We start from the raw sequence: 57671 nt of genomic DNA, 5'->3' as shown, positions 1-57671 counted from the left end.
GGTCATCCCGGCGTCGACGCTGCCCTGTTGGAGGGCGGCGATGAAGGTCTGGCCGGCGCCGACCGCGATCGGACTGAACTCGCTGACGGCGGTGCCGTTCTTGACCGCGAGGTACTTGGTGAGGAAGTCGGTCGAGGAGCCGATGCTGGTGACGCCGAGCTTCTTGCCCTTGAAGTCGGCGCCGGACCTGACGGCGTCGGCCTGCTTGGCGGAGACCACCTCGACCTCGCCGGGCGCCTGGGCGAACTGCACGACGGACTCGACGTTCTTGCCCTTGGCCTGCAGGTCGATGGTGTGGTCGTAGAAGCCGACGGCGCCCTGGACGTCCCCGGCGAGCAGGGCGGTGGTGGCGTTGACGCCGGCGGGCTCGGTCATCAGCTCGACGTTGACGCCGGCCTCGGCGAAGAAGCCGAGCCGCTGGGTGAGCATCGCGGGCAGGTAGATGACCTTGTCCAGGCCGCCGACCATGATCTTGACCTTGGGCCCGTCGACCTGCTGCCCGGCCGGGGCGGCGACCGCCCCGTGCCCGGCGGTGGCGGCGTCGTTGGCGCAGGCGGAGAGCGGGAGGAGCAGGACGGTGGCGAGGACGGCGGCAGCGGCTCTGCCGGTGGAGTTCGGGCGCATGGGTGGGGGTGCCTCTCTCTTCTTGCCGGCAGGGGGGTCAGCGGCCGTCGCCCGCGTCGGCGGGCTTCCAGCGGAACAGCTTCTTCTCCGCGAAGGTCAGCAGCCCCTCGGTGAGCAGCGCGACGACGGCGAGGATGGTCATGGCGGCGTACACGCCGGCCGCGTTGAACGTGCCCTGGGCGGCCGCGACGAGCAGGCCGAGCCCCTTGGTCGCACCGATGTACTCGCCGACGATGGCACCGATCAGCGCGAAGCCGAAGCTGACGTGCAGGCTGGTGAAGATCCAGGTGGTGGCGGCGGGGATGACCACCTGGAGGGTGACCCTGCGGTTGTCGGCGCCCAGGATGCGGGCGTTGGCGACGAGGTTGCGGTCCACCTCGCGGGCGCCCTGGAAGGCGTTGAAGAACACCGGGAAGAACACCAGCACCACGGCGGAGGCGACCTTGGAGGCCGGGCCGAGGCCGAACCAGATCAGGAAGATCGGCGCGAGCACGATCCGCGGGATCGCGTTGAGCACCTTGACGTACGGCCCGAACACGTCGGCCAGGAAGCGGATCCGGCCGAGTGCGATGCCCAGCAGCACCCCGCCGACGACGCCGATCACCCAGCCGGTGAGGGCCTCGTAGAGGGTGTAGCCGATCTGCTCGCCGAGCGAGCCCTGCGCGGTGCCGTGGGTGATCCACTGCCAGATCTGGTCCCAGATCCTCGACGGCTGCGAGAAGTTGAACGGGTCGATGACGCCCGTCCGGGCGCAGACCTCCCAGAGGCCGAGGAAGGCGGCGAGGACCGCACCCCTGGCGGCGTGCACTCCCAACTTCCGGTTGCGGGCGGCCCGTTCGCGGGCCTCGGTTCTCGTCGTGACGGCCGGGGGCTTTCCGGCGGCGGACGACGCGGTCTCGGACGCGCTCTCGGGCGCGGTATCAAGCGGCACGACCCGCTCCTCTCTCCCGGGTGATGCGCACCTCTTCGCCGAGCGAGGCCCAGATCTCGCGGTACAGCTCGACGAACCTCGGTTCCAGCCGGACGGCCTCCACGGTGCGCGGGCGCGGCAGGTCGACGGTGAAGACCTCCTTGACGGTGGCCGGTCCCGCGGTCATGACGACGACCCGGTCGGCGAGCGCGATGGCCTCGTCCAGGTCGTGGGTGACGAAGACGACCGACGAGCCCGTGCCGGCCCACAGCTCCAACAGCTGGTCCGACATGAGGGCGCGGGTCTGCACGTCCAGCGCCGAGAACGGCTCGTCCATCAGCAGGATCGCCGGGTCGTTGACGAAGGTCTGGGCGAGCGCGACGCGCTTGCGCATGCCGCCGGACAGCTGGTGCGGGTAGCGGTCCTCGAAGGCGGCCAGGCCGACCCGGCCGAGCCAGTCCCGGGCCCGTTCCCTGGCCTCGGCGGCCGGCACGCCGCGGAAGCGCGGACCGGCCATGACGTTGGACAGGACGGTGCGCCAGGGGAAGACGGCGTCCTGTTGGAAGACGAACCCGACCTTCGGGTCGATCCCGCCGACGGGCTCGCCGTACACCCGGACCTCGCCCTCGGTGGGCTCCTCCAGACCGCTGACCAGGGTCAGCGTGGTCGACTTGCCGCAGCCGGTGGGGCCCACGACGGCGACGAACTCGCCCTGGGCGACGGTCAGATCGAGATCGCGGACGGCGGTGTGCAGGGCCCCGGACGGGGTGCGGAACCGTTTGGTCGCGCCGGTCAGCTCGATCGCCGGGGTTGTGCTCATTCGTTCCTCCCGGGTCAGTGCTTGCCCCGGAAAGGTAGGAGCGGCCCCGGCCCCGGCGGGAGCCTTCTTCGCGTAGTGCGACTTCTCCGCATTGAGGGGTGTTCTGCTCGTTTTGCTTCCGCTACAACTGCGGGGACGCGGCTGACAGAAACCCGCCCGAAACGTAGGGTGTCCCGACCCCCACCCGCGGACGCCCCCGGCTCCTCCCGAGCTCACGGCCCCGCCCGAGAACCGTCCCGCTCCCCCACGGGACCGAACGCCCCCGCACCACCCGCCCCCGGAACCACCCGCACCCCCGCGGAACCGCCCGAAGCCGCCGAGAGGAGGCCCGGATGAAGCTCCCCCACTGGCCCCGCCGGGTCTTCGCGCAGCTGCTGCTGAGCCAGACCGTCGTCACCGTCGGTGTCACCGCCGTGACCGCAGGGCTGTTCCTGGCCCCGGTCAGCAGCGAGCTGGACCACGACGCGATGCAGCGGGCGCTGTCGATCGCCCAGGCCACCGCGACCGACGAGACGATCGCGCGGGCCGCCGACGCCCGCGACGTGGTCACCGCGCAGCGCAACGCCGAGCAGATCCGCCTGGCCACCGGCGCCAGCTTCGTGGTGGTCACCGACCTGGACGGGATCCGGCTCTCGCACACCGACCCGGGCCGGATCGGCCACCGGGTCAGCACCGACCCGGAGCCCGCGCTGGCCGGCCGCAGCGTCACCGCGATCCAGGAGGGCACCCTGGGCCGCACCGCGCGCGGCAAGGTGCCGCTGCGGATGTCGGACGGCCGGATCGTCGGCGAGGTGTCGGTGGGCATCAGCGACGACTCGATCCGCCGCCGGCTGCTGAAGATGCTCACCGGGATCCTGCTGTGCGCGGGCGCCGGCCTGGCCGCCGGTACGGTCGCCACGCTCGCCCTGGCCCGACGGCTCAAGCGCCGCACCCACAACATCGCGCTGGCCGACATCTCCGCCCTCCTCGTGGAGCGGGAGGCGATGCTGCACGGCATCCGCGAGGGCATGCTCGCGCTGGACGACCGCGGCCGGATCCGGCTGGCCAACGACGAGGCGGTCCGGCTGCTCGGTCTGCCCGGGGACTGCACCGGCCGCCCGATCGCCGAGGTGCTGCCACCGGGCCGGCTGACCGACGTGCTGACCGGGCGGATCACCGGCGCCGACCTGCCGGCCGTCCGGGACGACCGCGTGCTCGTGGTGAACCGGATGGCGACCGCCGCGGAGCTCGGCGGCCGGCCCGTGGGCGGCGCGGTGGTCACGCTGCGCGACCGCACCGAGCTGGAGTCGCTGGTCCGCGAGCTGGACACCACCCGCAGCCTCACCGAGGCGCTGCGCGCCCAGGACCACGAGCACGCCAACCGGATGCACACCCTGCTGGGCCTGCTGGAACTGGGCCGCCACGAGCAGGCGGTGGCGTTCATCTCGGAGCAGTCCGGCTCGCACGCCGTGGTCGCCGCGCGGATCGCCGAGCAGGTGCAGGACCCGCACGTCGCGGCGCTGCTGGCGGGCAAGACGGCGGTGGCGGGCGAGCGCGGGGTCCGCCTGGCGCTGGCCCCGGCCGCGCACCTGCCGGACGCGGTGGTGGACGCGCGGGCGCTGGTGACGGTGCTCGGCAACCTGGTCGACAACGCGGTGGACGCGTTGACGCCCAGCGGGGGCGGCCGGGTGGAGGTGAGCCTCGCGGCATCCGGCTCCACCCTGCTGCTGCAGGTCGCGGACAGCGGCCCGGGCGTGCCGGAGGAGCTGCGCGAGCAGGTCTTCGAGGAGGGGTGGACCAGCAAGGACGCACCCGCGCACCGTCCACGCGGGCTGGGACTGGCGATGGTTCGGCGGCTGGTCGAGCGGACCGGCGGCCGGATCGTCCTCGACGCAGGGCCGATGGGCGGCGCCCGGTTCACCGTCGAGCTGCCCGAGGCCCTGCTCACCGATCGGCTCGTGGAGGCGTGATGATCGACGTACTCGTGGTGGACGACGACTTCCGGGTCGCCGACGTGCACGCCGCGTACGTGGCCAAGGTGCCGGGCTTCCGGGTCGTCGGCACCGCGCACTCGGCGGGGGAGGCACTGGCCTCGCTGGAGCGCCGGCCGGTGGACCTGCTGCTGCTCGACCACCACCTGCCCGACGAGACCGGCCTGGCCCTGGTCCGTCGGCTGCGGGAACGCCAGGTGACCTGCGACGTGATGATGGTGACCGCCGCCCGCGACGTGTCGACGGTGCACGCCGCGATGCAGCACGGTGCGCTGCAGTACCTGGTCAAGCCGTTCACCTTCGCCGGTCTGCGGGACAAGCTGGCGGCGTACGCGCAGCTGCGGCACGCGCTCGCCGCACCGGCCCGGGAGGCCGGCCAGGACGAGGTGGACCGGCTGTTCGCGACCCTGCGCAGCGCCGCCGCCCCGGCGGGGACGCTGCCCAAGGGGCACTCGGCGCCGACCACCGACCTGGTGCTGGGCGTGCTGCGCGGGGCGGGTCGGCCGCTGTCCGCTCAGGAGGTCGCCGACGCCACCGGGCTGAGCCGCTCCACGGCGCAGCGCTACCTCAAGCAGCTGGAACGGGACAGCCGGCTGCGGCTGACCCTGCGGTACGGCGACACCGGCCGCCCGGAGCACCGCTACGGGCTGGCGGCCCGCGCGTAGCCCCGGCCCGCGGCGCCCTGCCCGATCGTGACCTGGCCCTCACCCTGGTCCCGGCCCCGGGCATGGCCCCGGACATGGGGGAACCCCGGCGGCCCCAGGCCCGCCGGGGTTCCCCTGGCGCGACGGCTCAGGCCGCGCCCGCACCGGTGAGGGCTCGCACCTCCAGCTCGGCGAACCGGTCCGCGTCGGCGGGCTCGGGCGAGGTGATCGTCCCGATCCAGCCCGCCAGGAAGCCGAGCGGGATGGAGACGATGCCGGGGTTCTCCAGCGGGAACCAGTGGAAGTCGACGCCGGGGAACAGCGCCACCTTGGTGCCGGAGACCACCGGCGAGAAGAACACCAGCACGATCGCCGGAACCAGCCCGCCGTACACCGACCAGACCGCGCCGCGGGCGGTGAACCGCGACCAGAACAGGCTGTACAGCAGGACGGGCAGGTTGGCGGAGGCGGCGACGGCGAAGGCCAGGCCGACCAGGAAGGCGACGTTCAGCTGCTGGGCGTAGAGGCTGATCACGATCGCCGCCGCGCCGATCCCGCCGGCCGCGAAGCGGGCGACGACGACCTCCTGCTGGTCTCCGGCCCCGGGCCCCGGCTCCCCCGCGGACCGGGACGTCGCGACGCCCTCGGCCGACCGGGTCGCCGGGACGGCTTCGCCCCGCCGCCGGCGCCCCCGGGCGCGCGCTGCCCGGGCCCGGCGCGGCCGGGTGCGCCAGGCCCCGGCCCAGATGTCGTGGGCGAAGGCCGCCGAGGACGCCAGGGTCAGCCCGGCGACCACGGCGAGGATGGTGGCGAAGGCGATCGCCGAGATCAGCGCGAACAGCACCACCCCGCCGGTGCTGCCGTTGCCGCCGCCGAGCACCAGGGCGAGCAGCGGTACAGCGGTGTTGCCGGCCGAGTTGGCGTGCCGCACCTCGGCCGAGCCGACCAGCGCGGTGGCACCGAGGCCCAGTGCGATGGCCATCAGGTAGAAGCCGCCGACCAGGCCGATCGCCCACATCGTGGAGCGGCGCGCGGCGCGCGCGGTGGGCACGGTGTAGAAGCGGGACAGGATGTGCGGCAGGCCGGCCGTACCGAGCACCAGGGCGAGGCCGAGGCTGAAGAAGTCCAGCCGGCTGGTGAAGCTGTGCCCGTACTTGAGCCCGGGTTCCAGGTAGCGGTGCCCGGCGCCGCTGTGCTGCGCGGCCTGGCGCATCAGCTCGCCGAGGTCGCCGTGGAAGCGGACCACCAGCAGCACGGTGAGCAGCACCGAACCGGCGGTGAGCAGGCAGGCCTTGATGATCTGGATCCAGGTGGTGGCCCGCATCCCGCCGATCGTGACGTAGACGATCATCAGGGCGCCGACCGCGATGATCGTCCAGGTCCGGGCGTGCGGGCTGTCGGTGCCGAGCAGCAGGGCGACCAGCGAACCGGCGCCGACCATCTGGGCGACCAGGTAGAGCAGGGTGACGACGACGCTGGCGCCGCCGGCCGCGGCGCGCACCTTGCGGCGGCGCAGCCGCAGTGCGAGCACGTCGGCCAGGGTGTACCGGCCGGCGTTGCGGACGAGTTCGGCGACCAGCATCAGCACCACCAGCCAGGCGACCAGGAAGCCGATGCTGTAGAGCACGCCGTCGTAGCCGTACAGGGCGATCAGCCCGGCGACACCCAGGAAGGACGCGGCGGAGAGGTAGTCGCCGGAGAGCGCGAAGCCGTTCTGCAGCGGGGTGAAGTCGCGGCCGCCGGCGTAGAAGTCCTCGGCGGCGTTGCCCTGGCGGCCGACCCAGAGGGTGATGCCGAGGGTGACCAGGACGACGACGGCGAACAGCACGATCGCGAGCGAGTGGTGGTCGCCGGTGGGGGCGACGGGGGGCGGGGTGGCGGTCGTCAGCACGGTCGTCACCGTGTTCCTCACCGCACCGGTCATCAGGGTCGTCATCACGCTCGTCATCGCAGTTGGTCCTGGGTGTCCCAGCGCAGGCCCAGGGCGGCGCGGTCGCGCTTGGTCCGGGCGTTGCGGGCGTAGAGCCAGGTGAGCAGGAAGGTGGAGGCGAACTGCAGCAGGCCGAGCAGCCAGGCCACGTTGAACGGCCCGGCCACCGGGGTGCGCATCAGGCCGGGGGCGGCCGCCTGGGCGGCGACGTACAGCAGGTACCAGCCGAGGAAGGCCCCGGCGACCGGGAAGACGAACGAGCGGTAGCTGTGGCGGATGGCCTGGAAGGCCGCGCTGGCCTGGACGGCCCGGTAGACCTCGGTGCGGTCGACGGCCTCCGGAGCGGCCGCGGCGGGCGGCCTGTCCCGGTGGACCGGCGGGACGGCGGTCCCCGGTTCGGGCCCGGCTCCGACCCGTTGCTCCGCACGGGCGGGGGCCGCGTGAGCCGGGGCCGCTTGGGTTGGGGCCGTCCGGACGGGCACCGGTTGCGCCGGTACGGCCGTTCGGCGGTGCGCCGCCGACTGCTCGGGCGGGATGCCCGACGGGATGCCGGACGGAGCCCCCGGCGCGACGCCGGACAGGGCGTCGGCCGGGTCACCGGACGGGGTGTCGGACGGGATGCCGGCGGCCGGAGCGGCCCACCAGTCGAATCGCTGCCCCTGGCCGGGACTGCTCGCCTGTTGCTGTGGCACTACTGCTCCTGGACGGCCGGACGTTCTGACCCGAACCATGATGGTGGCCCCCGGACAGCCCCTCCGACCATCGCAGATACGTTCACTCGATGAGGTGATCGATCATCCGACAGACACTCATCCGACTACTGCTGCGTACCGGTGATTCCGTGTCGGAACGCGTATGCGACCGCCTGCGCCCGGTCCCGGACGGCGGTCTTGGCGAACAGGTTGTTGATGTGGGTCTTCACCGTGGCCTGGCTGACGAACAGCCGCTGGGCGATCTCGGCGTTGGAGAGCCCCTCCGCGATCAGCGCCAGCACCTCGGCCTCCCGGGCGGTCAGCCCGTCGGGCAGCTCCCCCGGCCGGGCGGCGGTCCGTTCGGCCGTCGGCGCGGACCGGCCCTGCTGCTCCGACAACCTTTCCAGCAGCCGGAGTTGGACCTGCGGGGAGAGCCCGGCCGTGCCCGCCCGGACGTCCGCGATGGCCCGGGCGATCTGTTCGGCTCCGGCGTCCTTGGTGAGGTAGCCGCGCGCGCCGGCCTGCAGGGCCGGGAACAGGGAGTCGTCGTCGGCGTAGGTGGTGAGGACCACCACCTCGGTCTCCGGGTGCGCCGCCCGGATCCGCCGGGTCGCCTCGACGCCGTCGCAGCGCGGCATCCGGAGGTCCATCAGCACCACGTCCGGGTGATGCCGCTCCACCAGGGCGACGGCCTCCTCGCCGTCCCCCGCCGCGCCGACCACCTCGATGCCGGGCAGCAGCCCCAGCAGCATCACGATGCCCTCGCGCACCACCGTCTGGTCGTCCGCCACCAGCACCCTGGTGACCGCCTCCGTCATGCCGGCACCCGCAGCAGCACGCGCCACCCTCCGTCCTCCGGGCCCGCCAGCAGCGTGCCGTCCAGCAGTTCCGCGCGTTCGCGCATTCCCAGCAGACCGTACCCGCCGCCGCTGGCGGCCAGCTCCCCGGAGGACTCACCGCGCGGCGGCCGGGTGTTGCGCACCTCCAGCTCCACCAGGTCGTCCAGGTAGCGCAGTTCGACCGAGCAGCGGGCGCCCGGCGCGTGCTTGCGGACGTTGGTCACCGCCTCCTGCGCCGTGCGCCGCACCGCCAGCGCGGCCTCGGCGGCCAGCGGTCGGGGGGTTCCGGTCACGGTGAGCGGGGCGCGCTCCCGATCGGCCAGTTCGACCAGGAACTCCCCGACCGGGGTGAGCTCGCCGCGCAGCGCGGACAGCGCCTGCCGGGTCTCGGCCAGGCCGTCCTGCGCCATCCGCCGGGCGGCGACGACCCGTTCGCGGATCTGCTCGCGGTCGGTGTCCCGCTCCAGCATCAGCCGGGCCGCCTCCAGGTGGACGAGCTGCGCGGAGAGGCTGTGCGCGAGCACGTCGTGGATCTCCCTGGCGATCCTGGCCCGTTCGGCGAGCGCCGCGCTCTCCGCCTCGGCCGCCCGGGCGGCGCGCTCCTGGAACAGCAGCCGGCGGGCGGTGCCGCGCGCCTCGATGTCCAGCCGCAGCAGGAAGCCGACCAGCACGGACCCGCCGACGGTGGCGGAGACGCTGAGCCAGCTCGCCGGGGACGCCGCCGTGTAGGAGCCCAGCGCGGCCGCGGCGACGAGCAGCGCGGGAGCGGGCGGCAGCCGGATCAGCGCCGTGACGGCCAGCCCGATCCAGAGGAAGTCGGCCAGCGTGTAGGCCAGCCCCCAGTTGGCGAGCCAGGCGCCGCCGACCAGGGCGGCGGACGCCAGGTACGAGGCCGCCGGGCGCTGCTCGCGGGTGACGCGCAGGAACAGCGCGCAGAGCGCGGCGGCCGCGACCAGCCCCGCCGCCGCGGCCGCCGCCGCCCAGCCGGCGTACTTGCCGTCGGAGAAGGTCCCCCAGCCGACGACGACCAGCAGGACGATCCGGCCGAACGCGGTGAGGACCCTTCGCGGCCGGCTCTCGGCCTCGCGCTCCAGCCCCTCGCGGGACGGCCAGCCGGTCCAGTGCCACCCGGCCACGGGTGCCTCCTCTGTGCTCACGGCGGCCCGGGGCTCGCCGACGGTGGATCACTGCGTCCGTCGCAGGGGTCACCGCGTTGCGGCGGTCCGCTCGGCGGGCTCCAGCATCCGGGCCCGCCAGTTCACCACGAGCGAGCGGACCATCAGCATGACCGCCATGCCCAGCATCAGCGAGCTGCCCGACTGGTGGACGTGCAGCGCCGAGCCGATCCCGTAGAGGCCGATCCGGATCGCGATCATCCCACCCCAGGCGGCCAGCGTGGCCTTGGTGCCCTTGGCCAGCACGGCGCCGTCGGCATCCCGCCAGAGCCGGACGGTCCAGCCCCAGACCGAGCCCATCGCGAGCACCGTGACCAGTCCTGCGGCCAGCAGGGCCACCGAGAGTCCGGTGTGCCCGTGGTCGATGATCTGCGGGTCGCGCAGGGCGAGGACGCCCAGGACCAGTGGCAGCAGCCAGAACCGCCGCTCGGTGTCCAGGCGCTGGACGCGCATCTGCCGCTGGACCACCAGGACCACCACCACCGCGATCACGAGGAGGTTGGCAAGGGCGTTCATGGGAGGTTCTCCGTCCCGACGGAAGGGCTTCTGCTGACCTCTCCGACGCTACGGACCGGCGCCTTCCCGCTGATCGGAGCCGGGGTGGACCTCGGGTGGAACGCAAACGCGCGGGCCCTCCACCCGTGGGTGGAGGGCCCGCGCGGCGGAACGCGTCAGGCGTCGATGCGCGAGCGGTCCAGGGTGGCCGCGGAGTCCACGATGAACTCCTTGCGCGGGGCGACGTCGTTGCCCATCAGCAGGTCGAAGATCCTCTCGGCCTGCTCCAGGTCGCCCAGGTTGATCCGGCGCAGGGTGCGGTGGCGCGGGTCCATGGTGGTCTCGGCCAGCTGGTCGGCGTCCATCTCGCCGAGGCCCTTGTATCGCTGCACCGGCTCCTTCCAGCGCATGTTCTTGCGCTGGAACTCCAGCAGGGTGGAGCGCAGTTCGGCGTCGGAGTAGGTGTAGTGGTACTTCTCCTGGCCGCGCTTGGGGCTGGTGAGCTCGATCCTGTGCAGCGGCGGCACCGCGGCGAAGACCCGGCCCTGCTCGACCATCGGCCGCATGTAGCGGTGGAAGAGGGTGAGCAGCAGGGTGCGGATGTGCGAGCCGTCGACGTCGGCGTCGGCCATGAAGATGACGCGGCCGTAGCGGGCCTGGTCGATGTCGAAGGTGCGGCCCGAACCGGCCCCTATCACCTGGATGATCGCGGCGCACTCGGCGTTCTTGAGCATGTCGCTCACCGACGCCTTCTGCACGTTGAGGATCTTGCCGCGGATCGGCAGCAGCGCCTGGAACTCGGAGTTGCGGGCGAGCTTGGCGGTGCCGAGCGCGGAGTCCCCCTCGACGATGAACAGTTCGCTGCGGTCGACGTCGTCGCTGCGGCAGTCGGCCAGCTTCGCGGGCAGCGAGCTGGTCTCCAGCGCGGTCTTGCGGCGCTGGGCCTCCTTGTGCTGGCGGGCGGCGACCCGGGTGCGGGCGGCGGCGACGACCTTCTCCAGGACGGCACGTGCCTGGAGCTTCTCGTCCTTCTTGGCCGAGGTGAGGAAGGCCTTGAGCTCCTTGGCGACGACGGCGGCGACGATCCGGTTGGCCGCCGAGGTGCCGAGCACCTCCTTGGTCTGGCCCTCGAACTGCGGCTCGGCGAGCCGGACGGTGACGACCGCGGTGAGGCCCTCGGTGGCGTCGTCCTTGGTGATGTCGTCCTCGGCGACGCGCAGCAGCTTGCCCGCCCGCAGCGCCTCGTTGACGGTCTTGGCCAGCGAGCGCTCGAAGCCGGTGACGTGGGTGCCGCCCTTGGGGGTGGCGATGATGTTGACGAAGGAGCGCAGGGTGGTGTCGTAGCCGGTGCCCCAGCGCAGCGCGATGTCCACGCCGAGGTGCCGGGTGACCTCGGTGGGGGTCATGTGGCCGAGCTCGTCCAGGACGGGCACGGTCTCCTTGAAGGTGCCCTCGCCGCGCAGCCGCAGCACGTCGCAGACCGGCTTGTCGGGGGCCAGGAACTCGCAGAACTCGGCGATGCCGCCGTCGTAGCGGAAGACCGACTCCTCGATCTGCTCGCTCTCGGTGAGCCGTTCGTCACGCACGACGATGGTCAGGCCGGGGACGAGGAAGGCGGTCTGCCGGGCGCGGCTGTGCAGCGTCTCCAGGGAGAGCTTGGCGTCCTTGAGGAAGATCTGCCGGTCGGCCCAGTAGCGGATCCGGGTGCCGGTGCGGGTCTTCGGCACCTTGCGGGCCTTGGTCAGGCCGTTGGCGGGCTCGAAGGGCGCGTCCGGGCTGGTCTCGGTGAAGATGCCGGGGGTGCCGCGGCGGAAGCTGATCGCGTGGGTGTGGCCGCTGCGGTCGACCTCGACGTCCAGCCGGGCGGAGAGGGCGTTGACCACCGAGGCGCCGACGCCGTGCAGACCGCCGGAGGCCGCGTAGGAGCCGCCGCCGAACTTGCCGCCGGCGTGCAGCTTGGTCATCACGACCTCGACGCCGGACAGCCCGGTCTTGGGCTCGACGTCGACCGGGATGCCGCGCCCGTTGTCGCGGACCTCGACCGAGGAGTCGGGGTGCAGCACGACGTCGATGCGGTCGCAGTAGCCGCCGAGCGCCTCGTCGACGGAGTTGTCGATGATCTCCCAGAGGCAGTGCATCAGGCCGCGGCTGTCCGTCGAGCCGATGTACATGCCGGGGCGCTTGCGGACCGCCTCCAGCCCCTCCAGGACGAGCAGGTGCCGCGCGGTGTAGTTGGAACCGTCGTCGCCGGCCAGCAGCGCGGACGGCACGGTCGTTTCGGCACTCACGGCGGCACTCTCCTCGGTGAAGTTCTGTCTCATCGGTCACATCCGGACGGATCCGGACCAAACGCCAGTGCAGCACACCGCACCGACATCCGTCGCTCTGCGTGCCCGCACCCCTCCGCCGGGTGCACAGCACGTCGGGCCGGCCCCGCGCAGCTTGTACGCGCTGCGCGAACAAGGACCGCGCCGGGGCACGGGCCCCGGGGCGCCATCTCCTCCCGGTAGCACCGGTCCTGGCGGATCGTGGGGCCCGGCACAGGCTCCGGAACTGCCGTTATGCAGGCTACCGGGGCCCGGGACGGGGCTTATGCTCCAACCCGGCAGAGGATTATGCTACGCGGACCTCGAACCCGATCCCGATCGGACGTTCGAGCGACGGGCGGATCCCGGGTTTCCGGCACGCATGAACCACCGGCCCCCGGGGCACGTCCTCATCAACACAGCAGAATCCTCAGAGAAGAAAAGCCACGAGCGGGAACGTTTTCGGCCTGGTTGGATGTTGACCCTGGTACGACAGCTCGTCGAGCTAGAGAAGAGGCGACGTGACTACTGTTCTGACACCTGCGAGCCCGCTCACCGCGGCTGACCGCTGCGACCGCTGCGGCGCCCAGGCCTACCTGCGCGTCGTGCTCGCCAGCGGCGGAGAGCTGCTCTTCTGCGCCCACCACGGCCGGAAGTTCGAGCCCGAGCTCAAGAAGATCGCCGTGGAGATACAGGACGAGAGCGGCCGTCTCAGCACCACCACCGCGACGGCCGACGACGACGAGCGCTGATCCCAGGCGCCACCACCGGCAGCCGACGTCGAGCTGTGTCCGGTCGCGCACCGCGCGCGACCGGTGAGCCGGGCGACCGACCCCCTCGGGGGCCGGTCGTCCGGCTCTGCTGTTCCACCGACGGTCCCGGCCCCGCGGACGACTCCCGCCCGGAGGACGGCTCCTGTTCCGCGGACGGCTCTCCCGCGTTCATCCGCCCCGACCCGCGCTCTCCGACGCGGCGTCAGAACGTGACCGCTCCATCACCCACCGCGAGGTCAGCGGCGGTCGCAGGCCGCTCACAGCACCGAGTGCACCGCGTCCGCGACCGAGGAGATCCGGGTGTAGACCCCTGGATGAGCCGCCTCGGCGCAGCCCGTCCCCCAGGAGACCAGGCCGACCAGCCGCCCCTCGACGATCAGCGGGCCACCACTGTCGCCCTGGCAGGCGTCCTTGCCGCCCTTCTCCTCGCCCGCGCAGACCATGCCCCGGGCGTCGAACTTGCCGTCCTGCCCGCCCGGGTAGGCGTGCGCACAGGACTCGTCCGGGACCATCGACACGTCCACCCCGCGCAGCACGGGCGAGTAGTCGCCCCGCCCCGTGGTGTCACCCCAGCCGAACACCCGCGCCCTCGTCCCGGCCGCGTACGGCGCGGTCTCGCCCTGGCCGACCAGCTCGACCACCGGCCGCGCCCCTTGGGGCTCGGCGAGGGTGAGCACCGCGACGTCGTTCATGTTGGCGGCGAAGGAGTAGTCGGGGTGGATCCAGACCGAGCGCACCGGCACCTCGCGGCCGGACGTGCCGCGCATGTCGTCCCGGCCGACGATCACCTTGAGGCCAGGCCGTTCCACCCGCCCCTTGGCCTCGTCGTAGAAGCAGTGCGCGGCCGTCACCACCTTGGTCGGGCTGACCAGCGCGCCTCCGCAGAACTGACCGGAGCGGCCGCTGCCGAACTGCTGACGGCTGGCCAGCGCCACGATCCACGGGTGGTCGACGGTGCTCGCCGCGTTGCCCCCGACCACCCGGCGCTGCGCCTCGGCCGGCGCCGCCCCGAGGGCGACCAGCGGGACGGGCACGGCGGCGAGCAGCGCCAGCGCGGCGGCCCGGCGGCGGCGGTTCGCCCGCGGGGCGGCCGGGTCGCTCCGTGGCGGGGCGGGGTTCGGCAGGTCAGTGCGGTCCGGCTCGGTCGGCACCGTGACTCCAGAAGGCTCGGCAGCAGGCAACCGGCACAGCGTAGGTGACCGGCTACACCGTGCGACCGCATCCGGACGCGCCGCCACCCGGACGAGCGACAACCACCACCCGGACGCTGACACACCGGGTCCGAACAGCCGCGAAGGCCCGGAACCGTACGGTTCCGGGCCTTCGCGTCGACGATCGTTGCCGATCCGATCCCGCGATCAGTCCAGGTAGTCGCGCAGCACCTGGGAACGCGACGGGTGGCGCAGCTTCGACATGGTCTTCGACTCGATCTGGCGGATGCGCTCACGGGTGACCCCGTACACCTTGCCGATCTCGTCGAGCGTCTTCGGCTGGCCGTCGGTCAGGCCGAAGCGCATCGAGACCACGCCGGCCTCGCGCTCGGACAGCGTGTCCAGCACCGAGTGCAGCTGCTCCTGGAGCAGGGTGAAGGAGACCGCGTCGGCCGGGACGACCGCCTCGGAGTCCTCGATGAGGTCACCGAACTCGCTGTCGCCGTCCTCGCCCAGCGGGGTGTGCAGCGAGATCGGCTCACGGCCGTACTTCTGGACCTCGATGACCTTCTCGGGGGTCATGTCGAGTTCCTTGGCCAGCTCCTCCGGGGTGGGCTCGCGGCCCAGGTCCTGGAGCATCTGGCGCTGGACGCGGGCCAGCTTGTTGATGACCTCGACCATGTGCACCGGGATGCGGATGGTGCGGGCCTGGTCGGCCATGGCGCGGGTGATCGCCTGGCGGATCCACCAGGTGGCGTAGGTCGAGAACTTGTAGCCCTTGGTGTAGTCGAACTTCTCGACCGCACGGATCAGACCCAGGTTGCCCTCCTGGATCAGGTCCAGGAAGAGCATGCCGCGGCCGGTGTAGCGCTTGGCCAGCGAGACCACGAGGCGGAGGTTGGCCTCCAGCAGGTGGTTCTTGGCCCGGCGGCCGTCCTCGGCGATGATCTCCAGCTCGCGCTTGAGCTTGGGGGCGAGCTTGTCGGCGGCCGAGAGCTTGTCCTCGGCGAACAGGCCGGCCTCGATCCGCTTGGCGAGCTCGACCTCCTGCTCGGCGTTGAGCAGCGGGACCTTGCCGATCTGCTTCAGGTAGTCCTTGACGGGGTCGGCGGTGGCACCGGCGACGGCGACCTGCTGGGCCGGCGCGTCGTCCTCGTCGTCGTCGGAGAGGACGAAGCCCTCCGACTCCTCCTCCGGACCCTCGGCCTCGGCCTTGTCGCCCGGCAGCGCCGTGTCCTCGACCAGCTCCTCGTCGCCGAGCAGCTCCTCGTCGCCACCCTTGCCGGCCTTGCCGGCGGCGGTCTTCTTGGCGGCGGCCTTCTTGGCCGGCGCGGCGGTCTTCTTGGCGGCGGTCTTCTTGGCCGCAACGGCCTTCTTCGCCGGGGCGGCCTTCACCTCGGCGACCGCGACGGCCGCACCCTCGACGGTGATGTCGGCGGAGACCGTGGGGGCCGGCGCAGCGGCAGCCGCGACGGCCGGAGCTGCGACGGGAGCGCCGGGGGCGATCCGCACGGGCGGCTTGGTCGGGGCCGACGGAGCGGCCGGGGTCCGGGTGGTGACAGCCTTGGTGGCGGTGCGCTTGGTGGGGCTCTTGGCAGCAACGCTCTTGCGCTTGGCGCCGGCCGGTTCGGCCGCGCTGACCATGAGGTCCACGCCCTCCTCAATCAGCACCTGATTGAGGCTGCGCATGACGTTCTTCCACTTGGTGACCGGGATCTGGTCCGCCTCGAACGCCTGGCGCACGTCGTCACCGGCGATCTGCCCCTGGGCCTTGCCCCGCTCGATGAGCGCCAGCAGAGCTGCGGACTCGGCGATCTCGGGGGGAAGCGAACGGGATGTGCTGGCCGACACGAACAACCTCTCGGACGATGAGTGGACTCGAACCCGTACCGGCCGCCCGAGCGGGCGGGGAAGGAGATCGCGCGCCGGACGCGCGGTGTCGATTCCGACCGACTCGGGTTTGAGGACTGGGTTTGCAGGACGGCAGCAGCGCCGCGGACCAACACAGCATTCTGACATGTTGGAGTATTCCGGAGCTGCTCCCGCTCAGGAGACATCGCTGCTACTCGTCAAGTGTTACGCATGGCCTTCGTGTCGCGGGTCACACCACTCGGCGCCCACGGCCACGGGGCCGGATTCCATCATCGCGCACTCGCGCCGAAACCTTTGTCATGGCTCGGGCAGCTTTGCGGGCGGGCCGGAAGGACCAAGGGCGGAAGGAGCGGGGGCCGGGGCCGGGGACGCCAGGGGCGGGGCCCCACGCCAGGGCCAAGGACGGCGGGAGCCGAGCCGCGCGCCGGGGGCGGGAGACCGGGGCACTCGGTGGCCATGGGCCGGGCCGTCGGAGCGGGCCGTCGAAGCCGGGCCGTCGGGCCGTCGGGCCGTCGAAGCCGGGCCGTCGGGCCGTCGGGGGCAGGAGCCGGATGGTCGGGGGCCGGGCAGTCAGGGGCCGCGGTGACCGGAGCCCCGCAGGCCTCCACATGCGGAGGCCCTCCGGCTGCGCCGCGCGGTGCGGCCGGAGGGCCCTGGCGGAGCGGACCGCCGGGCCCGGCGCCTCCGCTCGTCGGAACAGCCCGCTCAGTGCTCCCGGGGCGCGGGGACGGACGGCTCGATCTCGGGGTGGACGGTGAGCAGCGCCCGCATCGCGACCTCGCCCGCGGCGCCGTCGCCCGCCCCCAGGGCGTCCACCAGCCGGGCGTGCAGACCGACCGAGGCCTCGGAGGGCCGCTCGCAGGAGATCGCCGGGCCGCCCGAGACCTGCAGCGCGCAGGCCACGATCCCGGACAGGTGCTCCAGCATCCGGTTGCCGGCCATCTGCAGGACCAGGCCGTGCAGCTCGGCGTCGGCCCGGGTGTAGGTGGAGAGGTCGGCCTGGGAGGCGGCGTGGCCCATGATCTCGACCAGCTCGACCAGCCGGTGCTGAACGTCCTCCCGGCCGTGGCCGGCGGCGAGCCGGGCGGCCAGCGGCTCGATCGCCCAGCGGAGCTCGAACAGCTCCCGGCGCTGCTCGTCCCGCTGCGGGCCGAAGGCGCGCCACTCGATGATGTCGGGGTCCAGCAGGTTCCAGTCGCCGACCGGACGGACCCGGGTGCCGACGTTCGGCCGGGCGCTGACCAGGCCCTTGGCCTCCAGCACGCGCAGCGACTCGCGGACGACGGTCCGGGAGACCTCGAAGCGCTGGCCGATCTCCTCGGGGACGAGCGGGCGGTCGGCGCCGAGGTCACCGGAGACGATCATCTGGCCGAGCTGCTGGACCAGCTGGCCGTGCAGACCGCGTCCGCGGCTACTGGTGGTCTTGCGGCCGACCCGGGAGATGTCGGACTCGGCGCCCTCCCAGCGGGGCGCCGGCGGGGTCGGCCGGTCGGCGTACGAGAAGCGGTCCAGGTCGCCGGAGCCGTGGATCGGCCCATCGGCGGAACGGGCGGGGGTCATGGTGGGGTGCGCAAGGGTACTCACGCCTCCTTTGTCGGCGATCGGCAGGCGCGGCTTGAGAATTCTCGTGAAAAGCACACGAAAGGGTGATCGACCGTGACTGGATAATTGACTTCTTATCAGGAAGAACCGCTCAATCCGGTCACTGCTGGTCGATCTTGGTTTTTCGGGGCGGTCGGCCCCCGAGCGCTTGCGACGGCCGGCGCTACAGCGCGCGGCGACGGGCCAGGACGAGCAGCGCGGCGAGCAGCAGGGCGGCTGCGGGGGCGGCGACCGCCGCCAGCAGCGCCGGGTCGGTCAGCGCCATGCTCCCGGCTGCCGCACCGCGCGCGCCGCCGTACACCCAGCCGTAGGCCCACTCGATCCCGGACTGGAACGGCAGCAGCCCGGCCGCCCGCACCGGCCACGGCCGACCGGTGCGGCGCAGCAGCAGGGCCACTCCGGATTCCAGCAGCGGCGGCAGCGCGCACAGCAGCAGCATCCCGGCGGCGGCACTGCGGGTGAGCGCTGCGGCCAGCACGCCAGTCCACGCGGCCACCACGGTCAGCAGGACGAACGCCAGCAGGGCGGCCGGCACCCCGTGGCCGGCGACCAGCGCCAACGGGGCGAAGGCACCCGGCAGGTCGGACAGCCCGGACAGCCCGGCGCCGCTCACCGCCCCGGACACCCGGTCCGACAGCGCGCCGGGATCCGCCCAGGCCGCCACCGTCACCCCGTCCGGCAGCGCGAGGTGCACGGCCACCGCGTCGAGCAGCAGCGTGGCCGGCGCCAGCAGCGCCGCCCCCGGGCCGACCACCAGCAGCTTGGCCAGCAGCAGCCGCACCCTGCGCGGGTACGACACCAGCGAGGCCGGCAGGCCCGGGTGGCACACCTCGTGCCCGTACGAGAGCGCGCCCAGCACGCCGGCACCGAGGGCCGCGAACGGCAACGGGATCAGCGGGACGGCGGCGGTCAGCAGACGCACCCCGGCGGGGGCGGCCAGCGGACCGTCCGGGGTCTGGCTCGCCAGGACGGCGGCCACGACGGCGTCGCCGAGGAGTACGGCGGCGAGCAGCAGCCAAGTGGAGCGCAGGCCGCGCAGACGGCGCAGTTCGTAGGCCAGGACACGCACGGTTCACTCGCTCCGGTGGTCGTCGGTGGTGGCGGGCGCCGGGGCGGCGGTCACGCCCGTGGTGAGGCGGCGGAGGCGGACGGTGTCGTCGGCGAGGACGTCGGCGTTCTCGCGGCGGCCCGGGGGCTTGGCCCGGGCGGTCTGCCCGCCCGGCGCGGGCTCGTCGCGGAAGAGCCGGTCGACGGCGACGGTGGGGGCCGGCTCGCCGGCCCCGGGGCGCTCGGCGGGCCGGCCGGAACCGGCGGACGCGGCCCGTGGGGCGGGCGTGCCGAGTGCGGGGAGGACTGCGCCGATCACGGCGACGGGCAGCGCGCGGGTGGGCAGGGACCCGTCGTCCTGGTGGTGCGGCGCTTGGTGGCGCGGCGCCCGGCGCTGCGGAGTGGTCGCCTCCGCGTCGGACTCGGTGGCCGACGTGCCCTTCGGTCCGGCGGCCGACGCGCCGTCGGATTCGGTGGCCGGCGCGGCAGCGGGAACGGGCACGACGGCGGGAACGGGGACGGCGGCGGGGGCCGATCCGGCGGCGGGCCGTGCGGGCTCGTCGGCGGCCTCCCGGCCCGGCCCGGGGCCCGGTTCGGTGTCCTCCGCCGAACGGACCCGGAGGTGGCCGGAGCGGCCCGAGGCGACCGGCAGGACGACCCTGGGCGCGGGCTGCTCGACCACGCGGTCGGCCAGCTCGTGCAGCAGGATCCCGTGGCGGTAGGCGAGTTCGCCGATCTCGGTGCGGTCGATGCCGGCCACGGCGAGTCCCACGCTCCCGTCCCGGCGGACTTCGGCGCCCTGGCTGACCAACAGGTCCGCCAGGCGCGCCATCTGCGGACCCCGGACGGCCACTTCGGGGCTGAGCCTGGTCCGGCGGAACTCCGTGACCGGCTGGTCGGCCACCAGGCGGCCGTGGTCCAGGGTGACGACCCGGTCCGCGAGCTGGGAGGCCTCCTGCGGGGTGCGGGTGGTCACCAGGACCGTTCCACCGGCGACGGCGAACGAGCGCAGGAAGGCGTGGAACCACTCGATGTTGCGCGGCGACAGGCCCTCGGTCGGCGCGTCCAGCAGCAGCGTGCCGGGGTCGCCGAGCAGGGCGGCGGCCAGGGCCAGCCGGCGGTGCATCCCGGGCGAGAAGCTCCGCAGCCGCTGCCCGGCGACGGCCGCCAGCCGGGTCTGTTCCAACAGTTCGTCGGCCCGTCGGGCCGGGACGCCGACGGCAGCAGCGAGCATCCGCAGGTGGCCGTCCGCCCGGCGGCCCGGGTGCCCGGCCACCGCGGCCGCGCCCTCACCCGGGCCGGGCAGCAGCACGCCGACCTCGCGCTCGGGGCGGCGTAGCCGGCGGTAGGGACGGCCGTCGAAGAGCGTGACGCCCTGGCCCCGTTCGAGTTCCAGCATCAGCCGCAGCGCGGTGGACTTGCCCGCGCCCTCGGTGCCCAGCAGCGCGGTCACCGTGCCGGGCCGGGCGTCGAAGGTCAGGTCCAGCACGGCGGGCGGAGCGCCCTTGCGGTAGACCTTGGTCAGTCCGGTGATCTGGATCATCGCTGGCTGCTCCCATGCCCTCGGCCGGCCTGCTCGACGCGGAGCACCCCCTGGTGGGCCGGCGTTCGCCCGCCGCACGGCTCCGCGCCAGCACATTAGGGGGCGGCGGAGGCTATTCCGGGCATTACGGGAACGGCACGGGCCCGGCGACTGCCCACCTCACCCGATCAGGGGAAAATCCGATCCTGCGATTCACGGGACCGCTCACCGCGGGGTCACCGTGGGGGCACCGGTAGGACGGGGCACGGCGCCGCCCGACCGCCGCTCTACTGGGTCGGCCAGGGCAGCTCAGGGAGCTTCTCGCCGCCGCAGACCGCCCGGAACTCGTCGACGGCACGCTGGCCCCCGACGGCGAGCTGGCCCAGCTGCTCACGCTCGGCGGCCAGCCTCTCCTGCACGACGGCAATCGTCTCGGGTGCGGCCTGCTCGGCCAGCAGCCGGGCCAGTTCCCTCTCCGTCCCGGTGGTGGTCGCGTCCAGGCTCTTGTAGTCGGCCACCAGCCCGTCGATGACGAATCGCTGGTGCACGCAGTCGTTGAGGGCCATCAGGGGGCTCCTGGGGTCCGGGAGGCCTTCGACCCGGCGGCCGAAGCGTCCACCGACACTCTGCGTCGGTGCCCCCGCGGGCGCAGCCGGGCCGGGCCATTCGGCCGCCGGGGGAGCCGATCCCGCCTGACCGCGGGCGCCGACCGGGCCCCGCCGGGAAGCGACCCGGACGCGGTGTGCCGCGGGCGGCCCGGACGCGCTGCGCCGGCGCTCAGGACTCCGGGCGGAGCATGGGCGGGTTGAGGACGGTCGCGCCGCCGGCGGTGAACAGCTGTGCCGGGCGGCCGCCCTGACGGGTCGTCGTGCCGCCGGAGGGCAGCAGGAAGCCGGGGGTGCCGGTGACCTTGCGGTGGAAGTTCCGCGGGTCCAGCACCACGCCCCAGACCGCCTCGTAGACCCGGCGCAGCTCGCCGACGGTGAACTCGGTCGGGCAGAACGCGGTCGCGAGGGAGGAGTACTCGATCTTGGAGCGGGCGCGTTCCACGCCGTCGGCGAGGATCAGCCCGTGGTCGAAGGCGAGTGGGACGCCGTCGACCGGGTTGTCGCCGAGGAGCTCGCCGACCGGGGCCCAGCGGGCGCTGCTGGCGTCACCGCCGGCCCGGGGCGTCGGCAGGTCCGGGGCGAGCACCAGGTAGGCCACGCTGACCACGCGCATCCGCGGGTCGCGCTGCGGATGGCCGTAGGTGGCGAGTTGCTCCAGGTGGGCCCCGGCCGCACCGGGGCCGACCGCGTCGTGGCCCGGGGCCGAGTGCGCGCGCAGGCCGGTCTCCTCGGCCAGCTCCCGGGAGGCGGCCTCGGCCAGGCCCTCGTCCGGGCGGACGAAGCCGCCGGGCAGCGCCCAGTACCCCTGGAACGGCGGTTCGCCACGTCTGACCAGCAGGGCGCAGAGCGCGTGGTCGCGCACCGTCAGCACCACCAGGTCAACCGTGACAGCGAACGGGGGGAAGGCCGACGGATCGTAACGCGACATGGCGACGATCATAGTCGTCTCTCTGACGATAAGCACAGGCCCTGCGCGCGGCCCGGCCGAGGCCGGTGGCCGCCCGACACGGTCCTCCGGACCCGGGCGGGCGCTGCCTCCGGGCCCGGAGGCACCGAGGTGGTGTCACCGAGGTGGTGTCACTGCGATGGTGTCACCGGCGCGGCGCGGCCGGGCCGGGGAGGCGCGGCCCGGGAGGCGTGGCCGGAGCCCGCGGTCAGCGGGCCACGAGCTGCAGGTCCGCGGAGGCCTCCTCGACCATCGCCACCCCGATCCGGCTCACCCGGACCGAGAACGGCTCGCCCGCGACCCGCAGTCCGGTCAGCTCCAGTTCGCCGAGCGGCGCGGTGCTGGCCGGGCGGACCAGGACCCGGCCGCCCGGGACGTCCGGGCGGACCCCGGCGAGGGCGAACACCGCGTGCGCGGCGCCGGCCGCGGAGACCGCCGCCGGGCGACAGGCCGCCGGGTGCGGAACGGGCGGGCAGCCGGGGGTCCGCTGCTCCCCCGCGTACATCTCCGGCAAGCGCCCCTCGAAGTGGGCGGCCGCGGCGAGCAGCCCCTCCAGCAGGGTGCCGGCCTCGTTCTCGTGGCCGGCCTCGGCCAGTCCGGCGATCGCCAGCGCCGTCTCGTGCACCCGTACCGCGCCGCCGCGGTGGCCCAACGGGTTGAAGCGGGGTGACTTGGCGCTGAGGGTGCGCAGGCCCCAGCCGCTGTCCAGTTCCGGTGCGACCAGGCGCTGGGCGAGCAGCCGGGTCTGCTCGCGGTCCAGCAGGCTCTCGTGCCGGCCGCCGTCGGCGGCGAGCCCGGGGTCCAGCAGGTGCACCAGGCAGGAGGCGAGCGCGGGCAGGGGCTGGCCGCCCGGGGCCAGCCCGGCGGCGGGGCGGCCCCCGGAGAGGTCGTCGATCCAGAACCGCTCGCGGAAGCGCCCGCGAAGCCCGGCGGCCCAGCTCCGCCAGCCCTCGGCGCCCGGGCGCCCGAAGGCCTCCAGCAGCTCGGCGCCGTGCAGGGCGGCCCGGTGGGCCTGTGCCTGGACCTCCGCACGGGCGGCGACCGGGTGGGCGGAGCGCTCCTCGGCGGGACGGCTGAGGTCGGTGACGAAGCCGTCGACCAGTCCGTCGCGCAGGGCGGCCAGGGCGCGCTCGGCGGCGGGGAGCAGCTCGGTGACCTCCGCCCGGGGCAGGCCCCAGCGCCAGGCCTCGGCCAGCACGGTGACGAACAGCAGGGTGGCCTCGGTGGCGGTGCAGGTGGGCGGCAGCTCCGGGCCGCCGTGCCGCAGGCCGCCGGGCAGCAGGCCCTCGGTACGGCCCGGGGCGGGGGCGAGCTGCTGACGGCGGGCCAGCGCCCGGAGGGTACCCGCGGCCAGCCGGGTGCCGAGCGGCAGGGTCAGCCGGGCGGCCCAGAGCGCGTCGGCCGGGGCGAGGCCGAATCGCCAGGGCGCGCCGGACGCCGGGTAGAGGTCGGTCGGGCGGTCCGGGTCGGCGAACAGCAGTCCGCCGAGGGCGTCCAGGGAGCGCGAGACCAGCGGGGCGGCCCGGGAGTCGTCGCTGCGGACCTCCGGCTCGGACCAGGGCAGCGGGACACCGGTGCCGCGGCCGCCGGGCGGGCGCGGGCCGGTGGGGGCGCCCTCCAGCTCGGTGCGCAGCTCGACCGACCAGCGGGCGCCGGGCTGGACCTCCAGGTCCCAACGGAGCACCCCGGCGCCGGCCAGCACCGCGTGCGGGGAGGGCTTGGCGCTGACCACGGCGCTGTGCACGGGACCCGTCCAGCGCAGTCCGGCGGACTGCACCTGGCCCGGCAGGTCCGGCGGGCGGTGCCCGGCGGCGATCTCGGCGACCGGGCCGAGGTCCGTGCCGACGGCGATCTCCAGCGGCAGCCTGGCGGGCCGCGGGCCGGTGTTGCGCACGACGACGGTCTCCACGCCGTCCGCGTGGCGCAGCCGCTCGACGGTGAGCGCCGGGTCCGGATCGAGGTCGCCGGGGACGCGGACGGCGCCGAGGAAGCGGGCCTGGGCGGTGCTGGTCAGGGCGCCCTGGAGGGGCAGCGGCTCCATGCCGCCCAGCCGCAGTTCCATCCGGGCGAGCGCCCGGACGCCGTTGCGGTAGAAGCCGTGCAGGCCCTGACCGCGCAGCTGGCCGTCGGGGCCGGAGGCGGCCATCGCCGGGGCGTTGACGCAGATCACCGCGTGGTGGACCGCGGGCGGCTGGGGGCGCGGCGGGACGGTGGGCCGGCCCGGGCCGGCGGGTGCGCTCCCGGGGGCGGCCGGCGGGACCAGGTCGGGACGCCCGACCGGTCTCGGCGCGCCGAGCACGCTCTCGGCCGGCATGGCCTGTGGTGGCCTCATGGCGGTCACCGGACTCTCCTCCCCTCGGCGGTCCGGTGGCCGGGTCAGGCCGGTGGGCCGCGAGCATGCTCGATCGCGTGCTGATGGTGCCGGGCCGACGGGGTTTCCCGCCGGCGGGTGTGCCGTGTCTGGCCGTACCCGGCGACGGGTCGTGCCATGCGGTGCCCGGTACCGGGTCGGTACCGGCGCGCCGCGCCTTCGCGTCGAGCCCGTCACCGCGCCCGGCACGCCGTCAGGTCCGGTTTCCCGGCCTGCCGGTGACGCCCTGCCCCCGTGGCCCGCTCCTCGGACCGACCGGGCGCCGGTCGGCCGGCGTCCGGACACGGGGCCCCGGGGTGAACGCCGTGCACCGCCACCAGGTCACGCCCCGCCGCGACCGCCGCCGGTCGGGGCGGGCCCCGCCGGGCGGTCGTGCCGCTCGCGCCGGAGTGCCGCCGGGGCCTTGCCGAGGGCCGCCCGCCCCGCGGCCGGGGTCCGGTTCCGGACTTCCCGGGCGGCCGTCCGTGCTGCTCGGACCGGGCGTCGGCCGCGGTCGGACGGACAGGGGGCGGTCGAACCGGCGCTCGATCGCCGCCAGGATACGGTGCGGGGGTCGCGGCCCCGCACCCGGTGACCCCGTGATCCGCGACGCCACCGCTGTGACCAGCAGAGACCGAGGAGTTCCATGTCCACCGTCAGCCGGCTGCCCGGGATCGTCACGACCGACCACGTGTTCCAGGTCCCCCTCGACCACGCGGCCCCGCAGGGCGAGCAGATCGAGGTGTACGCCCGCGAGGTGGTGGCCGCCGGCCGCGAGCGGGACGACCTGCCCTGGCTGCTCTTCCTCCAGGGCGGGCCCGGCGGCAAGGCCGCCCGCCCGGTCGGCCGGGACGCCTGGCTGGAGCGCGCGCTGGACGACTACCGGGTGCTCCTGCTCGACCAGCGCGGCACCGGGCGCTCCACGCCCGCGACCCGGCAGACCCTCGCCCGGCTCGGCGGCCCGCAGGAGCAGGCGGACTACCTCGCGTGCTTCCGCGCGGACTCGATCGTCCGTGACGCCGAGCTGATCCGCACCCGGCTGCTCGGCGCCGACCGGCGCTGGAGCGTGCTCGGCCAGAGCTTCGGGGGCTTCTGCACCCTCACCTACCTCTCCATCGCTCCCGAGGGCCTGACCGAGGCCTTCATCACCGGTGGCCTGGCCGGCCTGGGCAGCTCGGCCGACGACGTCTACCGCGCCGCCTACCCTCGTGTGGTCCGCAAGAACGAGGACCACTACGCGCGGTTCCCGCAGGACGTGGAAGCGGTGCGGGCGATCGCCGCCCACCTCGCGGACTCCCCCGCGACCCTGCCGGACGGCGGAGTGCTCACCGTCGAGGCCTTCCAGGCCCTCGGGCTGCTGCTCGGCGGCGGCAGCGGCTCCGGCGTCCTGCACTACCTGCTGGAGGAGGCCTGGGTGGAGGGCGCGGCCGGGCCCGAGCTCTCCGACACCTTCCTGGCCGGCGCCCAGGCGCAGCTCTCCTTCGCGGGCGGCCCGCTGTACGCCGTGCTGCACGAGTCGATCTACGGCCAGCGGTCGGTGGACCAGGGCGGCACCGCCTGGTCCGCCGAGCGGCTCCGCAAGGAGTTCCCGCAGTTCGACGCCCGGGCCGCGCTGGAGTCCGGCGCGCCGGTGCTGTTCACCGGGGAGATGATCTACCCCTGGATGTTCGACACCGACCCGGCGCTGCGGCCGCTGAAGGAGACCGCGGAACTGCTCGCCGCCCGCACCGACTGGCCCGACCTGTACGACCGGGCGCGCCTGGCCGCCAACAGCGTGCCGGTCGTGGCGGCGGTGTACCACGACGACATGTACGTGGACACCGCCGACTCGCTGGAGACCGCCCGCGCGGTGCGCGGCCTGCGGACCTGGATCACCAACGAGTGGGAGCACGACGGTCTGCGGGTGAGCGGCGGCAAGGTGCTGGACCGCCTGATCAAGATGGCGCACGGCGAGGCGTAGCGGACCGGGGGCCGGTGCGGCGGCGAGCGGTTCAGTGGACACGGCGGCCTCCCTTCGCCGCCCGCCGGACCCCGCGGCACCGGTGCAGGCCGGTCCCGGGGCGTGCGGCCGCGGGCAGGCACGCCGCCGCACGGCCGAGCCGCGGGCTCCGGGCGGAGCGCTCCCCGGCCGGCCGGACACGCCCGGGCGCCGCGGCCCGTCCGGGCGCCGACGACACGGCCACCGGCCCGGGGGTGCTCCTGTCCGGCACCGGGTCGCCGGGGCCGTGACCGGTCGGCGCAGGCCCGGACGCGGGTGCCGGCACCGTGGACGAGCCCTTGCGGCGGGTTCCCCGGCGGCGTCGGCGGGCGTCGGCGGCCCGGCCCGGCCGCTCGCCGGGGGCTTCGTCCGCCGGGGCTGTGGCCGCCGGGGCCGCTCCCCCGACGGGCTGCGGCGGGTCGTCGGCCGGGGCCGACGCGGGCGCGTGCTGCTCGCGCCGCCGCCGCTGGGCCTCGACGGCGGCCAGCAGTGCCCCGGGCGTCATGCCGTCGTTGAGCGACTCGTGGAGCAGTTCGGCCAGCAGGTAGCCCGGGTCGAGCCGCAGGACGTGGCCGAGCACCACCCGGGCCGTCGCCGTGTCCCCCGCGACCCAGTAGGCCCAGGCCAGCAGGGTGAGCGGGGCCACCGCGCAGCCCTCGTACGGCGGCACCGCGTGGCGGGCGAGGAAGCGCCAGAGGCGTTCGGCGGGAGCCAGCTCGGCGGGGCGGGCGTACTCGACGCCGCGGTCCCGCACGACCCGGTCGCGCAGGGCGAACAGCAGCCGGGCCGTCCGCTCCGGATCGAGCTCCCGGGCCCCGGCCGCGAACTCGGCGACGGCCTGGTCGAGCAGCCCGATGCCCTGTTCCCGGGAGACCGAGCCCACGGCCGCCTCGGCCCGGACGAGCGCCTCGCGCCGGGCGGCGTCACCCGGCGGGCCGATCGGGGTCAGCCCGGCCATGATGGCCTTGCGGCTGCCGCGCGGCACCAGGCCGGCGACCGTCGCGGCGGCGGCCGCCGGGCCCGGATCGGGACCGCGCCGCACCGGGTTGCCCGCCGGATCGCAGCACGCGGTGCCGCGGCAGAGGAAGGACCACCAGCGGCCGCCCGAGACGCACAGCGCCTCCTTGACCACCACGCCCCGGCGCCCGAAGGCCGCCCGGAGGTCGTCCGCCAGCGGCCGCAGGCCGTCCACCACCGGCGGGGCGTGCGGCGCGCCGGGATCCTGGCAGAGGTAGAGGAGCACCTGGGGCGGCCGGGCGCCGTGCCGCTCGGAGAGGGCGACCAGCAGGGCGGCCGTCTCCTCCGCGGCGGCCGGCCACTGCGCGGGCGAGTCCGGGAGGTCCGCCCGGATCACCCCGCCCTGGTGCAGGTCGGGGCCCTGGAGGCCGACCGCGACGATGCTGTCGTCGGGGTAGAAGCCCAGGAAGTAGGGCAGCAGCTCGGCCATGTCGGCCGGACCGCGCATGACGACCGGCCGGTGCTCGGAGGCCGGGCCGAGGGACAGAATGACGTGTTCGTTGTTCATCGCGTTCATGGCCGCAAGACTGGACGCAATCCGCGGACGCCGCCGGAACCCGATTTTTTCTGTGGATAACTCCGCCTCCTGATTTTCGTTAGCTCATTCGGAGCAAGCGACACGCCCTCCACGGGGTGATTTTTGATCGCCGTTCAGCGGATCAGCGGATGAAATACACCTCGCCTTCCCCCGTCGCCGCACCCCGGCATTCGCTCCTTGTCGGCGGTACGGGGTTACATGGACGCCATGCAGCAGCCCGACACCCACACCACCGCCACCGCCGACCGCGCCGAGGTCCGGGCGCGGGCCGAGGCCGTCCTGCGCGAGCTCGCCGGCCCCGGCGCCGCCCTGCGCGAGGACCAGTGGACGGCCATCGAGGCCCTCGTGGTCGACCACCGCCGCGCCCTGGTCGTCCAGCGCACCGGCTGGGGGAAGTCCGCGGTCTACTTCATCGCCACCGCCCTGCTCCGGGCCCGGGGCGCAGGGCCGACGGTGATCGTCTCGCCGTTGCTCGCCCTGATGCGCAACCAGGTCGACTCGGCAGCCCGGGCCGGCATCCACGCCCGCACCATCAACTCGGCCAACACCGACGAGTGGGACGAGGTCCAGGCCGAGGTCGCCGCCGGGAAGGTCGACGTCCTGCTGGTCAGCCCCGAGCGGCTGAACAACCCGGACTTCCGCGACCAGGTGCTGCCCAAGCTCGCCGCCTCCACCGGCCTGCTGGTGGTCGACGAGGCCCACTGCATCTCGGACTGGGGCCACGACTTCCGCCCCGACTACCGCCGGCTGCGCACCATGCTCGCGGAGCTGCCGCCCGGCGTCCCGGTGCTGGCCACCACCGCGACCGCCAACGCCCGGGTCACCGCGGACGTGGCCGAGCAGCTCGGCACCGGCAGCTCCGACGAGCACGCCCTGGTGCTGCGCGGGCCGCTCGACCGGGAGAGCCTCACCCTCGGCGTGCTGGCCCTGCCCGACCCGGCGCACCGGCTGGCCTGGCTGGCCGACCACCTCGACCGGCTCCCCGGCTCGGGCATCGTCTACACCCTGACGGTGGCCGCGGCCGAAGAGGTGACGGCCTTCCTGCGCGAGCGCGGCTTCCCGGTCGCCTCCTACTCCGGCCGCACCGAGGACGCCGAGCGCCGCACCGCCGAGGCCGACCTGCTGGCCAACCGGGTCAAGGCGCTGGTCGCCACCTCCGCGCTCGGCATGGGCTTCGACAAGCCCGACCTCGGCTTCGTCGTGCACCTCGGCTCGCCCAGCTCGCCGATCGCCTACTACCAGCAGGTCGGCCGGGCCGGGCGCGGCGTGGACCGGGCCGAGGTGCTGCTGCTGCCCGGGCGCGAGGACGAGGCGATCTGGCGGTACTTCGCCTCGCTGGCCTTCCCCCCGGAGGAGCAGGTGCGGCGCACCATCGACGCGCTGGCCGAGGCCGGTCGGCCGCTCTCCACCGCCGCCCTGGAGCCCCGGGTGGACCTGCGCCGGGCCCGGCTGGAAACCATGCTCAAGGTGCTCGACGTGGACGGCGCCGTCCGCCGGGTCAAGGGCGGCTGGACGGCCACCGGGCAGAGCTGGGCGTACGACGCCGCCCGCTACGCCAAGGTCGCCGCCTCCCGGGAGGCGGAACAGCGGGCGATGCGCGACTATGCGGCGGCCACCGGCTGCCGGATGGAGTTCCTGCGCCGACAGCTGGACGACGAGCAGGCCGCACCGTGCGGGCGGTGCGACAACTGCGCGGGGCCGCTGCACACCCCGGACGTCTCCGCCGAGACGCTGGCCGCCGCCCGGGCCGCGCTCGGGCGCCCGGGCGTGAGCTTCGAGCCGCGCCGGCTCTGGCCGACCGGGATGGACGCGCTCGGAGTGCCGCTCAAGGGCCGCATCCCGGCGGGCGAGCAGGCCGAGACCGGCCGGGCGCTGGGCCGGCTGTCGGACATCGGCTGGGGCACCCGGCTGCGCACCCTGCTCGCCGAGCAGGCGCCGGACGTGCCCGTCCCCGGCGAGGCGGTGGACGCGCTGGTGACGGTCCTCGCCGACTGGGCCCGCGGGCCGGGCGGCTGGGCCGGCCCCGCGACGGCGGAGGGCACCCGGCTGGAGCGGCCGGTCGGCGTGGTGACCATGGCCTCCTCGACCCGCCCCCAGCTGGTCGGCAGCCTCGGCGCGCGGATCGCCGAGATCGGGCGGATGCCACTGCTCGGCAGGATCGAGTACGCCGGTGGGCTGCCGCCGCACGGGGCCCGCAGCAACAGCGCCCAACGGCTGCACTCACTGGCCGGGTCGCTGGTCCTGCCGCCGGAGGTGGAGCAGGCGGTGGCGGCCGCCGGCGGGCCGGTGCTGCTGGTGGACGATCTCGTCGACTCGGGTTGGACGGTCACCGTGGCCGCCCGGCTGCTGCGCCGGGCCGGAGCGGGCGCGGTGCTGCCGCTGGTGCTGGCCGTGCAGGGGTGACAGGACGGCAGAGGGCCGTCGAGGGAACAACGGCCTTCACTCGAATGGCCTAACAGAAAGGATCAAGCCAAGCGATTTCGATCACACTGGCCGGCCGGCTCGGGAAAGGGGTGGTCACCGTGCCGGCAACGGGCCGCCTCGTGCTCCGGACGTTGTGGATCAAGGCGTGTCGACATCCCGGCAACGCCCGGGCGATGGTGGAACATATCCGGCAGACCATGGGCTATCGGATGGCGTTCATCATTTCATCGTTGCCGCCCTGCCTCCGATGCCCCGAGAATTGGGGGGTACCCGAAACTCGGTCCGCCAGACCCGCCCTTCGGCGTACCCAGGCACCCACCTGCCCACGGGTCAGGAAGGAGGATCGTGATCAACGGTATCGACCGAGGTCAGCATCCCCTCTCCCGGAGTTCGGTACCCAGACGGGTGCTGGACCTGGAGACCTGGGCCGCCTCGGGGATCCCGTTGCTGCGCGACCCCCGCGAGTTCGTCCTGGAGCTGCACCAACGCCACCTGCCCCAGCCGGGCACGGTCGTGGTCGGCGTCGTGGACGCGCTCCACCACCTCGCCGCCTCGGCCTCCTTCACCCCCTGGTCGCGCGACACCGACGGCTGGCAACACCGGAACGCGCTGCTGGCGCACCTGCGCCGGATCGTCCCGCACGACCTGCGCCTGCCCGAGCCGACCCGCACGGTCGTGGTGCTGCGCTGCCGCGACGGCGCGCCCGGCTGGACGGAGCAGGACGGCGCATGGATGTGGGCACTGCAGGACGCGGCCGTGCTGCACGGACTGCGCTGCGGCGCGTACATCGGGCTCACCCCGGCGGGCTGGCAGGTCCTCGGGGACGGGCGGAGCGGACGCAATCCGCACGCGGGCTCGTGGGCGGACGGGCCGGTGCACACGGTGACCGAACTGCCGCCGCGCTCGGCGCTCGACGCACCGCGGGGTCCGCGCGCCCACCGACCGCCGGTCGAGCAGGGCGAGCACGGCACGGACGCTCAGCGCCCCCCGCAGTCCGAGACCCCGTGGATGCCCGCGCGGGTCGCGGCGGCCGAGCCGACCCGCCGTACCGGAACCCGCTGAGCCCGCAGAGGCCGCAGAGGCCACTGAGGCCGCAGAGGCCGCAGATCCGGCCGAGCCGGTAGGGCCCGCCCGGTCGGCCGAGACCGCGACAACCGCAGAGACCACCGTACGCACGGCCTCCGGGCACCGATCAAGCGGCCCCGGCGCCCAGGCAACGCCCGTCGCCGGACGGACCCGGAGCGGAAACGGCCCGTCGCCGGACGGAGTTCGGGCCCGGTACCGTACGGCACCGGGCCCGGAGCGGAACGACTGCGGTCAGGCGTTGACGGGGCGGCCGGCCGCGGGCGCGGCAGCGACTGTCCCCGCAGCCGCCGGGCCGGCCTCGCCGCAGACCACCAGCAGGGCGGTCGCACGGCCGAGCGCCTCGGTGTACGCCTCGGCGGCGCGGGCGGGCGTTCCGCCGTTGACCACCAGGACGACCACCTCGCGGCGGACCGGACGGGCCAGGGCGGCGTCCGCGTAGAACACGTCCCCGCCGTCGGCGAGCTGCGCCCAGTAGCGCTCCTCACCGAAGGACAGCTCGTGCTGCTGCCAGGGGTGGGCCTCGCCGACCGTCAGCACCAGGATGGTGCCCGGGTCTCGGCCGGCGTCCAGCAGCAGGTCGATCGCGTCGTCGGCGTGTTCCAGCGCCCGGGCCGGGGTGGCGGCGATCCGCTGGACCTCCGGCGCGGCGGGGGCGGGGCGACGCGGTGCCGGACCGGGCTTGGGGATCGGCAGCGGCGGACCGGGCCGGGCGGCGCGCGGCGGGGCCGGGCGAGGGGACGCCGGGCGGGGGCCGGGCACCGTGGCCGGAGCGGCGACGGTGGTGGGTGCGGTGGCGGGCGCGCCGCCGGTGGCAGGCGCGTTGAGGGCTTGTGCGTCCGACTCGCGGGGGAAGGGAACGCCGGGGCCCGGGAGGCTCTCGTGAATCTCCGGCTCCTCGGGGAAGACAGGCATACCCGGATATCTATCAAATGCCGGTCGGACGCGCACGGGCACCCCACCCATTGGACACCGAACACTCACGGCCCCCACCCGGGGCAATTCCAGACGGACCGTCAGAAACCGAGCGTCAACTGTTCGTCGGCGGATCCCCGACCCTCACCCACTTCCTCCCGAACGCGCTTGAGGTGACGCCACTTCGGCAGTCCGTCCATGAATGCCCAGGAGACCCGGTGGTGCTCGGTGGGGCCGAGTTCCTCCAGCGCGGCGCGGTGCACCGGGGACGGATAGCCGGCGTTCTCGGCGAAGCCGTACTCCGGGCACCCCTCGCCCAGTTCGGCCATCAGGCCGTCGCGATGGACCTTGGCGAGGACCGAGGCGGCGGAGACGCAGATGCAGGACTGGTCGCCCTTGATCACCGTGCGCACCCGCCACGGGCCGCCGAGATAGTCGTGCTTGCCGTCCAGGATCACCGCGTCGGGTTCGACCGGCAGCGCCTCCAGGGCGCGGACGGCGGCCAGCCGCAGCGCCGCCGTCATGCCGAGCTCGTCGCACTCCTGCGCCGAGGCCTGCCCGAGGGCGTACGCGGTGACCCAGCCGGCGAGGACCGGGGCGAGCGCACGGCGGCGCAGTTCGGTGAGCAGCTTGGAGTCGGTCAGCCCCTCCGGCGCCTTGCGCAGGCCGGTGACGGCCGCACCCACGGTGACCGGCCCGGCCCAGGCGCCGCGCCCGACCTCGTCCAGGCCGACGACGACCCTGGCGCCGGCCCGGCGGAGCGAGCGTTCGACGGAGTGGGTCGGCGGGACGATGGGCATGGCGGTTTCCGTTCAACTGGGGCAGCCTCCAGCCTAAGCCCGTCCCGGGCCCACCCGATCCGCCGCCCTCGCCGCGGAAGGGCCCGGTGGCCGGGCCCGACGGCCGCCCTCGGCGGAAGGGCCCAGCGCCGGTCCCGACGGCCGGTCCGACCGCCGGTCCGGCAGCCGGTCCCGGGCAGCCCTCAGGCGCGGATCATCGGGTGCAGCACCTCGTCCACCAGCCGGGTGGCGAAGTCCGGACCCAGGTCCTGAAACCCTCGGATCTTGGCCTGGTAGAGCAGCATCGCCGGGATGACGTCGGCCACGAGCGGGGTGGCCGCGCCGGGCCGCACGTCCCCGCGCTCGGCGCCGCGGCGGAGGATCTCCAGGATGGTCGCCGTCATCGGCTCGATGACGCGGTCGTTGATGAAGCCCTTGAACACCTCCGCCCGCTCCTGGTCGATCTCGACCATCAGCGCGCGGAGGGCCGCACCCACAGGGGAGGCCGCAGCGGCCGTGAACGCCCCGATGAGCTGCAGGAGTTCGTCACGAGCCGCCCCCAGGTCGGGGGTGTCGTAAGGGCGTGGAAGAGTGGCGTCCAGGGCGTCGATGACGAGTTCGTCCTTGGCGGCCCAACGCCGGTAGAGCGCGGCCTTCCCGGTCCGCGCCGCACCGGCGACCCCTTCCATGGTCAGCCGCGCGTATCCGCCGGAGGTGAGCTGGTCGAGCGTGGCCTCGAAGATCGCGTTCTCCAACTCCTTCCCCCGTCGCCTTCCGGGCCGGGTGAGGGCCTGACGGGCGGCCCGCACCGGGCAGAGAGCCGCCTCCGCACCCGACCCCGGAACCACCGCACCCGGCCCGCCGATCGCGACGTCCGAGGCACCCGAGCCGTCCGGGGCACCCGGAGGCTCCCCCCGCAAGGACGCCCGGCCCGGCACCCCACCCGCCGACCCACCCGCCGACCCGCCCGCCGACCCGCCCGCCGACCGCCCCGACGGCCGACCGGACCGGTCCGCCACCAGGCGCCGCACCAACCGCTCCATCGCCACCATCCTTAAGGAACGCTTGCGTTCACAATCGGGCCAAGATATCGTCCGGATTAGTGAACGATCCCGTTCCTTCCCGCTCTGCGCAAGGGCGCAGCGCCACACCCGGACACCGGCGGTCCGCCGGGTCCACAGCACCGAGCACATAGCCAGCAGGGGGCACATTCGTGGCTATCTCCGACACGCTCAGCAAGAACTCACCACCGCAGGACGCGAAGGGGCAGGGCAAGGGCATCACCCTGGCCGTCATCGCGGCCACGCAGCTCATGGTGGTCCTCGACGCGACCATCGTGAACATCGCACTGCCGCACATCAAGGACGCCCTGGGCTTCTCGACCACAGACCTGTCGTGGGTCATCAACGCCTACACGCTGACCTTCGGCGGGCTGCTGCTGCTCGGCGGTCGCGCGGGTGACATCCTCGGCCGCCGGCGGGTGTTCATCTTCGGCACCCTGCTGTTCGGGCTGGCCTCGCTGCTCGGCGGTTTCGCGCAGGACAGCACCCTGCTGCTGGCCGCCCGCGCCCTCCAGGGCATCGGTGGCGCGATCTGTTCACCGACGGCCTTCGCCCTGATCGCCACCAACTTCGAGGAAGGGCCGGCGCGCAACAAGGCGTTCGGCGTGTTCTCGGCGGTGGCCGGCTCGGGCGCCGCGATCGGCCTGCTCGCGGGCGGCCTGCTCACCGAGTACCTGAACTGGCGCTGGGTGTTCTTCGTCAACGTGCCGATCGCCGTGCTGATCGCGATCGCCGCGCCGCGCTACATCGCCGAGTCCGAGCGTCACCCGGGCCGCTTCGACCTGCCCGGCGCGCTCACCTCGACGCTCGGCCTGGTCGGCCTGGTCTACGGGTTCATCCGGGCCGCCTCGGACGGCTGGTCCGACAGTGTCACGCTCGGCTCCTTCGCGGCCGGCGCGATCCTGCTGGCCGCCTTCCTCGTGATCGAGAGCCGCACCGATCAGCCGATCACCCCGATGCACCTGTTCGCCGACCGCAACCGCACCGGCGGCCTGGTGATGATGCTCTGCCTGGCCGCGGCCATGTTCGGCATCTTCTTCTACGTGGTGCTGTTCGTGCAGGGCCCGCTCGGCTACAGCCCGCTGATGGCCGGCGTGTCCTTCCTGCCGATCAGCGTCTCGATCATCATCGCCGCGCAGATCGCGTCCACCTTCCAGGCCAAGTACGGCCCGAAGCCGTTCATGGCGGGCGGCGCGCTGCTGGTGACCGTGGGCCTCAGCTGGCTGACCCAGATGGGCAAGGACAGCGGCTACCTGGACGGCGTGCTCGGCCCCACGGTGGTGTTCGGCCTCGGCATGGGCATGATCTTCGTCCCGGTGATGCTGCTCTCCGTCGCGGGTGTCCCGGGCGAGGAGACCGGCGCCGCCTCCGGCCTGCTCAACTCGATGCAGCAGATCGGCGGTTCGCTCGGCCTGTCGATCCTGACCACGGTCTTCGCCCACTACGCCACGGCCGAGGCCGCCGTGCAGCTGCCGAAGTTCATGCAGAGCGCGAACCCGGACCAGCTGGCCTACCTCCAGCAGCACCACGAGTTCCCGCCGGGCACGGACGCCGCCAACACCGTGCTCACCCAGGGCATTTCGCACGGCTTCATCGTGGGCGCCGCACTCGCGGCGGTCGCCCTGGTGGTCGCGGTCTTCGCGATCAAGGCCAAGGCCGGCGACCTGCCGAGCGGCGACACCGCCGTCGCGATGCACTGACACCGGCACGGACGTCGGTACGACGTCGGCAGCGAGCCGACACGACGCCGGCACCGAGCCGGCACGACGCCAAGGGCCGACCGGGAGCAGCACGCTCCCGGTCGGCCCTTCGCGCTTCCGGCGCGTTCCGGCGCTTTCCGTCCCGGCCCCGGCCCGACCCGGGCCCGGCCCCCGTCCCGCCACCGTCCCAGCCCCAGCAGCCCCAGCACCGACCCCGGCCGGCTCCTACCAATCCCTGTCCTCGAACCCCGCCCGGTCGCAGGCCCGGTGGCCGACCCGCGGCGAGTCGTCCACCGGCGGCCGCTCCGCGAGGATCCGCCGGGCCCGGGCGACCGCGAGGTCGGTCGCGTACCAGGGCTGCGCCTCCCCGCGCAGATCCTGCGCGATCAGCTGCAGCGCGCAGCTGCGCTGCGGCTCGGGGAGCCGGTCCAGGGCGGGTACCGCGTCCGCCGACAGGTCCCGGACGTTGCGCAGGTCGATGGCCGCGGTGTGCGGGTCGGTCCGCAGGGCCTGCTCGTAGCGGGTGACGTTCTGGTCGGCGACGATCGCGTCCGGGCCCATCAGGCCGTACACCGCGACGGTGAGCACCCCGCTGAGGAGGACGACGCGCGGCAGCCAGCCGTTGCGGCGGGTCAGCCCGGAAGCGATCAGCAGCAGGAAGACGACGCCCAGCCAGACCTCGACCACGAGCACCCAGAGCCGCAGCCGGGTGAGCCCGGAGGCGTCCACGTAGAACCACATCCGACCGAGCGCCGAGGCGACCACGGCCAGCGCCAGCACGCAGAGCAACCCGAGCAGGATCCGCGCCAGGCGGCGGTCGGCGACGGTGGTGCGCGGGGCCCAGCGCTTGGCGACCGCCACCACGACCAGGGTCAGCACGGTGATCACGCTGAGCTGCCAGAAGCCCTGCCGGGCGTACGCGGAGCGGCTCATCCCGGTGTTACGCAGTACGGCGTCCGCGCCGCCGAGCACCACCACGGCCTGGAGCGCCGCGAAGACGCCGAACATCAGGTTGAGCGCGGCCAGCGGCAGCGCCCACTCCAGCCGTCGCCGCTCCCGGCCGGGCGGGACCTCGGTCCGGTCCCAGCGGCGCGGGCCGGCCGCGATGTGCGCGAAGCCCAGAGCGGTCAGCGTCCCGAGCACGAACAGGACTCCGCGCCCGGGGAGCTGGGCGAGGTCGAGGTCGGGGCTGAGGCCGCCCAGCAGGTCCGCCATGGCGGCGTCGGCGCTGGCGAACAGCAGGCCGAAGACGGTCAGCAGGACGGCGGCGACCACGAGCGCCTTGAGCACCGGGACGATCCGGTCGCGGCCGCGCAGCGAGCGCCCCTGCATGCTGAGCCGGGCCCACCGCACGGCGGGCACCGGCTGCCAGAGGATGCCGGGCAGGGCGAGCAGGACGCCCGTCCAGCGGCGGCCGCCGTGCACGGCCAGTGAGGCCAGGGCGAGTGCACCCCCGATCGCCAACATGCCTGGCCAGGCGGCGCTCCACACGGCCGGGACGGCCAGCAGGGCAAGGGCGAGCAGACTCCACGCGACCGTCCAGGGCCGGACCCGACGGCCCGCCGCCCGGGCGGCGAACCCCGCCCCGGCCGCGGTCGCGCCCCCGCAGATCAGCAGGTTGGCTCCCAGGCCGTCGTAGAACAGCCAGGCCGTCAGCAAACCGGTGAGCAGGGCGGCCAGGACGACCCGGGGCGGGGCCCCGACCCGCCGCTCGGGGTCGCTCGCTCGCAGGCGGCTCGCTCGCTTCGGCGGCGGCGCGACAGAGGTGCCGGGCGCGCCGGGTGCGCGCCAGGGCCTGGCCGGGTCGTACAGGTCCCAGGAGCCGTACGGCCCGCCCGGCTCCGGCGACCCCGGCATCGTCCCCGGCTCCGGAGCTGGTGGCGGATCGGCCGAGGCAGGCGTGGACAGACCGGGCATGGGTCCCCCTCAGTGGTCTACGGGTATGCGGAAGCCGCCCTCGGGGCAGTCCGCCGGCGGGCGCGCCGGGCGCCGCACCGCCGACTGTAGACCATTCTGAACAGGTTCAAAAGTTGGTTCTGAACGCGTTCAGAACCACCGTTCCACGTACCACCCCCTTGACGCCCCGCCCGCTACCCCTTCACCGACCCGGCCAGCAGCCCCCGGACGAAGTACCGCTGCAGGCTGAAGAAGACGACCAGCGGCACGATGATCGACAGGAACGCCCCGGCCGTCAGCAGCTCCCAGCGGCCGCCGAGCGAGCCCGACAGCTGCGCCAGCCGCACCGTCATCGGCGCCACCTCCGGCGTGCCGCCCGCGAAGGTCAGTGCGACCAGCAGGTCGTTCCAGACCCACAGGAACTGGAAGATCGCGAAGGAGGCGAGCGCCGGGGCGCTCAACGGCAGCACGATCGAGCGGAAGATCTTGAAGTGCGAGGCGCCGTCCACCACGGCCGCCTCCATCAGGTCGCGCGGCAGCTGGGCGATGAAGTTGTGCAGCAGGAACACCGCGAGCGGCATCGCGAACATCGTGTGCGCCAGCCAGACCGGCGCGTAGCTGCCCTTCAGGTCCACCGCGGGGATCAGCGTCAGCGGGCCCAGGTGCGCGCCGCTGGAGAACAGTCGCAGCAGCGGGATCAGCGCCATCTGGAGCGGCACCACCTGCAGTGCGAACACGGTGAAGAACACCGCGTCGCTGCCCCGGAACCGCACCCAGGCCAGCGCGTACGCCGCCATCGCCGCCAGCACCAGCGGGAAGACGGTCGCCGGCACGCTGATCGCCAGCGAGTTCACAAGGAAGGGCATCAGCCCGGTGGAGGCGCCGGAGCCGCCCTCGAACAGCACCGAGTGGTAGTTGCCGAGGCCGAAGTCCGGGTGGAGCAGCGCGCTCCACCAGCCGCTGGTGGTCACGTCCTGCTTGGGCCGCAGCGAGGTCACCAGCAGACCCAGCGTCGGGATCGTCCAGAGCACCGTCATCGCGATCACGAACACCGAGGCCGACGGACTGCTGAAGGCCTTGCGGACCGGACTGCCGGGGCCGCCGGCCACCCGCGGGGACCCCTTCGGGACGGACGCCTTCGAGCCGGCCCCCTCCGGGGCCGACGTCGTCGAGCCGGACCCCTTCGAAACGGACACCTTCGGGTCGGAGGACTTCCGCAGCGAGGTCACCGCACCTCACGCTCCTTCCGCAGCTGGACGATGTTGTAGGCCACCAGCGGCAGGACCGCGAGGAAGAGGATCACCGCGAGGGCGCTGCCCCGCCCGGAGTTGAACTGCACGAAGGACTGCGAGTACATCTCGTTGGCCAGCACCTGGGTGCCGAAGTTCCCGCCCGTCATGGTGCGGACGATGTCGAAGGCCTTCAGCGTGATGATCATGACGGTGGTCAGCACCACCATCACCGTGGTGCGGATCATCGGCACGGTGACGTACCAGAACAGCCGCACCCCGCTCGCGCCGTCCAGCCTGGCCGCCTCCACCACCTCGTCCGGGATCGCCTTGATGGCCGCCGACAGCACCACCATCGCGAAGCCGGTCTGCACCCAGACCATCACCACCATCAGCAGGAAGGTGTTCAGCGGCTGCGAGAGCATCCAGTTCGGCGGGGCGTCCCAGCCCACCGCGACGGCGAGCCGGCTGAGCAGGCCGATCTGCGGCTGCCCGGGCCCGCGCGACTCGTAGACGAACTTGAAGATGATCGACGCGCCGACCAGCGAGATCGCCATCGGCATGAAGATCAGCGACTTGTAGACCGACTGCCCGCGCATCCGGTCCACCAGCAGCGCCAGCACCAGCCCCAGCCCGGTCGCCACCAGCGGTGCGACGACCAGCCACAACAGGGTGTTGACCAGGACCTCCTGGACCGAGTCGGTGGTCACGGCCCAGCCGAAGTTCTCACCGCCGACGAACCGGGTGCCGTCGTCGTTCAGCAGGCTCAGGTACACCGTGCGGATCAACGGCACCACCAGGCCGACCGCCAGCAGCAGCACCGCCGGGCCGAGGAACACCGCGACGGCCAGCGGACGGGCCAGCCGGCCGCGGGCCCGCCCGGCGACCAGGAAGACCACCAGCAGGATGCCGAGGAATCCCGCCACGGCGCCGAAGGTGTTGCCGAACTTGACCGCCGCGTCGCCCCAGGAGCCGACCGCCAGTCTCTCGGCGGCCGGCCCGGCGACGGGTGACAGGGATCCGGGTACGGACATGGCTGCGCGTCCCTTCGGGTGCGGTGGGAAGGGGGCGGGCGGTGCGGGTGGGTGGCCCCGCACCGCCCTCGACAGGTGGTCCTCGGGTGCGCCCTGCTCCGGCCCTGCCGCGACGCGGCGCCGGAGCGGGCCCGCGGGCCGGTTACTGCGGCCAGGCGGCGTCGATGTCGGCGGCGGTCTTCTGGATCGACTGCCCCTCGGCGAACCAGGCGGTCAGCGACTTCCACTCCTGCCCGGCGCCGACCGCGGCCGGCATCAGGTCGGAGCCGTCGAACCGGAAGGTGGCCCCGGGGTCGGTCAGCGCCTCGGCCGACAGCTTGTCGATCGGGTCGGTGTACAGGCTCTTGTCCACGCCCTGGTTCGCCGAGACCCAGCCGCTCGCGGTCCGCACCCGGCTGCTCGCCCAGTCCGAGCTGGAGAGGTAGTTCTGCACCGCCTGCACCTCGGGCCTGCCGGCGAAGGCCGCCAGGAACTCACCGCCGCCCTCGACCGGGTTCGCGACGGACGGGTTCACCGCGGGCAGGTGGAAGGCGAAGACGTCCCCGTCCGGGCCGACCTTGGTGCCCTTGGGCCACTGCGCCTCGTAGAACGAGGCCTGCTGCAGCATCATGCACTTGCCGCTCAGTACCGGCGTGCCCGCGTCCTGGAAGGTCGTGGTGGCGATCGACTTCACGTCGCCGAAGCCCGCGTTGACCCAGGCCGGGTTCTGCATCCAGTCGGCGACCGTCTTCATCGCCGTGGTGATCTTCTCGTCGGAGAACTTCACCTGGTGGCCGACCCACTGGTCGTACACCTCGCCGCCGTAGCTGCCCAGCACCACCTCCTCCAGCCAGTCGGTGGCCGGCCAGCCGGTGGCCGTACCGGAGGCGATGCCGCCGCACCACGGCCTGGGGCCGCCCGCCCTGGCGATCCGGTCGCTGAGCGCCATCAGGTCCGCCCACGTCTTCGGCGCCTCGTAGCCGGCCGTCTTGAAGGCCTTCGGCGAGTACCAGACCAGCGACTTCATGTTGGCGCTCATCGGCGCCGCGTAGAAGGTGCCGTTGACCGAGCCGTAGGTCTTCCAGATCGGGCTCCACTTGTCCTGGTTCGCGACGGTCTGGGCGGGCGGCTTCACCACCTTGCCGCTCTTCACCATCTGCGCCAGCAGACCCGGCTGCGGGATGATCGCGAAGTCCGGGGCGTTGCCGCCGGCCACCCGCACCGGGAGCTGCGACTCGAAGTCGTTCGACCCCTCGTAACTGATCTTGATCCCGGTGCACTTGCTGAACTCGGACCAGGACTTCTCCAGGTTGTCCGACTCCGGGCTCAGGATGGAGGCGAACATCGTCACGGTCGTGCCCGAATGCCCGGCGTACGGCTGGTACTTGGCGCAGTCGCCGGACAGCGACCGGGTCGCGCCGCCCCCGCCGTCACCCGAACCGCCGGAGCTGTTGGAGCACGCCGCGGTCAGCGCCAGTGCCGCCACCAGGGCGGGTACGGCGGCCAGCCGCCGGCGGCGGGAACTCGGTTGCGGCGCGGTCGGGTTGAGGGTCAATGCGGTCCTCCTCGCCAGGGCATTGCTGCCGACGGTGGCTGAACGACATTGCGCTGTACCGGAGACGGGCCTACAGGGATCGCGGGCGGACGGCGGCCGAACTGATCGAAGACGTTAACGCAGCAGCCGCCCGACGCCAAGGTCCACGTTCGACCTTCACAAGGCGGTGTCCCGACCGTGACCCGCGACCAGCCGGAATCCGGACCACCGCCACCAGAAGTCGAAGGCCCCGCCCGGGAACCCGGACGGGGCACATTTCGTGACGCATCATCAGATCAGTCAGAGGTGCCAGAGGCGTCAGAACAGCCGGATCGGCAGATCCAGCAGACTGTTCACCACCAGCGACGGACTCGGCCGGAGATCGGCGTCCGGCACCGCGAGCGACAGCTTCGGGAACCGCTCGAACAGCGCCGGCAGCGCGACGCCCGCCTCCAGCCGAGCCAGCGGCGAACCCGGGCAGACGTGCGGCCCGTGGCCGAAGGACAGGTGCCGGGTCGGGTCCCGGGTGACGTCGAACAGCTCCGCCGTCACCCCGTGCTGCAGCGGGTCCCGGCCGATCGCGTTGTACGAGACCAGCACCGGCTCGCCCGCCGGGATCACCACGTCGCCGACCGGGATGTCCGCGGCGGTGAAGCGGAACAGGAAGTTGCTGGTCGGCGGCGTCCAGCGGAGCGACTCCTCCACCACCGCGTCCCAGGACACCTGCCCCGAGCGCACCAGCTCCAGCTGGTCCGGGTGCGCCAGCAGCGCCCGCACCGCGTTGCCGATCAGGTTCACCGTGGTCTCGTGACCGGCCGCGATGATCACCCGCAGGGTGGCCGCCGCCTCCGCGTCGGTCAGCGCCCCGCCCTCGGTGTCGGCCGCCAGCAGCACGCTCGCCAGGTCCTCGCCCGGGGCGGAACGGCGCTGCGCCACCAGGTCGTTGACGAAGGCGTTCAGTCCGGCGATGGTCGCCTGGATGCCCGCCGGGTCCGGCTTGATGCCGAAGAACCGCTCGTACAGGTCGCGCAGCACCCCGTGGTCCGACTCCGGCACGCCCAGCAGCGAGCAGATCACCGTCATCGGCAGCGGGAAGGCGAAGGCCGTCTTCAGGTCGACCTCCGGCTCCCCCGCCGCCAGGGCGTCCAGAAGCGCGTGGGTGATCTCCTCGACGCGCGGGCGCATCAGCTCCACCCGGCGCGGGGTGAAGGCCTGCGCCACCAGCGCCCGCAGCCGGCGGTGCTCGGCGCCGTCCGTGGTCACCATGCTCGGGCCGGGCACCGCCAGGCCGATCAGCGGCCAGGTCTTCGGCACCTCGCCGCGCTGGTAGGCGCCCCAGTGCGCGGCGTCCTTCACCAGCCGGGCGTCCGTCAGCAGCTCGCGCGCCGCCGCGTGCCGGGTCACCGCCCAGGCGGCCACGCCGCCGGGCAGCTCGACCGGCACCACCGGGCCGGCGGCCCGCAGCAGGGCGCCCTCGGCCGCGTTGTCACGGGCCAGCGGGTCGAGGACGATCGGGGCCTGGGCAGCGGTCATCGCAACTCTCTTTCGGACGACGGGGTGTCGACGGGGGCCGGACCCGCCGACGGTCGGCAGACGATCGGCACCGATGGGCGACGGTCGGCGACGGACGACGGGTGTCGACGGATATCGACGGATCAGGCCGGGTGGCCCGGGGTGAACGAGACCGGCAGCGCCACCAGCCCGCGCACCCAGGCCGACGGCCGCCACACCAGCGCGTGCTCGGCGACCGCCAGCCGGAGGTCCGGCAGCCGGTCCAGCAGCACCTCGATCGCGGTCGTCGCGATCACCTCGGCCGCCTCCTGGGCCGGGAACGGGCAGCCGTGCTCGCCGTAGGAGTAGCTCATGTGCGCCCGGTTGCCCTCGGCCGGCCGGCCGTCGGCCTGCCGCACCGACGGGTCCGCGTTCGCCCCGGCGAAGCCCAGCAGCACCATGTCGCCCGCACCGATCCGCTGGCCGCCCAGCTGGGTGTCCCGGACCGCCCAGCGCCCGGCGAAGATCTGTGTCGGGGTGTCCTCCCAGAGCGCCTCGTTCAGCGCCTGGCTGATGCTGCGCCGACCGCCCGCCAGCGAGGCGGCGAACCGCTCGTCGGTCAGCATCAGCCGCAGCGCGTTGGAGATCCAGTACGAGGACGGCTGGTGGCCGGCGATCAGCAGCACCCGCAGGTCGCGCATCACCTCGTCGTGGTTCAGCCCGGCCTCGTGTTCCAGCATCCGCGAGGCGACGTCGGCGCCCGGGTGCTCGGCCTTCTCCTCGACCAGGGCGAGCATCAGCTCCAGCAGCCGCTGGGCGCCGGCCGGCGCGTCCGGACCGCCGTCCAGCATCGACAGCAGCGCCGCGATCAACTGCGGCGCCTGCTCCTCGTCCAGGCCGAGCACCCGGCACAGCACCAGCAGCGGCATCCGGTGCGCGTACTCGGCGACCAGGTCCGCCTCGCCGCGGCCGGCGAACTCGTCGATCAGCCCGTCGGCGATCTCCTCGGAGTGCTTGCGCAGCTCGTACGGGTCGATCCCGGCCAGTGCGTCGGTGACCGCGCGCGAACGCCGGACGTGCTCCTCGCCCTCGGCGTACAGGATCGAGGGGACGGGCGCCATCATCGGCTTGAGCGGCCAGTCTGCGGGCAGCGTCTCCCAGGCGTTCCACCGGCTGGAGTCACGGCCGAACAGCTGCGGCTGACCGGTCACCAGCTGCAGCTCGCGGTAGCCGATGACCAGCCAGGCGGGCACGCCGCCGGCCAGCTCGACCGGGGCGACCGGGCCGTGCGCGGCCCGCAGCTCGCGGTAGAGCTGGGCCGGGTCGGTCTGGAAGCGCGGCCCGTACAGCGGCGTGGCGCCGGCGTGCGCCGGGCAGCCCGGCGGCGGGGTGACGGCGGGCTCGGTCACGGGGTGCTCTCCTCGTACATCGCGGTGGGGGCCGCTGCCGGGGCGGCAGCCTCTTCGGAGCCGGTCGGGTCGGCTGCAGGGGCACCGGCCGGGTGGCCGGCCGCGTCGGCACCAGCCGGGTCGGCACCGGCGACACCGGCGGCCTCGACTGCCTCGACGGCCTCGGCCAGGTAGGCCTCGTCGGCGCCGGCCAGGGCCGCCAGGTGGTGGACCAGTTCGATCAGCACCCGCTTGCCGGACTCGCGGTCACGCGCGTCGCATTCCACCAGCGGCACCTCGGCCGGCAGGTCGAGCGCCTCCCGGACCTGCTCCAGGGTGTGGGTCGGCTCGCCGAAGTTGTTGCGGGCCACGACGAACGGGGTGCCGTGGTGCTCCAGCCGGTCGATCGCGTACCAGGAGTCCTCCAGCCGCCGGGTGTCGACCAGGACGACCGCGCCCAGGGCGCCGCTGAACAGCCGGTCCCAGAGGAACCAGAAGCGTTCCTGCCCGGGCGCACCGAACAGGTACAGCACCTGGCGCTCGGAGAGGGTGATCCGGCCGAAGTCGAAGGCGACCGTGGTGGAGCGCTTGCCCCAGGAACCGGCCGGGTCGATGCCCTCTCCCGCCCGGGTCATCACCTCCTCGGTGTTCAGCGGGCGGATCTCGCTGACCGAGCCGACCAGGGTGGTCTTGCCCACGCCGAAGCCGCCGACCACGACGATCTTCAGCGCGTTGTCGGCGGTCGCCCGCAGCGGAGTGCGCCCGGCGGGCCGGACGTCAGAGCCGTTGGAGGCCATGCAGCACCTGCTTCAGCGTGTCGAGGTCGGGCAGCCGGGCCTTGTTCGTCGCGAACCGGGGGTGGCGGGCGGTGACCGCCCCGGACTCCAGCAGGTCGCCGAGCAGGATCTTCACCACCGAGACGGGCAGCGCCAGCTCCGCCGCCACCTCCACGACGGCGGTCGGGGCCTCGCACATCCGCAGGATCCGGACGTGCTCCGACTGCATCCCGGGCGTCGGCTGCCGTTCGGCGACGATCAGGGTGACCAGGTCGAAGGCGTTCTCCGGGGCGCGGCTGCGGCCCTTGGTGATGGTGTAGAGGCGGTCCGGGTCGTCGTCACGGCCCGGCAGCACCGACCCGTCGGTCATATCCCCGCGCCCTCCGGTGTGGCGGCGCTCCCGTCCGCCGCCCCGTCCTCCGTGCTGCGGGCCGGGGCGCTGAGGTGGATGCCGATCTGCTCGATCAGGCCGTGCATGTTGTGGCCGACCACGCCGACGTCCGCGTCGTCGTCCGTGACCACCGCGAGGTGCGCGCCCTCGCCGGCCGCCACGATGCACAGGATGCCGCCGTGGAACTCGGTCATCGACTGCCGGACTCCGCCGCTGCCGTCGCCGAACTCGATCGAGGCGCCGTGCGCCAGGCTCTGCAGGCCGGACGCGATCGCGGCCAGCTGATCGGCCTGGTCGTTGCCGAGCCCGGCGGTGTGACAGAGCTTGAGGCCGTCGGCGGAGAGAACCAGGGCGTGCCGGGTGCCGGGGGTTGCCGCCAGCAGGTTTTCCAACAGCCAGTCGAGGTCGCGGTCGGGGGCGCTGCTCATCAGGTGTCCTTCTCGGTGACGGGGGAAGCGTCGGGCGTGGTGTCGGTGTCCGTGGTCGGCGTCCCGGTGGAGTGCTGCTCGCCCTCCACCGGACGGGCGGCGGCCCGGCGGAACGCGCCGAACCGGGCGGCCGCGCTCGCCGCGTCGGTGCGGACGGGCCTCGCAGCCCGGTCCGCCGCCGGAGCGGTGGCCAGCGTCTGCCCGCGCCGACGCTGCGGCAGGCCGCTGTCGGTCACGCGGGCGGGCGCGGGCGGGAGCGGGGCGGCGGTGACGGGTGCGGTCGGGGCGGTGAGCGCGGTCGGGGCGGTGCGTACGGTCGGAGCGGCCAGTACGGTCGGTGTGGTGAGCGCGGTCGGTGCGGCGGGCGCCGGCGGCAGGGGGGTGGGGGCCGGGCGTGCGGGGGTGAGCGCCGGGCGCGCGGCCTCGGCGGCCGGTGCCTGCGTCGGGACGGCCGCCGGGGTGGGCGCCGGAGCGGGGTGCGAGACCAACTGCTGCGGGATCAGCATCACCACCCCCGTACCGCCGCGCGCCGACGGCCGGAAGGAGATCTGCAGCCCGTGCTTGCGGGCCAGGACACCGACCACCGCGAGGCCCAGCCGGGTACCGGCGGACAGCATGGTCAGGTCCAGCGGCTCGGCGGAGACGGCCCGTTCGGCCCGGCGCAGCCAGCTGTCGCTCAGGCCTAGCCCGCTGTCCTCGACGGTGACCACCAGCCCGGCCGGCACCTCCTCGACGTAGACGTGCACCTCGGCCGGCGGGGCGGAGAAGTTGGTGGCGTTGTCCAGCAGCTCGGCCAGCGCGTGCATGACGCCCTCGGCGGCGTACCCGGCGACCGCGGCGGTGCTGGCGTTGTGCAGCCGCACCCGCTGGTAGGCGCCGATCCGGCCCAGCGCACCGCGCAGCACCGACTCCACCGCGATCGGCTTGGCCCAGCGGCGGCCCGAGCGGGCCCCGGTGAGCACCGCGATGCTGTCGGCCATCCGGCCCGCCTGGGCGGTCGAGTGGTCCAGGCTCAGCAGGTCGCCGAGCACCTCCTCGTCGTGCCGGTGCTGCATCTCGCGAAGCTCGGCGTGCATGCTCGTGGCCAGCGCCTGGACCCGCCCGGCGGCGGTCGCGCAGACCGCGAGCGCGGCGGCCCGCAGCCGCTCGCCCCGGCCGATCTCCTCACCGACGGCGCGCAGCAGCGCGTACTGCGGGTGCTTGCGGTGGGCGGCCAGCGCGCTGTCCACGGCGGCGCCGGCGCGCAGCTTCTTCACCACCTCGGGCAGGACACCCTCGGCGATCAGGTCCAGCTCGGCGCGCTCGGCCTCGGCCCGCGCCCGCTCCGTCTCCAGGCCGGCCCGCTCAGCCGCCAGCTCGGCCCGCACCCCGGCCAGCTCGGCGTCCAGCTCGGCCCGCACCCGGGCCAGCTCGGCGTGCGCGGCGGAGACGTCCGACGCCGCCCGGGCCTGCTCGGCCCGGGCGGCGTCCCGCTCGGCCTCCGCAGCGGCGGTGCGGCCCTTGGCCGCCGCCTCGGCCTGCCGGGCGGCGCCGGCCACGACCAGCGCCGTCATCGCCTCCTGGTGCCGGTCCTCCACGTCCTCGGCCAGCCGGTGGGAGCGCTCGGTGCCGGTCGCGGCGAGGCCGACGGCTATCAGCCACAGGACGGTGACGGCGCCCACCGCGAGGGCGGTGAGCGGCTGGTGCGCGCCCAGCGCCCGGCTGACGCCGACCGGTGCGGCGACCAGCGCCAGCAGGACGGCGGCCGCCGTCAGGGCGACGGTACGGGGTGCGGGCCGTCGGCGCGGCCGGCCGTCGGGGCTGGTGGCTTCTCTCATCGGTGCGGTCCTCGGCAACGTCGGCGGGCGGCGGCACGGCGGCGGATCGGCGACGGTCGCGACCGCCGACAGCTGGTGGGGCGCATACCAGACCGCCCGGCGACGTCGCGAAACGTCTCCGGGCGGCTGATCGGTTCACGCTTGTCGGCCGATCATATCGATTCAGACATTGGCCTCAAGCGGCCAGTTGACGGGCAGTCTCCTCCATCCACGACCCGTACACCGATTCGCGACGCAACCGCCGCACGACCGAGCGGCCCGGTTCACAACCGGGGCTTCACTCCAGCGTCCGCTCGACCGCCTGCCGGACGGCCTTCGGATCCAGCCCGTGGTCGACGACCACCCGCACCCCCAGGCCCTCCCCCTCGCGGAGCACGCCGAGCAGCAGGTGCCCGACCCCGATCTCCCCCGACTTCAGCCGCAGCGACTCCCGCAGTGACAGCTCCACCGCCTTCCTCGCCCTCGCCGTGAACGGGATGTGCCCGCCCCTCGCGCCGCCGGAGCGGAACCAGCCCCGACGCTTCGGCGCCTCCTCGGGCGGGGCGTCCAGCGCGCCCTCCCCGAAGACCGACTCGACCGCCTCCCGCACCGCGTCCAGATCGACCCCGATCGAGGCGAGCGCCTGCGCCTGGCCGGTCTCCCCCAGCAGGCGGCGCACCGCCTGCCGAGCCGTCCCGTGGTCCAGGCCGGCCTCCGTCAGCACCCCGGCGGCCGGGTCCTCCGACCGGCCCAGGACCGCCAGCAGGAGGTGCTCCGTGCCGACGTAGCCGTGCCGCAGCTCCCGCGCCTCCTGCTGCGCGGCGACCACGACCTGCCGCGCCGACTCGGTGAATCGCTCGAACATCCCTCAGCCTCCGTCCTGGTCCCCGCCGGTTCCTCGCCGGGCGTACTTCTTGTGCACCGCCTGCCTGGTCACCCCGAGGCAGACCGCGATGTCCTGCCAGGACCAGCCCTGCGACCGGGCGCTGCCCACCTGCAGGGCCTCCAGGCGGTCCGCCAGATCGCGCAGGGCGCGGACCGCCCGGAGCCCCACGGCCGGGTCACGGCTGCTCGCCGCGGCCGCGAGTTCTCCGCTCTCGCTCATGCTGTCAACTTTGGTTGACACTCGCGCGGATGTCAACCCTGGTTGACAACTCTGCCGAGGGCTCCGCCTGCGACTCCGCCGGCGACCCGGCCGACGACCCGGGCCTCAGCGGCCGCCGAACCGACGCTCCAGCGCCTCCTCGAAGGTCCCCCGGCCCACCGCCCGCTCCGGCGCCAGGTTCCCGCCCGCCCGCAGCCCGCGGCCCGCCGCCCCCGGCACCCGCAACGGCAGCAGCACCCGCCGCTTGCCCGCCGCCCGCAGGTACGCCCCGGCCAGCTCCCGGTACGTCCGCACCTGCGGCCCGCCCACCTCCGGCGCGAACCCCGCGGGCTCCTCCCCCACCAGGGCGACGACCGCCGCGGCCACCTCCCGGACGTCCACCGGCTGGAACCGCGCCCCGCCGAGCACGGGGAACACCGGCAGCTTCACCGAGGCGTCGAAGAACCTCAGCAGCAGGTCGTGGAACTGCGTCGCCCGCAGCACCGTCCACCCCAGCCCCGACTCCCGGACCACCTGCTCACAGGCGAGCTTCGTGTTGTAGTACGCCATCGGCACCCGGTCGATCCCCACGATCGACACGTACAGCAGGTGCCGGACGCCGGCCTCCCGCGCCTGCGCCACCAGCGTGCGGACCGCCGCCACGTCCGCCTTCCTCTGCGTGGTCGCGCAGTCGACCACCACCTCGACCCCGGCCATCGCCCCGGCGATCCCGGCCCCGCTCACCAGGTCCCCGACCACCCACTCGACCCCGTCGTCCCCGCTCCGCGCCCGCCGGCTCAACCCCCGCACCGCCACCCCGCGCGCCACCAGCAGCCGCACCACCTCCCGTCCCAACGTCCCCGTCGCCCCGGTCACCAGCACAGTCCCGTTCACCACACCGCTCCTCTCGTCGACTGCCTTCCCCCTACGGACCGGACACGGCCCCGATCCGTGACATCGGCGGGTTCGGAGCACGAAAAGAGGCGGGGCGAGGACACGAAGTCCTCGCCCCGCCTCGGGTTTCACCTCATCGGGTGGAACCGGGGTCGATCACGATCAGCTGCAACCGCTGGTGGAGCCGCAGCCCTCGCAGAGGTAGCAGCTGCCGGCGCGGCGCATCTTGGTGCCGCAGGAGAAGCAGAGCGGGGCGTCGGCGTTGAGGCCGAGCTGGATCTCCATCAGCTCCGTGGAGTTGTGGGCCTGCTTCGGGGCCGCCTTGGGCGCCTCGACCGCCGGAGCCGGGGCCGGCTTGGCGGCCACCGGGGCCGACTGGGCGAGCGACTCGGTGTCGAGCTCCTCGGCCTCCAGCGGCTCGTAGGAGCCGGTCTCCAGGTGGCGCGTGCGCTCCTCGACGGAGTGGATGCCGAGCGCCGAGCGGGTCTCGAACGGCAGGAAGTCCAGCGCCAGGCGGCGGAAGATGTAGTCGACGATCGACTGCGCCATCCGCACGTCCGGGTCGTCGGTCAGACCGGCCGGTTCGAAGCGCATGTTGGTGAACTTCGAGACGTACGTCTCCAGCGGCACGCCGTACTGCAGGCCGACCGAGACGGCGATCGAGAAGGCGTCCATCATGCCCGCGAGGGTCGAGCCCTGCTTGGACATCTTCAGGAAGACCTCGCCCAGGCCGTCGTCCGGGTAGGAGTTGGCGGTCATGTAGCCCTCGGCGCCACCGACCGTGAAGGAGGTGGTGATGCCCGGACGGCCCTTGGGCAGACGCTTGCGGACCGGGCGGTACTCGACGACCTTCTCGACCGCGGCGGGGGCCGCGGCCTCGTCGGCCTTGGTCTCGGAGTCCTTCTTCTTGGCCGACAGCGGCTGGCCGACCTTCGAGTTTTCGCGGTAGATGGCGAGCGCCTTGACGCCCATCTTCCACGCCTCGAAGTAGATCTCCTCGACGTCCTCGACGGTCGCGGCGGCCGGCATGTTGACGGTCTTGGAGATGGCGCCGGAGATCCACGGCTGGATCGCGGCCATCATCCGCACGTGCCCCATCGGCGAGATGGAGCGCTCGCCCATCGCGCAGTCGAACACCTCGTAGTGCTCGGACTTGAGGCCCGGCGCGTCCACCACGTTGCCGTGCTCGGCGATGTGGGCGACGATCGCCTCGATCTGCTCGTCCTGGTAGCCGAGGCGCCCCAGGGCGCGCGGGACGGTGCCGTTGACGATCTGCATCGAGCCGCCGCCGACGAGCTTCTTGAACTTGACCAGGGCCAGGTCGGGCTCGACGCCGGTGGTGTCGCAGTCCATCATCAGGCCGATGGTGCCGGTCGGGGCGAGGACCGAGGCCTGGGCGTTGCGGAAGCCGTTCTCCGCGCCGATGCGCACGACGTCCTGCCAGGTCTTGTTGGCCGCCAGCCAGACCGGGGCGTCCAGCTCGTCCACCGAGACGGCGTCGAGCGAGGCGTCCGCGTGCTGCTTCATGACCTGCCGGTGCGCGACCGCGTTGCGGGCGTAGCCGTCGTACGGGCCCACCACGCCTGCGAGTTCGGCGCCGCGGCGGTAGGCGGTGCCGGTCATCAGGGAGGTGATGGCGCCGGCCAGGGCGCGGCCGCCCTCGCTGTCGTAGGCGTGGCCGGTGGCCATCAACAGGGCGCCGAGGTTCGCGTAGCCGATGCCGAGCTGGCGGTAGGCGCGGGTGGTCTCACCGATCTTCTCGGTCGGGAAGTCGGCGAAGCAGATGGAGATGTCCATCGCGGTGATGACCAGCTCGACGACCTTGGCGAAGCGCTCGGCGTCGAAGCCCCCCTTACCGTCCTGAGGGGCGTCGTCCCGCAGGAACTTCATCAGGTTGAGCGAGGCGAGGTTGCAGCTGGAGTTGTCCAGGTGCATGTACTCGGAGCAGGGGTTGGACGCGTTGATGCGGCCGGACTCCGGGCAGGTGTGCCAGTGGTTGATGGTGGAGTCGTACTGGATGCCCGGGTCGGCGCAGGCCCAGGCGGCCTCGGCCATCTTGCGGAACAGCTTCTTCGCGTCGACGGTCTCGATGACCTCGCCGGTCATCCGGGCGCGCAGGCCGAACTCGGTGCCGTTCTCGACGGCGGTCATGAATTCGTCGGAGACGCGGACCGAGTTGTTGGCGTTCTGGTACTGGACGGAGGTGATGTCGTCTCCGCCGAGGTCCATGTCGAAGCCCGCGTCGCGCAGGGCGCGGATCTTCTCCTCCTCCTTCACCTTGGTCTCGATGAAGGCCTCGACGTCCGGGTGGTCGACGTCGAGCACGACCATCTTGGCCGCGCGGCGGGTGGCGCCGCCGGACTTGATGGTGCCGGCGGAGGCGTCGGCGCCGCGCATGAAGGAGACCGGGCCGGATGCGTTGCCGCCGGAGGACAGCAGCTCCTTGGAGGAGCGGATCCGGGAGAGGTTGAGGCCGGCGCCGGAGCCGCCCTTGAAGATCATGCCCTCTTCCTTGTACCAGTCTAGGATCGACTCCATGGAGTCGTCGACGGCCAGGATGAAGCAGGCGCTGACCTGCTGGGGCTGCTTGGTCCCGACGTTGAACCAGACCGGCGAGTTGAAGCTGAACACCTGGTGGAGGAGGGCGTGGGTCAGCTCGTGCTCGAAGATCTCGGCGTCGTCCGCGGTGGCGAAGTAGCCGTGCTTCTCGCCGGCGGCGCGGTAGGTGAGCACCACGCGGTCGATGATCTGCTTGAGGCTCCACTCGCGCTGCGGGGTGCCGACGGCGCCGCGGAAGTACTTGGACGTGACGATGTTGACGGCGTTGACCGACCAGAAGTCGGGGAACTCGACGCCGCGCTGCTCGAAGTTGATCGACCCGTCGCGCCAGTTGGTCATGACGACGTCACGCCGCTCCCAGCGGACCGCGTCGTACGGGTGCACGCCAGGAGTGGTGTGGATGCGCTCCATCCGCAGACCGCCCTTCGGGGCCTTGGCGCCCTTGGCCGCGGCCTTCTCGGACTTCGACCCGCGTGCGGAACCGCTCGTGGTGTCTGTCACTTCTCGCTCCTCCTCCTGGGCAAACGCCCGAAGTGCCCTGAAAAGTCCGGGCACCGCTGGTTCGTTCTTCCGGTGTGCGGGCAGGCGGGGACGCTGCCTGCCTTCGCACGGTTTGTAGTGTTCTGCGCCCCGTTTCCGGGCACGCCGGGGCCCCGTGGGGCCTTGTGGTGCGGCCGGGCCCCGACTGGGGCCGGTGACGCCGGCGCCTCCTAGGGCGCGGCGGCGGAGACGGACACGCGGGCGTCGTCCGTCTCCGGGGTGCGGGGCCGTTCGGCGCGGAGTTCCGCGATGGCGGCCTCGAAGTCTTCCAGTCCGTCGTAGGCCTGGTACACGCTGGCGAAGCGCAGGTAGGCGACCACGTCGAGTTCCTTGAGCGGGCCGAGTATGGCCAGCCCCACGTCGTGGGTGGTCAGCTCGGCGCTGCCGCTGGCGCGCACGCACTCCTCGACCCGCTGGCCGAGCTGGGCCAGCGCGTCCTCGGTGACCGGTCGGCCCTGGCAGGCCTTGCGGACGCCGGTGATGACCTTCTGCCGGGAGAACGGCTCGGTGACGCCGCTGCGCTTGATGACCATCAGCGCGGCCGTCTCCACCGTGGTGAAGCGGCGGCCGCAGTCCGGGCACTGCCGACGGCGGCGGATGCAGCTGCCGTCCTCGGTGGTCCGGCTGTCGACAACGCGGCTGTCGGAATGCCGGCAGAAGGGGCAGTGCACCTCGGGATCCCTCCCTGGCAGATCGTGCGGACCAGTCGAGTCTATGCGATGCGCCCCCGGCCTCGGCAAGCTGATCATGCGCGGCGACCACTAGTACTGGGCACGGAGAGGACTGTAGCCACTACATCTAGGCCTTCGGGGGAAGTGACACCCCTGGCGTGTCGACGCCGATTAGACTGCCGGAGTCGGGTTCTGGTCGAACATTTACTCGATGTACAACAAAGCCTTGATCGAGTCAGCCAACTCCCGAATAATTCACTCGAACGTGTGTTTGGCGCAACCTTTCGATAGGAGGTGCGTTGGGCTGGAAAAGGGAGAGGACAGCCGTCGAGAGGGGCCGCCGTGAACACGATCGAAAGCAACACCATCCCGGTGCAGGAACACTCCCAGTTCAAGGTGGGGCAGCGCACCACGAATCAGCAGAGCGTGGACATCAGCATGGACCGCAGCGAAGACCACCGGCTCTCCGGCACGGCCCTTTCCGGCTCCAACCGCGTGCCCGACCAGCCGATCGAACACTCCTCGGCGATGGACGACACCCACTCCTCGCCCGCCCGCGCGATGCCGGGCCGCCCGCCCGGGATCCGCACCGACGAGGCCGGGCTCACCGAGCGCCAGCGCCGGGTGATCGAGGTCATCCGGGACTCCGTCCAGCGCCGGGGCTACCCGCCGTCCATGCGCGAGATCGGCCAGGCCGTCGGCCTCTCCAGCACCTCCTCGGTGGCGCACCAGCTGATGGCCCTGGAGCGCAAGGGCTTCCTGCGCCGGGATCCGCACCGTCCGCGCGCGTACGAGGTCCGCGGCGTCGAGGTGGCCCGCCCCAACACCGCCGAGACGGCGGGCCGCCCGTCCACCTCCTACGTGCCGCTGGTCGGTCGGATCGCCGCCGGCGGGCCCATCCTGGCCGAGCAGACGGTCGAGGACGTCTTCCCGCTGCCCCGCCAACTGGTCGGCGAGGGGGAGCTGTTCGCGCTCACCGTGCGCGGCGACTCGATGATCGAGGCAGCCATCTGCGACGGCGACTGGGTCACCGTGCGCCGCCAGCCGGTCGCCGAGAACGGCGACATCGTGGCCGCGATGATCGACGGCGAGGCCACGGTCAAGCGGCTCAAGCGCGAGGACGGCCGGATCTGGCTGATGCCGCACAACCCGGCGTACGAGCCGATCAACGGCGACAACGCGACCATCCTGGGCAAGGTCGTCGCGGTGCTGCGCCGCCTCTGACGCCCTCCGGCGCCCTCGGAGACCCCCGGACACCCTCCGGCGGCCCACGGCAACGGGAAGGGGCTCCACCGCGATCCGCGGGGAGCCCCTCCGTCGTCCCCTCCCGGGCCCGCACCGACCGGGAACGCCGGCCGGAGCACCACGGCCCAGGACGATCAGCCGGCGATCAGCCCCGCTTCACCACCGGCCGCACCGGAGCCGCCGAGGCGTCGATCGCCGCCAGCGAGCGGCGGACCTGGTTGCGGTCCGTGGTGTACCAGAACTCGGGCATCGAGGAGCGGAAGAAGCCCCCGTACCGCTTGGTCTCCACCCGCGGGTCGAGCACCGCCACCACGCCGCGGTCGTCCGCCGCGCGCACCAGCCGGCCCGCGCCCTGCGCCATCAGCAGCGCCGCGTGCGTCGCCGCGACCGCCATGAAGCCGTTGCCGCCGCGCTGTTCGACGTCCTTCTGACGGGCGCTCATCAGCGGGTCGTCGGGCCGGGGGAACGGGATGCGGTCCATCACGACCAGCTGGCAGGCCGAACCGGGCACGTCCACGCCCTGCCAGAGCGAGAGCGTGCCGAACAGGCAGGTGGACGCGTCCGAGGCGAACTCGCGGATCAACTCGCCGAGGGTGTCCTCCCCCTGGAGCAGGATCCGCTGGTCGAGCCGTTCCCGCATCGCCTCGGCGGCGGCCTGGGCGCCGCGCATCGAGGAGAACAGGCCCAGTGTCCGACCGCCGGCCGCGCCGATCAGCTCGGCCAACTCGTCCAGCATGTCGGGCCGTTCGGGATCGCGCCCGGGGTCGGCCAGGTGCTTGGCGACGTACAGGATGCCCTGCTTGGGGTACTTGAACGGGGAGCCGACGTCGATCCCGCGCCAGTGCGGCACCGCGTCCTCGCCGAAACCGGGGCCGGGCTCGGGGTTGTCCCCGGCCGTCCGGACGTCCGGCAGCCGGGTCTCGGACGGCAGGCCGACGGAGGCGGCGACACCGTTGAAGTCCCCGCCGAGCTTGAGCGTGGCCGAGGTGAGGACGACCGAGCGCTCCTTGTACAGCCCCTCGCGCAGCAGCCCGGAGACGCTCAGCGGGGCGACCCGCAGCGAGGCGGTGCCCAGCCCGTAGCGGTCGCTGCGCTCGATCCAGACCACGTCGTACTCGGAGTCCTCCAGCAGCCGCTCGGCGGTCTCGTGCAGGGTCTCGGCCGAGGCCATCGCCTGCTTGCGGACGGCGTCCTCGTCGCTGAGCCCCTTGTCCCTGGTCTCGCCGAGCGAGCTGATCACCTGGCGGGCGGCGTCCCGGATCGCGGTGACCGCGTACGCCAGGTACTCGGGCAGTTCCTCAACCCGGCCGGGCTGGGCGGTCTCCATCAGGCCGTGGTAGTTCTCGGCCGCGGCCTGCAGGGCGTCCACGGCCTTCTCGTTGGCGAGCCGGGCGGCCCGCTTCACGGCCCGGTTGACCGCGCCGACGGTCAGCTCGGCGGTGGCCGCACCGGTGACCCGGTTGACCAGCTCGTGCGCCTCGTCCACGATCAGCAGCCCGTGTTCGGGCAGCACCGGAGCGCCCTCGATCGCGTCGATCGCGAGCATCGCGTGGTTGGTGACCACGACGTCCGCCAGCTTGGCCCGCTCCCGCGCCTTCTCGGCGAAGCACTCCTGCCCGTACGGGCAGCGGGTGGCGCCCAGGCACTCCTTGGAGGTGACCGACAGCTGGGCCCAGGCCCTGTCGGAGACGCCGGGGCTCATGTCGTCCCGGTCCCCGGTCTCGGTCTCCTCGGCCCAGTCGCGCAGCCTCAGCACGTCCTGCCCGAGCTTGCCGGTGGGCCCGCCGAGCGCGTCCACCGGGTCGAACAGGCCCTCGCCCTCGTCGCTCGGGGTGCCCTCGTTGGCCCGGTGCAGGCACAGGTAGTTGGAGCGGCCCTTGAGCATCGCGAACAGCGGGCGGCGGCGCAGCACCGGGTGCATTGCCTCGACGGTGCGCGGCAAGTCCCGCTCCACCAGCTGGCGTTGCAGCGCCAGGGTGGCGGTGGCGACCACCACGCGGTCCCCGTGGGCGAGCGCGGGCACCAGGTAGGCCAGGGACTTCCCGGTGCCGGTGCCGGCCTGGACGAGCAGGTGCTCGCCGTGGTCGACGGCGTCGGCGACGGCCTCGGCCATCCGGACCTGGCCGGGGCGTTCGACGCCGCCGACGGCCGCCACCGCGGCGTGCAGCAGCTCGGGGATCCGCGAGCGCGGGACGGCCACGGCTTCCCCGGCGTCGTCGCCGAGGTCCGCCGCCCGCTGGGATTCGGAGTCGTGGGATTCGGAGTCGTTCGTCATGACCCTCCCACCCTACGGGGCGGGGGTGACAATCCGGTCCCGTTGCGCGGGCAGCCGCACGTCCACCGCCACCAACGCGTTCGGCACGGTCCCGAACCGGGCGGCGTGCGGGCGGTGAGGGCGGTCCTGGTAGCCGTCGAGGAGCAGCCGGTTGCGGTTGAGGCAGAGCCGGTCGATCCGGGGCCGGAACAGGTCGAACAGCTCGAAGCGCTCGCGCAGCTCGGGGAAGCGGTCCTGGTGGCGCAGGACCTCGGCGCGCAGCAGGGCCCAGAACTCGGTCTCGGGCAGTCCGGTCTGCGCCTCCAGCAGCGGGGCGAGGTAGCGGAAGACGCCGATGAACAGCCCGGAGTGGATGAACTGGCAGAGCCCCTGCGCCCCCTCCCGCAGCAGCACGTCGGCGACCTCGGCGGGCAAGTCGCGCAGCTCGGGCAGGTCCTGCGAGCTGAGGTTGACGTCGTCCACGAAGTCCTTGACCGCGAGCCGGGTCGGGGTGTCGCGCTCGTCGAAGACCACGATGGCGTTCTCGCCGTGCGGGGAGAAGACCAGCCCGTACCGGTAGAGGAAGTGCAGCAGGGGCGGCAGCAGCGCGGCGAACAGCCGGCCGGTCCACTCGGCCGGGGTGAGGCCGGAGCGGGCGATCAGCTCGGCGGCGAGGGCCCGCCCGTCGGAGCCGGTCTGCAGCAGGGCGGC

At 73.6% G+C, this 57671-nt stretch carries 46 protein-coding genes (2 of these 46 cut by a window edge); 8 read left to right on the top strand and 38 right to left on the bottom strand.

The genetic code is table 11. The features are described from left to right. The 3 genes in view from ACIGG8_RS20905 to ACIGG8_RS20895 are tightly spaced (at most 37 nt apart) and all read right to left on the bottom strand, a layout consistent with a single transcriptional unit that may run on beyond the window. A protein-coding gene (locus ACIGG8_RS20905; RefSeq protein ID WP_396549724.1) for an ABC transporter substrate-binding protein crosses the window boundary here: on the bottom strand, positions 1–624 show its 5' portion. The gene continues 453 nt to the left of window position 1, outside the view; only the first 624 of its 1077 coding nucleotides appear in the window; the start codon lies at positions 622–624; its stop codon lies off the left edge, out of view. 37 nt (positions 625–661) lie between these two features. After that, the gene (locus tag ACIGG8_RS20900; protein WP_396549722.1) at positions 662–1555 is read right to left on the bottom strand and encodes an ABC transporter permease; all 894 of its coding nucleotides are present in this window, start codon (positions 1553–1555) and stop codon (positions 662–664) included. Continuing rightward, positions 1545–2354, bottom strand: coding sequence for an ABC transporter ATP-binding protein (locus ACIGG8_RS20895; RefSeq protein WP_350523335.1), 810 nt, complete (start codon positions 2352–2354; stop codon positions 1545–1547). The genes ACIGG8_RS20900 and ACIGG8_RS20895 overlap by 11 nt, the downstream gene beginning before the upstream one ends. Positions 2355–2686: 332 nt before the next feature. Here ACIGG8_RS20895 and ACIGG8_RS20890 point away from each other — a divergent pair, with 332 nt between their 5' ends. Together ACIGG8_RS20890 and ACIGG8_RS20885 are read left to right on the top strand one after the other, a co-directional pair. Next, positions 2687–4303 (top strand): ATP-binding protein, encoded by a 1617-nt coding sequence (locus ACIGG8_RS20890; protein WP_396549720.1) that lies wholly within the window; start codon positions 2687–2689, stop codon positions 4301–4303. Then, entirely contained in the window at positions 4303–4989 is a 687-nt protein-coding gene (locus ACIGG8_RS20885) for a response regulator (RefSeq protein WP_396549718.1), read from the top strand. Before ACIGG8_RS20890 ends, ACIGG8_RS20885 begins: the two co-directional genes overlap by 1 nt. A 127-nt stretch (positions 4990–5116) precedes the next feature. On the opposite strand, the gene ACIGG8_RS20880 is transcribed toward ACIGG8_RS20885, so the two are convergent. The 6 genes from ACIGG8_RS20880 to ACIGG8_RS20855 form a co-directional block, all read right to left on the bottom strand. Then, positions 5117–6916 carry a cation acetate symporter gene (locus ACIGG8_RS20880; RefSeq protein WP_396549716.1) on the bottom strand — a complete coding sequence of 600 codons (1800 nt, stop codon included), beginning with the start codon at positions 6914–6916 and terminating at the stop codon, positions 5117–5119. Then, positions 6913–7590 (bottom strand): DUF485 domain-containing protein, encoded by a 678-nt coding sequence (locus ACIGG8_RS20875; RefSeq protein ID WP_396549714.1) that lies wholly within the window; start codon positions 7588–7590, stop codon positions 6913–6915. Before ACIGG8_RS20875 ends, ACIGG8_RS20880 begins: the two co-directional genes overlap by 4 nt. Before the next feature lie 125 nt (positions 7591–7715). Then, positions 7716–8408 (bottom strand): response regulator, encoded by a 693-nt coding sequence (locus ACIGG8_RS20870; RefSeq protein ID WP_396549712.1) that lies wholly within the window; start codon positions 8406–8408, stop codon positions 7716–7718. Continuing rightward, positions 8405–9565 carry a sensor histidine kinase gene (locus tag ACIGG8_RS20865; RefSeq protein WP_396549710.1) on the bottom strand — a complete coding sequence of 387 codons (1161 nt, stop codon included), beginning with the start codon at positions 9563–9565 and terminating at the stop codon, positions 8405–8407. The genes ACIGG8_RS20870 and ACIGG8_RS20865 overlap by 4 nt, the downstream gene beginning before the upstream one ends. Positions 9566–9634: 69 nt before the next feature. Beyond that, positions 9635–10120: a DUF1453 domain-containing protein gene (locus ACIGG8_RS20860; protein ID WP_396549708.1), complete on the bottom strand. Its 486-nt coding sequence runs from the start codon at positions 10118–10120 to the stop codon at positions 9635–9637. Positions 10121–10275: 155 nt separating this feature from the next. Then, positions 10276–12387, bottom strand: coding sequence for a type IIA DNA topoisomerase subunit B (locus ACIGG8_RS20855; protein WP_396549706.1), 2112 nt, complete (start codon positions 12385–12387; stop codon positions 10276–10278). A 539-nt stretch (positions 12388–12926) separates the two neighbouring features. Between ACIGG8_RS20855 and ACIGG8_RS20850 the strand changes: the two genes are divergently transcribed. Further along, the gene (locus ACIGG8_RS20850) at positions 12927–13157 is read left to right on the top strand and encodes a hypothetical protein (protein ID WP_350523343.1); all 231 of its coding nucleotides are present in this window, start codon (positions 12927–12929) and stop codon (positions 13155–13157) included. A 278-nt stretch (positions 13158–13435) separates the two neighbouring features. On the opposite strand, the gene ACIGG8_RS20845 is transcribed toward ACIGG8_RS20850, so the two are convergent. From ACIGG8_RS20845 to ACIGG8_RS20810, 8 genes are all read right to left on the bottom strand, one after another. Beyond that, positions 13436–14302, bottom strand: coding sequence for a S1 family peptidase (locus tag ACIGG8_RS20845; protein WP_396549754.1), 867 nt, complete (start codon positions 14300–14302; stop codon positions 13436–13438). A 234-nt stretch (positions 14303–14536) separates the two neighbouring features. Continuing rightward, positions 14537–16180 (bottom strand): RNA polymerase sigma factor, encoded by a 1644-nt coding sequence (locus ACIGG8_RS20840; RefSeq protein WP_350523345.1) that lies wholly within the window; start codon positions 16178–16180, stop codon positions 14537–14539. A 726-nt stretch (positions 16181–16906) separates the two neighbouring features. Then, positions 16907–17839, bottom strand: a complete 933-nt coding sequence (locus ACIGG8_RS20835; protein ID WP_350523346.1) for an FCD domain-containing protein — start codon at positions 17837–17839, stop codon at positions 16907–16909. 127 nt (positions 17840–17966) lie between these two features. Continuing rightward, positions 17967–18872: a hypothetical protein gene (locus tag ACIGG8_RS20830; RefSeq protein ID WP_396549703.1), complete on the bottom strand. Its 906-nt coding sequence runs from the start codon at positions 18870–18872 to the stop codon at positions 17967–17969. Positions 18873–18875: 3 nt separating this feature from the next. Further along, positions 18876–20393 (bottom strand): ATP-binding cassette domain-containing protein, encoded by a 1518-nt coding sequence (locus tag ACIGG8_RS20825; protein WP_396549702.1) that lies wholly within the window; start codon positions 20391–20393, stop codon positions 18876–18878. A gap of 266 nt (positions 20394–20659) precedes the next feature. Next, the gene (locus tag ACIGG8_RS20820; RefSeq protein ID WP_396549700.1) at positions 20660–20938 is read right to left on the bottom strand and encodes a hypothetical protein; all 279 of its coding nucleotides are present in this window, start codon (positions 20936–20938) and stop codon (positions 20660–20662) included. 211 nt (positions 20939–21149) lie between these two features. Beyond that, complete coding sequence (locus ACIGG8_RS20815) at positions 21150–21908, bottom strand: NUDIX domain-containing protein (protein WP_396549698.1); 759 nt, start codon at positions 21906–21908, stop codon at positions 21150–21152. 226 nt (positions 21909–22134) lie between these two features. Continuing rightward, positions 22135–24258 carry a glycogen debranching N-terminal domain-containing protein gene (locus tag ACIGG8_RS20810; RefSeq protein ID WP_396549753.1) on the bottom strand — a complete coding sequence of 708 codons (2124 nt, stop codon included), beginning with the start codon at positions 24256–24258 and terminating at the stop codon, positions 22135–22137. Positions 24259–24922: 664 nt separating this feature from the next. On the opposite strand from ACIGG8_RS20810, the gene ACIGG8_RS20805 reads away from it, so the two are divergent. Further along, positions 24923–26236, top strand: a complete 1314-nt coding sequence (locus ACIGG8_RS20805) for an alpha/beta fold hydrolase (RefSeq protein WP_396549696.1) — start codon at positions 24923–24925, stop codon at positions 26234–26236. Positions 26237–26267: 31 nt separating this feature from the next. Here the strand turns inward: ACIGG8_RS20805 and ACIGG8_RS20800 are convergent, their stop codons facing one another. Further along, the gene (locus ACIGG8_RS20800; RefSeq protein WP_396549694.1) at positions 26268–27788 is read right to left on the bottom strand and encodes a DUF4192 domain-containing protein; all 1521 of its coding nucleotides are present in this window, start codon (positions 27786–27788) and stop codon (positions 26268–26270) included. Between the two features lie 228 nt (positions 27789–28016). Between ACIGG8_RS20800 and ACIGG8_RS20795 the strand changes: the two genes are divergently transcribed. Together ACIGG8_RS20795 and ACIGG8_RS20790 are read left to right on the top strand one after the other, a co-directional pair. Further along, positions 28017–30212, top strand: coding sequence for a RecQ family ATP-dependent DNA helicase (locus ACIGG8_RS20795; protein WP_396549692.1), 2196 nt, complete (start codon positions 28017–28019; stop codon positions 30210–30212). Between the two features lie 378 nt (positions 30213–30590). Next, the gene (locus ACIGG8_RS20790) at positions 30591–31295 is read left to right on the top strand and encodes a hypothetical protein (protein WP_396549752.1); all 705 of its coding nucleotides are present in this window, start codon (positions 30591–30593) and stop codon (positions 31293–31295) included. A 255-nt stretch (positions 31296–31550) separates the two neighbouring features. On the opposite strand, the gene ACIGG8_RS20785 is transcribed toward ACIGG8_RS20790, so the two are convergent. The 3 genes from ACIGG8_RS20785 to ACIGG8_RS20775 form a co-directional block, all read right to left on the bottom strand. Then, a complete protein-coding gene (locus ACIGG8_RS20785; RefSeq protein ID WP_396549690.1) occupies positions 31551–32231 on the bottom strand; it encodes a hypothetical protein in 681 nt (226 codons plus the stop codon). A gap of 101 nt (positions 32232–32332) precedes the next feature. Beyond that, positions 32333–33031 (bottom strand): ribonuclease HII, encoded by a 699-nt coding sequence (locus tag ACIGG8_RS20780; protein WP_350523356.1) that lies wholly within the window; start codon positions 33029–33031, stop codon positions 32333–32335. A 182-nt stretch (positions 33032–33213) separates the two neighbouring features. Then, positions 33214–33765 carry a TetR/AcrR family transcriptional regulator gene (locus ACIGG8_RS20775; protein WP_396549687.1) on the bottom strand — a complete coding sequence of 184 codons (552 nt, stop codon included), beginning with the start codon at positions 33763–33765 and terminating at the stop codon, positions 33214–33216. Between the two features lie 458 nt (positions 33766–34223). Between ACIGG8_RS20775 and ACIGG8_RS20770 the strand changes: the two genes are divergently transcribed. Continuing rightward, a complete protein-coding gene (locus tag ACIGG8_RS20770; RefSeq protein ID WP_396549686.1) occupies positions 34224–35771 on the top strand; it encodes an MFS transporter in 1548 nt (515 codons plus the stop codon). Between the two features lie 225 nt (positions 35772–35996). Here the strand turns inward: ACIGG8_RS20770 and ACIGG8_RS20765 are convergent, their stop codons facing one another. The 15 genes from ACIGG8_RS20765 to nrdR all read right to left on the bottom strand — a co-directional run bounded on the left by ACIGG8_RS20765 (position 35997) and on the right by nrdR (position 53461). Then, positions 35997–37628, bottom strand: coding sequence for a DUF4153 domain-containing protein (locus ACIGG8_RS20765; protein ID WP_396549685.1), 1632 nt, complete (start codon positions 37626–37628; stop codon positions 35997–35999). Between the two features lie 233 nt (positions 37629–37861). Beyond that, the gene (locus tag ACIGG8_RS20760; RefSeq protein ID WP_396549683.1) at positions 37862–38896 is read right to left on the bottom strand and encodes a carbohydrate ABC transporter permease; all 1035 of its coding nucleotides are present in this window, start codon (positions 38894–38896) and stop codon (positions 37862–37864) included. After that, a complete protein-coding gene (locus tag ACIGG8_RS20755) occupies positions 38893–39930 on the bottom strand; it encodes a carbohydrate ABC transporter permease (RefSeq protein WP_396549681.1) in 1038 nt (345 codons plus the stop codon). The genes ACIGG8_RS20760 and ACIGG8_RS20755 overlap by 4 nt, the downstream gene beginning before the upstream one ends. Before the next feature lie 142 nt (positions 39931–40072). Next, positions 40073–41464 (bottom strand): ABC transporter substrate-binding protein, encoded by a 1392-nt coding sequence (locus ACIGG8_RS20750; RefSeq protein ID WP_396549679.1) that lies wholly within the window; start codon positions 41462–41464, stop codon positions 40073–40075. A 297-nt stretch (positions 41465–41761) separates the two neighbouring features. Then, entirely contained in the window at positions 41762–42976 is a 1215-nt protein-coding gene (locus ACIGG8_RS20745) for a cytochrome P450 (RefSeq protein WP_396549677.1), read from the bottom strand. A 122-nt stretch (positions 42977–43098) separates the two neighbouring features. After that, positions 43099–44343 (bottom strand): cytochrome P450, encoded by a 1245-nt coding sequence (locus tag ACIGG8_RS20740; protein ID WP_396549676.1) that lies wholly within the window; start codon positions 44341–44343, stop codon positions 43099–43101. Next, entirely contained in the window at positions 44340–45119 is a 780-nt protein-coding gene (locus ACIGG8_RS20735) for a GTP-binding protein (RefSeq protein ID WP_396549674.1), read from the bottom strand. The genes ACIGG8_RS20740 and ACIGG8_RS20735 overlap by 4 nt, the downstream gene beginning before the upstream one ends. Continuing rightward, positions 45100–45468 (bottom strand): DUF742 domain-containing protein, encoded by a 369-nt coding sequence (locus ACIGG8_RS20730; RefSeq protein WP_396549673.1) that lies wholly within the window; start codon positions 45466–45468, stop codon positions 45100–45102. The genes ACIGG8_RS20735 and ACIGG8_RS20730 overlap by 20 nt, the downstream gene beginning before the upstream one ends. Next, positions 45465–45917, bottom strand: coding sequence for a roadblock/LC7 domain-containing protein (locus tag ACIGG8_RS20725; protein ID WP_396549672.1), 453 nt, complete (start codon positions 45915–45917; stop codon positions 45465–45467). The genes ACIGG8_RS20730 and ACIGG8_RS20725 overlap by 4 nt, the downstream gene beginning before the upstream one ends. Further along, positions 45917–47734, bottom strand: coding sequence for a sensor histidine kinase (locus ACIGG8_RS20720; protein ID WP_396549670.1), 1818 nt, complete (start codon positions 47732–47734; stop codon positions 45917–45919). Before ACIGG8_RS20720 ends, ACIGG8_RS20725 begins: the two co-directional genes overlap by 1 nt. A 277-nt stretch (positions 47735–48011) precedes the next feature. Beyond that, positions 48012–48578, bottom strand: coding sequence for a Clp protease N-terminal domain-containing protein (locus ACIGG8_RS20715; protein WP_350523368.1), 567 nt, complete (start codon positions 48576–48578; stop codon positions 48012–48014). A gap of 3 nt (positions 48579–48581) precedes the next feature. Then, positions 48582–48818, bottom strand: a complete 237-nt coding sequence (locus ACIGG8_RS20710) for an RNA polymerase subunit sigma-70 (protein WP_396549668.1) — start codon at positions 48816–48818, stop codon at positions 48582–48584. A gap of 105 nt (positions 48819–48923) precedes the next feature. Then, entirely contained in the window at positions 48924–49691 is a 768-nt protein-coding gene (locus ACIGG8_RS20705; protein WP_396549666.1) for an SDR family oxidoreductase, read from the bottom strand. 162 nt (positions 49692–49853) lie between these two features. Then, positions 49854–52751: a vitamin B12-dependent ribonucleotide reductase gene (locus tag ACIGG8_RS20700; RefSeq protein ID WP_396549664.1), complete on the bottom strand. Its 2898-nt coding sequence runs from the start codon at positions 52749–52751 to the stop codon at positions 49854–49856. A gap of 209 nt (positions 52752–52960) precedes the next feature. Then, positions 52961–53461 carry a transcriptional regulator NrdR gene (gene nrdR / locus ACIGG8_RS20695; RefSeq protein ID WP_350523372.1) on the bottom strand — a complete coding sequence of 167 codons (501 nt, stop codon included), beginning with the start codon at positions 53459–53461 and terminating at the stop codon, positions 52961–52963. A gap of 438 nt (positions 53462–53899) precedes the next feature. Between nrdR and lexA the strand changes: the two genes are divergently transcribed. Then, complete coding sequence (lexA, locus tag ACIGG8_RS20690) at positions 53900–54685, top strand: transcriptional repressor LexA (RefSeq protein WP_396549750.1); 786 nt, start codon at positions 53900–53902, stop codon at positions 54683–54685. Between the two features lie 166 nt (positions 54686–54851). Here lexA and ACIGG8_RS20685 read toward each other — a convergent pair whose 3' ends face one another. Together ACIGG8_RS20685 and ACIGG8_RS20680 are read right to left on the bottom strand one after the other, a co-directional pair. Then, on the bottom strand, positions 54852–56981 hold the full coding sequence (locus ACIGG8_RS20685) for an ATP-dependent DNA helicase (RefSeq protein WP_350523374.1): 2130 nt from the start codon (positions 56979–56981) through the stop codon (positions 54852–54854). A 12-nt stretch (positions 56982–56993) separates the two neighbouring features. Continuing rightward, positions 56994–57671, bottom strand: the 3' end of a protein-coding gene (locus tag ACIGG8_RS20680; protein WP_396549661.1) for an IucA/IucC family protein. It continues 1146 nt past the right edge of the window; the window shows 678 of its 1824 coding nt (coding positions 1147–1824); its start codon lies off the right edge, out of view — the gene reads right to left on this strand; it ends in the stop codon at positions 56994–56996.

The sequence above is a fragment of the Kitasatospora sp. NPDC085464 genome (assembly GCF_044541955.1).
In the GTDB taxonomy this organism is placed as follows: Bacteria; Actinomycetota; Actinomycetes; order Streptomycetales; family Streptomycetaceae; genus Kitasatospora.
The sequence above is the reverse complement of the archived record's forward strand: the minus strand, read 5'-3'. Positions and strand labels throughout refer to the sequence as shown.

Bases quoted from the DNA above. Each gene is read 5' to 3' on its own strand.
- ACIGG8_RS20895 (WP_350523335.1), bottom strand. From the start codon at position 2,354: ATGAGCACAACCCCGGCGATCGAGCTGACCGGCGCGACCAAACGGTTC.
- ACIGG8_RS20890 (WP_396549720.1), top strand. From the start codon at position 2,687: ATGAAGCTCCCCCACTGGCCCCGCCGGGTCTTCGCGCAGCTGCTGCTG.
- ACIGG8_RS20885 (WP_396549718.1), top strand. From the start codon at position 4,303: ATGATCGACGTACTCGTGGTGGACGACGACTTCCGGGTCGCCGACGTG.
- ACIGG8_RS20880 (WP_396549716.1), bottom strand. From the start codon at position 6,916: ATGACGAGCGTGATGACGACCCTGATGACCGGTGCGGTGAGGAACACG.
- ACIGG8_RS20870 (WP_396549712.1), bottom strand. From the start codon at position 8,408: ATGACGGAGGCGGTCACCAGGGTGCTGGTGGCGGACGACCAGACGGTG.
- ACIGG8_RS20860 (WP_396549708.1), bottom strand. From the start codon at position 10,120: ATGAACGCCCTTGCCAACCTCCTCGTGATCGCGGTGGTGGTGGTCCTG.
- ACIGG8_RS20825 (WP_396549702.1), bottom strand. From the start codon at position 20,393: ATGATCCAGATCACCGGACTGACCAAGGTCTACCGCAAGGGCGCTCCG.
- ACIGG8_RS20820 (WP_396549700.1), bottom strand. From the start codon at position 20,938: ATGGCCCTCAACGACTGCGTGCACCAGCGATTCGTCATCGACGGGCTG.
- ACIGG8_RS20815 (WP_396549698.1), bottom strand. From the start codon at position 21,908: ATGTCGCGTTACGATCCGTCGGCCTTCCCCCCGTTCGCTGTCACGGTT.
- ACIGG8_RS20810 (WP_396549753.1), bottom strand. From the start codon at position 24,258: ATGAGGCCACCACAGGCCATGCCGGCCGAGAGCGTGCTCGGCGCGCCG.
- ACIGG8_RS20805 (WP_396549696.1), top strand. From the start codon at position 24,923: ATGTCCACCGTCAGCCGGCTGCCCGGGATCGTCACGACCGACCACGTG.
- ACIGG8_RS20800 (WP_396549694.1), bottom strand. From the start codon at position 27,788: ATGAACGCGATGAACAACGAACACGTCATTCTGTCCCTCGGCCCGGCC.
- ACIGG8_RS20795 (WP_396549692.1), top strand. From the start codon at position 28,017: ATGCAGCAGCCCGACACCCACACCACCGCCACCGCCGACCGCGCCGAG.
- ACIGG8_RS20785 (WP_396549690.1), bottom strand. From the start codon at position 32,231: ATGCCTGTCTTCCCCGAGGAGCCGGAGATTCACGAGAGCCTCCCGGGC.
- ACIGG8_RS20780 (WP_350523356.1), bottom strand. From the start codon at position 33,031: ATGCCCATCGTCCCGCCGACCCACTCCGTCGAACGCTCGCTCCGCCGG.
- ACIGG8_RS20765 (WP_396549685.1), bottom strand. From the start codon at position 37,628: ATGCCGGGGTCGCCGGAGCCGGGCGGGCCGTACGGCTCCTGGGACCTG.
- ACIGG8_RS20755 (WP_396549681.1), bottom strand. From the start codon at position 39,930: ATGTCCGTACCCGGATCCCTGTCACCCGTCGCCGGGCCGGCCGCCGAG.
- ACIGG8_RS20745 (WP_396549677.1), bottom strand. From the start codon at position 42,976: ATGACCGCTGCCCAGGCCCCGATCGTCCTCGACCCGCTGGCCCGTGAC.
- ACIGG8_RS20735 (WP_396549674.1), bottom strand. From the start codon at position 45,119: ATGGCCTCCAACGGCTCTGACGTCCGGCCCGCCGGGCGCACTCCGCTG.
- ACIGG8_RS20730 (WP_396549673.1), bottom strand. From the start codon at position 45,468: ATGACCGACGGGTCGGTGCTGCCGGGCCGTGACGACGACCCGGACCGC.
- ACIGG8_RS20725 (WP_396549672.1), bottom strand. From the start codon at position 45,917: ATGAGCAGCGCCCCCGACCGCGACCTCGACTGGCTGTTGGAAAACCTG.
- ACIGG8_RS20720 (WP_396549670.1), bottom strand. From the start codon at position 47,734: ATGAGAGAAGCCACCAGCCCCGACGGCCGGCCGCGCCGACGGCCCGCA.
- ACIGG8_RS20715 (WP_350523368.1), bottom strand. From the start codon at position 48,578: ATGTTCGAGCGATTCACCGAGTCGGCGCGGCAGGTCGTGGTCGCCGCG.
- ACIGG8_RS20710 (WP_396549668.1), bottom strand. From the start codon at position 48,818: ATGAGCGAGAGCGGAGAACTCGCGGCCGCGGCGAGCAGCCGTGACCCG.
- lexA (WP_396549750.1), top strand. From the start codon at position 53,900: ATGGACCGCAGCGAAGACCACCGGCTCTCCGGCACGGCCCTTTCCGGC.
- ACIGG8_RS20685 (WP_350523374.1), bottom strand. From the start codon at position 56,981: ATGACGAACGACTCCGAATCCCACGACTCCGAATCCCAGCGGGCGGCG.